Raw genomic sequence first — 57671 nt, forward strand, 5'->3', positions numbered from 1 at the left:
ATGTTGTTGCAATTGATGCTGGCGATCGTTTGGTGGATGTGGTCGAGTTCCTATGCATCGACAAAGAGCAACTATACCCAACAAGCAGCATGGGGATTGCAACTCGCCTAACTTCTCTATCTCTAGAAGAACGAGCTAAAAGCATGAAGGTTAGCAAGCCGCAAGTATTGCCGGTTCTTGAGAATGGTCAAATGGTTGGTGTTGTTACTCGCCAAGAAGTTCTTAAAGCCCTACGTCCAGTATTCGGTGAGCGACTAAACCTTGTTGAAGATAAAGAACTAGAAACTGCTTAAACAATAAAGAAAGAACGAACAATAACAAAACGCTAATTGTTAGAAACTAACAGCGTTACATGGCACCAATAAAAAAGCGCTCTTGAAACCAAGAGCGCTTTCATTTATTTAAAGCGTAATTACTTCTTCACGCCTTCGATATGCAGTTCCATATCAACGTAGCTTGATGAACCCATTACTGGGATATCGAAATCAGCAAGCTCTAGACGAGTTGTGCCAACAAAACCAGCACGCTCACCACCCCATGGGTCGTTACCTGCACCAACAAACTCAGCTTCGATAGTAATAGGCTTAGTCACACCGTGTAGCGTTAGATCACCCGTTACGTCTAGCTTACCATTACCTTTATCAACCACTTTCGTGCTCTTAAAAGTCGCTTCGCTGTATTTGCCAGCATCAATAAAATCGCCGCTGCGGATGTGTTTATCACGCTCAGCGTGGTTTGAGTCTAAGCTTGTGGTGTCAACTACTACGTTTACTTTTGATCCAGCAATGTTTTTTTCATCAAAAGAAAAGTCACCAGAAAAAGTATTAAAACGACCTTTGATGAAGCTGTAACCTAAGTGGCTAACTTTGAAGTTGATAGACGCGTGAGCACCTTTCGTATCGATAACGTAGTCTGCAGCCTGAGCACCTAAAGGCAGTGCCATAGCAATTGCTAGTCCTGTAGCGAAGAGTGACTTTTTCATTTTGAAGCTCCTAACATTTTTCTTAATGTGTTGTCTTTATCGATAAAGTGATGTTTGAGCGCAGCGACAGCGTGTAAACCTGCAATTAGGATCACAGCCCAAGCTGCATAGAAGTGAATTTCACCTGCGATATCTGATTGACCAGAAAATAATTCTCCTGCGCCGGGTACAGTAAACCAATTGAATACTTCAATACCGCGACCATCAGATGTAGAGATGAAGTAACCTGAAACAAAGATTGTGAGAAGTAATAAATACATCACACCGTGTGCCGCTTTAGCTGCGACGACTTCAAATCGACTGCCTTCTACTTTTGGTGACGCCGTAACATGCTTCCACACGATGCGACCCACAGTAAGAATGGCCAGAAGAATACCGACAGAGCGATGATAATGTGGCGCAGTTCGATACCATTCGCTGTAATAGCTAAGATCGACCATCCACAAACCCACAGCAAACAGACCAATAATGCAAAGCGCAGAAAGCCAGTGCATTACTCGAGCAGGCAGGTTATAGCTTTTTACCAGTGTTTCCATCTCACGTTCCTAGATATATTCCTAAGTTAATGTTGAGCAAGAAACACAACATTAACCTATTTACCTTATATGAAACAGATTATTTACCATCCTTTACATCCAGCCAATCGCACCGTATCTATCAACTTGTTCGAAAATTTTGAAGGAACTTTGGCGTATTTAATGCGCAAAAGCTTAAATTGATACTTCTTGCTCTATCTCGTAAAGCTCATCAGACATTTCAAGCATTCGACGTTCTATCACGGCTTTCGCATCTTCAACGCCTTTGTTGTAATAGACTGCGCCTAGTTTATCGGTAATAAAATCTATCAGAAATTCGCTGTCAAACTGGCCAATCTCAATGCTGAGTTCATCCTGCATATAATCTTGAATTGCCGACGCTAATGTTTCTTTTTGGGCTCTTTCTAACTTAATCATGCGTGTTCCTTTTAGTGCGGCTTAATGGGGAATTCGCTAACCGTTACGAAATAATCGAGTTTCGTCTCGATTGTGTAGCCTTTAATCACCCCAAATTCGTATTGCTTCTAATTTTGGTGTTTAGATCAAGAAGTTGCTGATCTAAATTAGTCTATTCTGAAAAGACTATGCTAACCTTTTGCGGTTCGTTTTGTTAACCATTAAGGGATATTCTTTGCTACTCGACCTAGTGATCCAAAGTGTCAATGATTTTCAGGACGATTGTCTTAAACTGTGTGAGAAGCATTATCCTGCCGTACATAACCAAGGTATGAGTGAACACCATCTTGGTCTTGCATTTTCTCGCCGCATGGAACACACCTTCCGTCATTTTGGTTACAACAGCATCGTAAGACCGATTGAAGTACTCGACGCTCCAGACCTACCTCACCACTATCGCATTTCTTCTGAGATTGGAACGGTTTGGGTGTTAAGCCATCACATGGTCAGTGCCGGTAAATCGTGTCGCGAAAACTTGTTGTCTTCAATTACCGAATGGCAAAGCGAATATGGCTACGCTCTCCAACCTAACGACCTACTCTTTCTTGTTTGCGATCATTGGATCAGTCGCAGTAAAACCAGCCGAGAACTGCTCCATTGGTGGATGGGCGAATTGCCGGATCAAATCAACGAATACACTGAGCAAGGCATCACTCTTTACACCAGTGAATCTCAGCTCACTCAATCCCTTGATACTCGCTTTGGTATCAGCCCTTGTTACATCAAATTTGGCCACCCTTTGCGTCGTTCTAACAAACAGCAACTGGTTCGAAAGTACTTGCAGTTGTACGCCGTATTACAGTGGTAGTATCAAATTGCAACAGGTAGATTATCAGTCTATTCATACATTTGTTTGATACGGCTCGATAAATCTAATCATCTCGTATTAACCCTCTTGCCTCATATGGCCTAGCCCAATTAGATTCTGACTACTGAAATCAAAGTTGGTGTCCATGTAACGCCAATCAAAAACCATTGATCTAGGTTGTCGTAATAATGATGAGCATCTCGCAGCTTCTTGGCTGCATTTCTAAACAAGTAGATGGGCAGTACATCGCGCAATATGAGGAGTTGACACTTCGCAGTGTCTTCCAACCCATTTATAAAAAGGATCTTTCCATCATCGGCTTGGAAGCCTTAGTGCGAATCAGCACTGCTGATGGTTCTATGATACGTCCGGATCTCTTTTTCCAATCTCCTTCCATCTCTGAACATGTTCAACTTAATGTCGAGCGACTTAGTCGCCTTATTCACATCAAAAACTTTGGGCAATCTCGTTACCGCAACAAAAAGCTCTTTCTTAATGTGCTTCCCAGAGCTGCAGAAATGCTGGCGAAGGACCTTTCATACAGCCATCTACTGAAGCAAGTTATTTGTGAGGCGGATTTACGTCGAGAACAAATCGTGATGGAGTTAGTTGAATTAAGCGCAGGCGATGAGTCCTTTCTGTACAAAGCGACGAAAGAACTGAGTGACGGAGGCTTTAAACTTGCTATTGACGACTACGGCATTAATGCCTCAACCATCGAGCGAGTGAAATGCGTTCGACCAGACATCATAAAGATGGATCGTTCACTGCTATTGAAATACGAAGACGGGGATTTTTCTGCGTTAATAGAAGCGTTAGCGCTCGCGAAAGAACTGAGTTCAAAAACCGTTATCGAGGGAATTGAAACCGAGCATCAACTTAACTTAATGAAAAAACTCGGTTTCGATATGTACCAAGGCTACTTGCTTGCGATGCCTCAAACCCTAGAAATGTACGAGGAAGCCAAAACGGCCTAAGACCGTCTTGTTAAGCACCGCTGCCTTTGAATTCCTGGATTACTTGCGGTGCTTGCCACGATTTTTATGAATCGCGAGTTTTGCTTTTAGTTTGCGCTTTTCTGACGAGCGACTCTTACGACGACCGCCACCATCACGCTCAGGTTCTACCTCTTCGATTAGACTTGGTTCGAATCCCTCTAGCCATTCTTGAGGCAAACGTTGGTCTAACAACGTTTCGATCGCACGAAGCAGATATTCTTCATCTCGGCTCATTAACGAAACGGCCAAACCGGATTTACCCGCGCGGCCAGTACGACCAATACGATGTACGTAGTCTTCGGCTTTAAATGGCATATCAAAGTTCACCACTTGTTCAAGCTCTTGAATATCTAGACCGCGAGCCGCCACGTCTGTCGCAATCAGGGCTCGAACTTTACCTTGCTTGAATTCATCAAGTGCACGCTGGCGAGCACCTTGCGATTTATCACCATTAATCGAAACCGCTTTGATACCATCCAGTTTGAGCTCCTTTGCAAGCTCATCGCTACCTTGTTTGGTTTTAGTGAAAACAAGTACTTGTTGCCAGTTTCGTGAACCAATTAAATACGCTAGCAACTCACGCTTACGCTTTTTATCAACTGGATACACCATCTGCTTAACCGTTTCTGCCGTTGTATTCGCTGGAGACACTTCCACTTCAACAGGAGAATCCATCAGTTTGTAAGCGATGGTTTTAATGCGTTTTTCAAACGTCGCAGAAAACAGCATGATTTGTTTGTCATTCGGTAGTCGACGAAGAATGCGTTGCAGATCAGGCCAAAAACCCATGTCCAACATTCGGTCAGCTTCATCAAGCACCAACACGCCAGTTTTAGAAATGTTTACGTTGCCGTTAAACAAGTGGTCTAACAATCGGCCCGGCGTAGCAATAAGAATATCCGCGCCCTCTTCCAACTTGTTCTTTTGCACGCCAATACTTGTACCACCGTACACACAAACAATACGTAGATCCGTGTGTTCCGCGTATTGCGTTAAATTGTCAAACACTTGCTGCGCCAATTCACGAGTTGGAACTAGGATGAGGGCGTGAGGTGTGCCATTACGTTTCTTTTGCTGTACCGCCTGAATAATCGGCAAACCAAATGCCGCCGTTTTACCGGTACCCGTTTGCGCAGCCGCAAGAAGATCTTTGCCTTCCAGTACGTGTGGAATCGATTTTTCTTGGACTGGCGTTGGCGTCACAATATTCATATTGTTCAACGTTTCGACTAACTGTTGTTCAATGCCAAGATCAGCAAAATTAACGGACATGATAAACCTCATAATTTTTGGAGCGCAGAGTTTACCAGAGCCGCCATAGCCATACTACCTCTTCGCCAAAGGATTAAGTTATGAACTGATTAGCTGTTGGTGAAATTCAAGTGATTGGCGCAGCACGTCTTGATAAAGCTCTGAGAAATTCGCCTCTAACGCTGCGTATTCACCATCTAACACCTCAAACGTTGTCGTCAAGTCGGCCATTCTCGGGCTTCGCTGAGACATCCGATGCAGTGCAAACTCGATGTTGGAGAGATCTTGATAAGATTGCAGCCAGCCGCCCCGCCACATGCGTTGATGCAATAACATAAAACGCGCAGGAAGCGGTTTGTGAACATCTTGGTCTACTTTTTGAAATGCGAACTCGACAAAGTCGTCTAACGACTCTTGATGAAAATCATTCCAATGCTTGGCTAAACAATGGTCCCAAAACATGTCTAGCGCAATTGGCGCGAAGCGTCTCGCTACGCCTTTAAAATGTGGCTTACATTCTTCGACAATAGGGTGATGATCGGTAATTCGGTCAACGAAGCGGTGGAGTTTGATGCCATTAGTAATGTCAGAATCGTATAGCTTGCTTGGATCTCCTTTGACGAAGTCTCCAAGCAAGTTTCCCATAAAATGGCTATTACAGTGATCTGCAATATGCAGGTGGGCTAAAAAGTTCATTTACCGTCTTTCGCCCTTCTTGGCTCGGTGTTTCATGAACTTAGTATAACGTCTAAAAGAACGTAAAGAGAGTACTAAACGGTACTATTCGTTTTCGTTGTCAGAGCCAACGTATTCCGACAAAATAATGCCAATTTCAAGCGCATCTAGCAGCTCTAGGCTTTCGTCGTTTTGGTATTGGTCGCTCATTGTGACCTCCTTTATGAAACTATGAAACATTGCGGTTTCAACTTACTGCCACCATTCCTATTTCATTCGGTGACAGCAACTCCTTTTTATAGACTTTATATGACACATTCATGACAGCGAAAAGTAAAGATTTAAAAACCTATGAGCATAATCATAAGTAAACGATTGCAGCATCGTTACTCTTCTCTGCCATCTTCACTTAGATAGCTGGAATTACATCGATATTTCTATCATTAAAAGACATAACATACTGTTATAGGCGACCCTAGATCTCATTTTGTAAAATAAACTCACCCTTCGTTACATATTTTGCTGATTCGCATCGCATATTTTGTTTCGATATACCCATAGATTTGTTCAATATCTTTTATCTCTAATGGAGTAATCAATGAGAGAAGTTGAGTTTAGAACGATAGACCGACTATTTATTAAGATGTCTATCAACGACAAAATGTGGGTTATTTTCCTCCTATTTCTGGTGGCACTCACTTCGGTAGCAGGAAGCCGATACCTAAATGATTTGCATCAGTTCGAGCAACAATCTATCGCCAACGTGCAAGCAAAACTAGATGGCATCATCGAAGCTAATCCCACAGATATCTATCAAATTACTGGTATCTCAAAAGCTAACCATCAACAAAAGAGCTTGTTTGCAGATGGCGTTACCACGGTTTATGGCACAACCTCTGCGGGTGAGCTTGTTCGATTGACCGAGCACGCTGGCAATCAATACAACGCCCTGCGCTCCGACGCCCTTACCTCTTTCCTTCTTAGTTTTCTATGGGTTTTACCGTTTGCAGTATTTTGCTATTGGGTAGCGACATTCATCGGAGGTGCTTTGTGGGTGCTATACACCACAACAGAGAAAATTGGTGACGGTGACTTAACTTCTCGATTGGGCTTTCACCCTGGCCGTGACGAGTTTGGCACCATTGGCTGCGCACTAGATAAGTCGATGGATACATTAAGCGAACTGGTCAATAGCGTAAAAGAAAACGCCAATACGCTAAGTGAAACGTCATCTGCATTTGAACAAGACATGAAACTGAGCGAAACACAGATTACGCACCAGTACCAAACACTTGATTCTGTCGCAACCGCAATGGAAGAAATGACGGCGTCTGCCAAAGAGGTTTCGAGCATCTCTCAACAAGCGACCATGCAATCGGATCAAGATGCACAAAAAATAGAAACGAGCCGTAGCCGTGTACAGCACGTTATTGCTGAGATCGAAACCTTGTCGAGCTACATCGAGCAAGCTTCTTCATCAGTCACCAACTTAAATGAAAACACTACGCAGATTAATGATGTCATCACGACCATTAATGCGATTTCTGAGCAGACCAACCTGTTAGCTCTCAATGCCGCTATCGAAGCGGCTCGCGCAGGCGAACAAGGCCGCGGTTTTGCCGTTGTAGCCGATGAAGTCCGAACGCTGGCAAGTCGTACACAACAAGCCACGGTAGAAATCCAAGCCATGATTGAGAAGCTGCAATCGGAAAGCCAAAACATCGCTTCGATTACTGGTAGAACGGTCAAGCAAGCTCAAACAAGCAGCCAGTTGATCGATGAAATTGGTCAAGATTTCACAGCGATTGCGGACTCGGCTCGTTCATTGATGGACATGAGCATTCAAATCTCCACTTCCGCGGAGGAACAAAGTGCGGTTGCGAATGATATCGCCTCTGAGCTTGCTGATATCCGTACTCAGTCCAGCACAATTCGAGAAGTGGCGGAGCAGTCTACTGTTGGTGTCGCGAACTTAACTAAAGCGTCGGTTTCACTCGGTGAAGTATTAGAGCGTTACCGCACTGCTTGATAACAAGGTAATAACAAATAAAGGCTCCTAATTGGGAGCCTTTATTTTCTACATTTGTATTCACTTATTTGTTTCGAGAATATAACTCGCATTCACTTTCTCTACGTACTTGTCTCGTACTCATTCTTTGGTGTAATAAAACCGAACTTATTGAATAATTTGAAGTCTATTTGAGGAGTGAAAGGAAAATAGCATTGATCAAATACCGATTGGGAAACGGTTTATTTTGAAGTGAATCTCAAGTTCTCCTTGTACCTGATGAAATAATGTTCAAGCGGACGGCGTTCCGCTATGCTTAACCTGCCAATTCCAATTTGCTGCTGGAAAACAATATGAATAATTACAACGATACAAAAGACAACGAAAACCTAAACTGCCCTATTTGCCAATGTGATGAATACTTAATCTCATCAAACGGTGAAAAATTCACGTGTGCTGCTTGTGGATTCCACACGAAAAATTTCTCATCCATTCAATGCCTTTACCAAGCTCCATATTTACAGTCAAAAATTAAACAAATTCATAACCTAAGTCATTCTCGTCATTAAACGGTTAAACAGAGCAGCCCATGAGCTGCTCTTTTAATTCATCCAAATGTTGAATGCGAATAACTCGGTCATCGTCGACTCGGTTAATTGCCTCACCATTAAATAGCTGGACCGTCTTAATTCCGGCATTCAACCCTGCTTCTACACCTTTGGGTGTATCATCGATATACAAACAATCGCTAGGCAAAAAGCCCATGCTCATCGCGCTGTACATGATCAAATCAGGTTCAGGTTTCCAACTATTTGCTTCAAACGCAGAGAATACTTTTCCTTTGAATGCATCAAGCAGACCGGTTAACTCAAGTGCGTATTCAATTTTATCTTTGGGACCATTTGACGCGACGCAGTATTCAATATTGTGAGAGTCGAGGAATTGGATCAGCCTTTTAGCGCCATCCATTGGTTGTAAATGACGAACAAACAATTTTTGAACTTCTGTTCGGTATTGGGGTTCAAGAACATCAATAGGAACATTAATGTTCATCAACTCTTTGGTATCAAGAAGAATATCGGCCAGTTTTCCACCTTTAAAGTGAGAAACACATTCTTCCATCGTTAACTCTGCACCGTGTTGATTAAATACATTCACTAGTGCTTGGCAGCATAAACGCTCACTGTCGACCAACGTGCCATCACAATCAAAAATCACGCATTTAATATTGGTAATTGCCATAGCCTTCCCCTAGACGCATTTGTCGATGTCGCTGATCAAACTTATTTTTTAATACAAATGTATGGCTTAATCATATTTGAGTTTAGATTTGTTTAAACGACAGACTTGGCATTTCGTAGAAATGGGGAAAAGCAATTCCTGTTTTTCTAAGCAAGATCACCGAATGTAATCTTGCTCAGTTTGTTATGCATCAGGATACATGTATCGAACTTCGATGAAGTCATCTAAATTATCTAGCAACAGTTGGCATAATATTGGGTCAAAGTGTTTGCCTTGTTCCAACTTAAACCAATCGACGACTTCATTAATTGTCCAAGCCCGTTTGTAGCAACGCTCTGTTAATAATGCGTCAAATACATCAGCAATTGCGACAATGCGTGCGAAGAGATGAATGTCCTCACCTTTTAGATTATTTGGATAACCTGTACCGTCCCATTTTTCATGGTGTTCGTAGGCAACCACCGCTGCTAATTTGGTGATGTCGCCCTCTTTCATGTTCAGCAACTCATAACCTTTAATGGTATGTTGCTTCATGATTTCACGCTCTGAACTTGTCAATGCGCCAGGCTTATCGAGAATCGATTCTGGCACGGAGATTTTACCGACATCGTGCATAGGGCTAATGATTTCAATCATTTCCACTTCACGATGCGTCAATCCGCAAAGTTGAGCCAAACGACGAGACAGTTTAGCTACACGTTTTACATGTTGGCCAGTTTCTCCAGAGCGACTTTCAATCGCCTCACCCAATACGTGAATCATCTCTTTTTGGACGTTTAGCGTTCGTTTTTGAAGCAACACAATTTTTCTATTTTTCTTATCAATCTCTTTGCGTTGGCGAATAGTCATAAACTGAATCACAACAACAAGAGAAAGCAGCACAATAATGCCGCACGTGAACAACAGTGTTTTGAGGTTTACTTTAAACAGTGGCGGTGGCGCATTAAGAATTTCAGCGTTTTTAGGGATGTCATAATGGCTGATTTCATACTTTGTGAGCGCCTTATAGTCCAAGACCGCTTCAGTGATAGCCAGCGCATGCGCCGCTGACGTCAGAGACATCCCCATCTTACTCGCCATTATCTCCGCAGCTTCATAACCAAATTGCTCAGAACGGTTCACAAAGCCACCCAGTATTCCCGGCTCGCCTAAATAGAGTTCCCACATCACAAACACGGGGGCACGGCTTTTTGCACCAATAGCTCGAGCCACTTCTCTGTAGGTGTGATATTTACCTGAATCCCCTTCCGTATTGTAGTGAGTCAACAAAACCGCATCATTAGCACTGACTGTAGAAAGCTGATTTGCCGCCTCTTGTAGGCTCGCGTCTCTGATTTCAATCAAATTGATACGTGGAAACTTGTTCATCTCTGCTTTTACGCGTTGATATATCAGTTCTGAGGTCACACTGCGATCGGCAAGGTAATACAAATTTTTGATACGGGGACGCAAACGATTGATCAGCGCTATGTTTTCGACCACGCGATCTTCTTCGTAAATCACACTGCCATTTGTACTTACTGTATCGAGAGAAGAGCCTTTATCATTAATCCCAATCGCGACCATAGGAACATTGCGCTTGGGGTTCTGAAAATAATTTCTGACGAAACGCATGGCTGCGTCGTCAGAGATAATTACACCATCAAATTCATAAGCTCGATATTTAAACCGAAGATAACTCGCCATTTGTTGCAAATAGCCTTCGGAATGAACACGCTTCGCGTCCAAATATTCAATGGAAAGTTTGACTTCGCCGTCAGTTTGCTTGAACCCCTTTTCGATTCCCGCCTGAATGTCATTAGTCCATTGATAAGACGGATCGTAGGAGTGAAGCACGAGAACTCGTTTGAGCTCCCAATTTGTTTCCTCTGCTTGTACGGCAACCGTTCCTATGCACAACAAAAGAGTGAGAAAACGCGCTAAACGCTTAACCATTTTTTACCCAGCCGAACCAATGCAATGCTGCATATAGTAGCGCTTCATTTTTAAATGAAGCCGATATTGATCAACTTTCTATTATAATTGTGTCACATAATTTGTGATCACTATTAAGTCTTTTCGCAATATCCGCTGAAAACTGTTGTTTATCTAAAGATTGAGAAACGGCCACGTCAGAAATCAGCGTGTTACCTTCATAGCTACTTGCAATGGCGGCCCCCACCGGGTTGCCATCTTTAAAACCAACGTACAACTCAAAATCCGGCGTTAAGATAATTTGGGTAAGGTATTCAACTATCATCTCTTGGTCATACTGTTCTTCCCAACGTTGAGACTGAAGAATCGAAAACATAATAGTCAGTCGATGAAAATCCACGAGGAAAATGTCATCAGCCTGCAAATTCGCTTCGCCTTCCAACAAGGAGTCTTTAGCAACGATTTGGTATTCTTGAGCATTTATTGCTTGGAAATAGGTTTCGCGACCTTTCAAGCTTTCAGGAGTGGGAAATTCAACTTCGACGAGATCGTGCAGCCACGCATTTTTGCGTTCGATGCTGGCTAACTGCTGTTCATTCATTTGAGTACCTTAAATATCTCAGGCTACAGAGTAGTAGCGAGTCAAAAACGAGGGCTGTATATGAGCCATCACGCCAATATTCCGAAAACCTAACAGGGTTTTCTATATCGCATTGACTCAACTCTTAAACATGAACTCGCTTTGAAGCGGTACATTAGCATGAAGCCCTTAACAAACCTAGCTAAAGTCCTGAGGTTGCGCCAAATTTTGTTTTAGATGCCAACGTCTGATAGATTGAATCTATATATTTTTCTAATTAAGGACGGAATAATGAAAAAACGTTTGCTTGCTTTAGGTTTGGTTACCATTCTTGCGGGCTGTGGCAACGATGAGGTTGGTGATGTCTCTTTGGGTATGTTTACTATGAAAGACATAAAACTGAATACGCTCGTAGACCCTGAAGTTCCAGGCGTCACTTGTCATGTAGCGAGCATCGAAGCGGACTTCAGTTTAGCGGACCCAAGCGACAGTTCAATTTCTTGCCGTCAAACTGGTGAAATTACACCTGAGATGATTACTAAAATTGATAAGAGCAAATCAGGTGAAGTGGTATTTAAAAAGTCCAAGAGCGTTTTCTTCAAGTCGATGAAGATTCGCCGTATTTATGATCCAGAAAATCAAACCTTGATGTACCTTTCTTACTCAACTAAAGAGACATCAGGCAGCTTCAAACACAGTCTATCAACTGTACCTCTTTGGGGTACGAAAGCTTACATCCAACCGACTGAAGCTAAGATAAATTAAGCTCAATTCGCTTACGAATTCGTCAGCCCGCTGCATTTTTCAGCGGGCAAATTTCTTTGCAATAAAACACCACGATTTTCATTTTTTTGTGATACAATCCCGCCTCTTTTTTTTCTCACTCAAGAACAAGCATGAAGTTTCCTGGTCAGCGTAAATCTAAACACTACTTCCCAACTCACGCTCGAGATCCATTAGTCAACCAAATTCGACAAGCGCCTAAGCTATACCGCCCAACCATTGTCGGTGTTGGTCAAACCATCGTAGATATCGAAGCTCGTGTGGATGATGCGTTTCTAGAAAAATACAATCTAAGTAAAGGACATTCTCTTGTTCTTGAAGAGAGCAAAGCAGATGCATTGTATGAAGAGTTAGTAGAGCAAGGGCTGATCACACACCAGTACCCTGGCGATACTATTGGTAACACGCTGCACAATTATTCTGTTCTAGCAGACAGCAAATCTGTATTGCTTGGCGTAATGTCAAAGAACATTCAAGTGGGTTCTTTCGCCTACCGCTACCTTTGCCGTACGTCTTCACGCATGAACCTAAACCACCTACAAACGGTAGATGGTCCGATTGGTCGTTGCTACACCCTTATCTCTCAAGATGGTGAACGTACATTCGCGATCAACGAAGGTCACATGAATCAACTTCTTCCAGAAAGCATTCCTGAAGAAGTATTTGAGAAAGCGTCTGCGCTTGTTGTTTCTTCGTACCTAATGCGCGGTAAAGAAGAAGACCCAATGCCTAAAGCAGTACAACGTGCGATTGATTTTGCCAAGAAGCACGATGTACCTGTTGTTCTTACTCTAGGTACAAAGTACGTGATTGAAGGCAATGCGGAATGGTGGCAAGAGTACATTCGTGAAAACGTATCTGTTGTGGCTATGAATGAAGAAGAAGGCGCGGCGCTTACAGGCGAAAGCGATCCACTCGCTGCTGCGGATAAAGCACTTGAGTGGGTAAATCTTGTTCTTTGTACTGCAGGGCCAAACGGTCTTTACATGGCAGGTTACACTGACGAAAAAGTGAAACGTGAAACTACACACGATATTCTTGAAAGCTCTATTGAGAAATTCAACAAGTTTGAGTTCAGCCGCGCAATGCGCAAAGAAGATTGTGTGAATCCAATGAAAGTGTATTCACACATCGGTCCATACCTTGGTGGCCCTCTAGAAATTAAGAATACGAATGGCGCGGGTGATGCTGCACTGTCTGCACTGCTGCATGACATGGCTGCAAACTCTTTCCATCAGAAAGAAGTGCCTACTTCAGAGAAACACGAAGTACGCTGTCTGACGTATTCATCACTTTCTCAAATTTGTAAATACGCGAACCGCGTGAGCTACGAAGTGCTAACTCAGCACTCTCCTCGCCTATCGCGAGCTCTGCCAGAACGCGAAGACAGCTTAGAAGAGACCTACTGGGATCGCTAAGAAGGTTAGCTTTAGAGCAAAAAATATACTTAGGTCACCGTTTGGTGGCCTTTTTGTTTTGATCTAGCGCAGTATTTAGTGGATTTTGTTACTATGTAGCACGCGAAGGCGCACGAACTTCTTTACACCTAATTTTTAACCAGTATTATTTTCGCGCAAACGTTTGCGCAACAACGATACAGTCTACATAGATTGCTTGATGTTGAACGCCGCGTGTTAGCCATATTTGGGAGTATCCATGCAGTCTGATATTGAAATTTGCCGAAACACACCGTTATCTTCCATCGATGTTATCGCTGAAAAAGCAGGTCTATTGCCTGAAGAATTTGATACACATGGAAAATACAAAGCCAAAGTACACCCTAAGTGTTTAGCCCGCCTGAATGACAACCAAAACGGCAAATTGGTTCTGGTCACCGCGATTACCCCAACTCCACTAGGTGAAGGCAAAACCGTGACAACCATTGGCCTTGCTCAAGGACTGGCGAAGCTAAAGCAATCCGTGATGGCATGTATTCGACAGCCATCAATGGGGCCTGTCTTTGGCATCAAAGGTGGTGCCGCAGGTGGCGGATATTCCCAAGTTGCGCCAATGGAAGAGCTCAATTTGCATTTGACGGGTGATATTCACGCCGTTACGGCTGCACACAACTTAGCGTCTGCAGCTTTAGATGCGCGCTTATTCCACGAGCAGCGCGAAGGATATGACGCCTTTGAAGCTCGAACTGGTTTAAAAGCATTAAAAATTGACGTTGAAAGCATTACTTGGAAACGCGTGATGGACCACAACGACCGTGCACTTCGCATGGTCAAAATTGGTTTGAACGAACATGGCAAAACCATTAACGGATTTGAGCGTAACGAAGGGTTTGATATTTCAGCCGCATCCGAGTTGATGGCCATTATTGCGTTGGCAAAAAATCTTAAAGACTTACGTCAGCGCATTGGCAAAATTGTTGTTGCTTATGATCTCGACGGTCAGCCTATCACCACAGAAGATTTACAAGTAGCAGGTGCGATGGCCGTAACGTTGAAAGAAGCCATTGCACCAACATTGATGCAAACGCTTGAAGGTGTCCCTACTCTGATCCACGCAGGCCCTTTTGCTAACATTGCGCATGGCAATTCTTCTATTATCGCTGATGAGATTGCGTTAAAACTTTCGCGTTACACGGTAACTGAAGCAGGATTTGGCTCTGACATGGGATTTGAGAAAGCCTGTAATATTAAAGCAGCGGCTGCCAACAAAGCGCCTGACTGTGTGGTGATTGTTGCGACGTTAAGAGGCCTTAAAGCGAACTCCGGCCACTACGACTTGCGCCCTGGCATGGCAATTCCAGATTCGATTTTCTCGCCTGACCAAGCGGCATTGGTAGCCGGGTTTGAAAACTTAAAGTGGCACATCAAGAACGTCCATAAATATGGAATCCCAGCCGTTGTTGCGATTAACCAGTTCCCTCAAGATTGCGAACAAGAACTCATCGCGCTTCAAGATCTCATTCACGCATTCGATCCAAATGTTAAAGTCGCTATCAGCACTGCTTTTTCCCAAGGTGGTGAAGGTACGAGAGATCTAGCACAACATGTCGTTGATGCTTGCGAAAAAACCACGAATTTCCGACCTCTATATCAGAAACATCAATCCCTTCAGGAGAAGCTGATGTCTGTGTGTGAAGCTGGATATGGTGCGACAAATGTTGAAATGAGTGAACTTGCAACTCAGCAATTGGCTCATTTTGAAAAACTAGGGTTTAACGAATTAGCTGTTTGTATTGCTAAAACGCCACTTTCTATCACCACCGATTCTTCAGTAAAAGGCGCGCCAGTTGGCTTTACTGTTCCAATTCGTGAACTGCGTTTATGTGCCGGTGCTGGCTTCGTGTACGCATTATCGGGTAGCGTTATGACCATGCCCGGTCTTCCTGACAAGCCAGCGTTTATGAATCTTGACCTTGATGAAGATGGTAATATCATCGGTTTGTCATAATGAGCATCATTTAAATGAAATCAAACACAAAGGGAGCTAGACAGCTCCCTTTATCTTTCTGTTTTTAATAGGTTTTACATTGTAAATCAATAATCTCTTTAAATCCCCAGATTCTATACCGCCCCAATATGATGCATTGCCTATTTTTTAATTCACTAATATAGTGCATCAACTCTCGGTCACAAAATTCATCATTTTGATTTTTAAAGAAATATTCAATGGCGCGATTCTTGTACTACAGTTTGCAGTAGCTAACAAACAAACCAGCACATGTCATTCTAAATTGTTGCGTTGTATAACACCTCCTCCGGTTAAGCACGGTTTAGACGCATGTAGAACAAGGGAAAGGGAATATTATGCAAGACGCACTCGCTGTAATTTTAGCAGGCGGGATGGGCTCACGACTTAGCCCACTCACTGATGATCGAGCCAAACCTGCGGTACCATTTGGCGGCAAATACAGAATCATCGATTTTACGCTAACCAATTGTCTTAATTCAGGTTTACGTAAAATTCTAGTGCTTACTCAATACAAATCTCACTCACTACAAAAGCACCTTCGTGACGGTTGGTCGATTTTTAATCCCGAACTTGGTGAGTACATTACGGCAGTTCCGCCTCAAATGCGCAAAGGTGGTGCATGGTATGAGGGTACCGCCGACGCCATCTACCACAACTTGTGGTTACTATCGCGGAACGACGCAAAATACGTTGTTGTGTTATCTGGTGACCATATTTATCGTATGGATTACGCAGCGATGCTTGAGGAGCATAAAGAGAAAGGGGCAAAGCTGACCGTCGCTTGTATGGATGTTCCAGTAAAGGACGCCTCTGCTTTCGGAGTTATGGGAATCGCTGAAAACGGACTGGTTAAGTCTTTTGTCGAGAAGCCCGAAAACCCACCTACTCTTCCAGACGATAAAACCAAGAGCCTTGCATCAATGGGGATCTACATCTTTGATATGGATGTGCTCAAAGAAGCGCTGACCGAAGATGCGAAACTGGAAACGTCTAGCCATGACTTTGGCAACGACATTATTCCAAAATTGATCGACACCGAATCGGTTTACGCTTACAAGTTTTGTGGCAGCAAAGGTCGTGTCGATAAAGATTGTTACTGGCGTGATGTCGGGACAATTGACTCCTTCTATGAAGCAAATATGGATTTATTGGAACCAGTACCTCCGATGAACCTTTACCAATCTAACTGGGCTATCCGCACTTACGAACCTCAATTTCCACCAGCGAGAACCGTCTCTTCTGCAACAGGAAACGAAGGTATTTTCATCAACTCGATCATAGCTACCGGTGTTATCAACTCAGGTGGCTCAGTCCAGCACTCGATCATTTCATCAAATGTGCGCATTCAAGACAGCGCGACCGTTGTGGATTCCATCATTTTTGATGATGTAGAAGTCGGTGAAGGCAGCCAACTGGTGAATTGCATCGTCGATAAACACGTTCGCATACCACCGAATACACAAATCGGCATCAATAAGGTTGAAGACGCCAAACGCTTCAAAATCTCAGAAAAAGGCATTGTTGTTATACCGGAGAGCTACCAGTTCTGAAAGTCCTCAATTCAAACGACAACATGAACGAAAAAGCGCACGATAATTACCGTGCGCTTTTGTTTAAGTACCTATGAAAGTTAGGTAATAACAGTTAATCAATAATGATTAGATGTTACATACTGTAGCCCAGCTACCGTCGCTACCTGGTTCAGAAGCCGTCCACCAGTTTGCTTGGTAAACCACACCATTGTGGATGACTTTATCACCTTGGTTTGCATGGCTTGGGTTACCTGCCCAGTCAGTTTGTGGCAGATTTGGGTATGTTACCAAACCAGCAGTATCACAAGAACCTGGTTCAGTTGTACCGCCACCGCCAGTACCCGCGTTTAGGTCACCGATTGGTAGGTCTGGTTGCTCAAACTTGAACGCAAACTCTTTACCACCAGAAATCACTGAGTAGTTCGCAGGACCAGAGATTGGTAGGTAGTAAACCATATCAAGCTCGTAAGTACCGCCTGCTGGCAGATCTTTCCATGCTGGTAGAGAGAACGATACGCGGTGCATTACGCCATCCAAACCACCGATGTTGTTTGCACGAGTATGTCCAGAAGCAATCACTTTCAAACCGCCACCAGATTGGTCTTTCGCGTTGTCCGGCGCAGATACTGGGATATCGAATTGGAATTCAGTACCGCCAGGGATCGCTTGACCTGTGTTGTTCGTAAATGTGATCTTAGGGTTAATTGGGTAGTTTTGGTCGCCAACTTTGAAGCCGCCAACACTAACAGTAATGTCTACTGCTTCAGTTGGTGTTGGACCAGTCGCTACTTTGTTACCGTAAGGCGTTGCAGACTTAAACTTGTCGTAGATAGCTTTGGTCATAGTGTTACCCATGTGGTATTCACCATTACCTGCAGCACACGCTTGTTCAGTTGCATCGATAGCAGTACGGTTGCCATTTGCATCTAGTACGTAACAGTTGTAGTCACCTGCTAGTTCCCAGAACATGATACCGCCGATTTCTTTATCGATAACGTAGTCCGCTTTCACTTCGATAGAAGCTTTATCTTCTGTAGATAGGAATACGCCCTTCTCCGCGTTCCACAACCAAGGTGCTACAGCAACACTGTCGTAATTACGAGTGTACGTACCAACCAATTTGTCAGAAGGATCGTTCACTGGATCTAGACCGTAAGCTTGAGCGTAAGAACCCCAAATGCCTTTCTCTAGGTTCTTCGCGTGCCACATTGGGTTCGAGCCTGCGCCCATTTCACGACCTTGTGGATCTAAATCGTGCCACATGTTGTCGATGCCGATAGCACCGTTACCACAGTTGTTCTTCTCACCTTCACCTGTGCCTGGTTGACACTCAGCTTGGTTAGGTAGCGCTGCTCGGCCCCAAAGACCATTGTCACCACCAGTTACGCCTTGCCAACCACGGGTGTAATAAGGAACACCGATGTTGATACGGCCTGCTGGCATAGAACCACGGAAGTAATGGTAAGCCCAGTCAGTATTCAAGTAACCAATACCGCCATAAGCTGCTGTGCCGTATACGTTCCACTGTGCTAGCTCAGAGTCTTTGCCTGTATCGAATAATGCCGCGTTGTGGCCAACGTGATCGTTCCAAGCACCGTGCAAGTCGTAAGACATGATGTTTACGTAGTCTAAGTACTTAGTTACATCGAAGGTTTCCATACCGCGTAGCAGGTAACCAGATGATGGCGCTGCGATAGTCAGCATGTAATGCGTACCATCTTGAGCAGAAGCTGCATCTAGTTTTTCACGAAGTACTTTCATCAGCTCTTGGTAAGAAGCCCATAGGTACTGACGACGTGGTTCCATGAAGTCTTTATCGTAAGGGTTACCAGCACCAGCCATTGATGTTGGGTATTCGTAGTCGATATCCAGACCATCGAACTTGTACTTACGCATCATTTCAACTGCAGAAGCTGCGAACTTCTCAATGCCAGCATGGTTGATAGAACCATCAGCATTGGTCGTCATTGTGTAGAAGCCACCATCAGCAACACGATCGCCATTTGCATCGAAGTGACCGCCGGTTTCAGCCCAACCACCAATCGAGATTAGCGTCTTAACATCGTGTTTTTGCTTGTAAGTTGCTAGTGCACCAAAGTGACCTTTGAAACCAAGCGTAGGATCGACTTCAACACCTGGCCATGTTTTGCCAGTTGCAGCGTTGTTTGGATCATTAACATCGCCAACGTTCACTTTACCGTCAGAACCAATGCTCACAAACGCGTAGTTGATGTGAGTTAGCTGTTCCCAAGGAATGTCTTTAACAAGGTAAGTTGATTGTGGGTCATCACCTGCGCGCCAGCTCGTGAAGTAGCCGATGACACGACGTGGGTGATCCGCCCCCATTTTCTCACGACCTTCTTCGTCGTAGATTGAACAGTAAGGTACGTCCACGCCTGTTGTTTGGTAAAGACCGTCTGGACGACAGTTAGATGCCACTGCTCCACCATTTACAGTTAACGTAGCAATTGCAGAGTCTGTGCTTGCACCTGCGTTATCTGTCGCTTTCGCGTATACCGCTAGAGCGCCCGCTTTTGAAGGCGTTACGTCTAGTGTGTAAGGGGCAGCTGTTGCTGTGCCAGCTAAAGCGCCAGCAACGTAGAAGTCAACTTTAGCAATGCTACCATCCGCGTCTGCTGCGTTAGCAGTAAGCGTAACAGTACCGCCTAAGTCGATTGAAGTAGCTGAAAGCGCAACATCCACTGTAGGCGCTTCATTACCTGGCTGAGCTGAAGCAATCGTAAGCGTTACTGAACTTGCAGTACTTACCGCGCCAGCGTCATCATAAGATTTAGTTGAAAACTCGTGTACGCCTTCAGTTGCAGTCCAAGATGCAGTGAAAGGAGCCGAAGTAGACTGACCAACTAAAGCACCATCAACAAAGAATTCAACTTTGCTAATTGTGCCATCAGTGTCTGCAGCATCTGCGGCTAGGTTAACCACTTCACCAGCGGTGATAGATGCCGACGCAGAAGGAGCGGTTAGAGTCACCGTCGGGATTTCATTTTGTGGTGGATCAACAGGACCTGTTCCATCACAAGCACCAAGAGATTCCCACTCGCCCCACTGGCCAGCTTGTGCAGGGTTATTGTTTTGCGTCCAGTAACGCGCTTTGTATGCGTTACCTTCGTGCTGAACTTGGTCGCCGCCATTATAAACTTTTGACGAATCCCAAACTTCTAGAGGGGCACAATCAACCGCTGCGTAGCTGTTGAAGGCCAATAGACAAGATGCAGTCAGCGTACTTAGCGTAAAGACACTTTTCACTGCTTTCCCGTTTTTAAGGTGCATAATCGCTCTTCCTTAAGTTATTGTTAAAACAATATTAAACGTGTTTGAAACAACACGTTCTTACTTTTATTTCGACGTAAAATAACTTAAGTACAAGTTGGAAATTTCACACTATGTATTTGCGAGTTTTCAACACCACCTCTCAAGAATCCACTAAATGGTTGCAACAAAATACCTATTATTTGGCACCAGCAACTAATTTTATAATTCGAATAAATAAGTGACTCGCAAATTAATAAAAAAGGCGAAAAAAGTCGTCATTTTGAAATAAAGATCACTATGCCTTTGTTGACCTTGGTGTTTCATTGAAATGTCGCTTGTACTCGCGACTAAACTGTGATGGGCTGCTGTAGCCTACAAGTCGAGCAGCATCGTTGACTCGTTTCCCTTCGAGTTGAATCAAATCTCTCGCTTTATTGAGACGTACTTTTTTGATGTATTGCAAAGGTGATTCTAAGGTTACGCTCCGAAACGCCTGATGAAATGCCGAGATACTCATGTTGGCCTCTTCCGCCAATGTTTGGACATTCAATTGCTCATGATATTCGGCATGAACACGATTGAGTGCTTTTGCTACTCTCGCGTAGGAACCTTCTTGGTGAGCCAATTCAAACAACACGTGCCCTTCTTTGCTTACAAGCGTTCGATAGACAATTTCTTCTAGTAAGGACTCGCCCAATATCGCCACATCCAAATCGTTGCAAAGCGCCTTCATTAATCGCTTGCAAGCATCGAGCATGGCGTCGTTCATTCGAACCGATTTGAGGCCACAACGTTTAGAATCTTCGCAGATATTACTGAATTTCTGTGCTTCGAGCTTTTTCACAAGTTTGTGCAGCAGCGTGGGCGAGATGTCGATAGAAATACCGAGCAAAGGCTCATTGTTGGTGGCAAATGCTTCACACTCTAGAGGCATAGGTACACCCACCACCAAATAGTCATCCGGACCATACTGAACTGGCGTTTGCCCTATATGGATGTTTTTATGCCCTTGGCCAAGCACAATGATCCCTGATTGATACACAAATGGTTGACGGTTATTGCCTTTGCTACTGCGATAAAACCAAACGCCTTCGATAGCGGTTTGCTTGATGCCTTCTAAATTGTGCAGATCATGCTTTTCAACATACTGCTGCATGGTTTCGGCTAATGTGTTCATGTAATGCTCCATAAACCGTCAATCGGTCTACGCTCTGTTGTCATTTTTCTCACTATACTTTCTCTTCTGTTTCCGATTCCAGCGTTATAACAACAATTTTGTAGAAATAGGCAAGTAATTTACAGAAATCGACCTACAACACGACAAAAAGTCGTACTAATATGCACGTATTCAATCTCCTCAACTGGAAACAAGAGGTCTGCAATGAACTTTTCTTATGTCAACCCAACCAAAATTTTCTTTGGCCAACAACAAATCGCAGCAATCAAAGACGCGATCCCAGCGGATCAAAAGGTCTTGGTGATTTACGGTGGCGGCTCAATCAAAAAGAACGGCGTATACGACCAAGTAGCAGAAGCGCTCACTGGCCACGAATGGTCTGAGTTTTCTGGTGTAGAACCAAACCCAACAAAAGAAACATTGGATAAAGCGGTCGCTATCGTAAAAGATCAAAACATCGACTTTATTCTTGCTGTTGGTGGTGGTTCGGTTATCGACGGTTCTAAATACGTTGCGGCAGCATCAAAGTACGATGGTGACGGCTGGGACATTATGATCGGTAAGCATCAAGTGACAGAAGCAACACCGCTTGCGGCTATCCTAACGCTACCTGCAACTGGTTCAGAATCCAACATGGGTGCAGTGATTACAAAAGCAGAAACTCAAGACAAACTGCCGTTCATGTCTCCTGCTGTACAGCCTAAATTTGCAGTCTTAGATCCAGATGTAATGAAAACGCTGCCTGAACGTCAGCTTATCAACGGCATTGTGGATGCGTGGGTACACGTATGTGAGCAATACATTACACTGCCTACTGGAGCGATGGTACAAGACGGTTACGCAGAAACCTTGCTAAAAACTCTAAAAACGCTTGGCGAACAGTTCGCAGAGCGCGATGACGACCAATGGCGCGCAAACCTCATGTGGTCTGCAAACCAAGCATTGAATGGTTTGATTGGTAGCGGCGTTCCTCACGATTGGGCTACGCACATGATCGGTCACGAGCTGACTGCACTTTGGGGCGTTGATCATGCACGTTCTCTTGCCATCATCCAACCATCACTGCTGCGTAACCAGATGCAATTTAAGCGCGCAAAGCTTGAGCAAATGGGTCGTAATGTATTTGGTTTGGAGTCTGGTGATGATCTTGCAGAACGCACTATCGAAGCCATCGAAGCGTTCTACCACCAACTTGGTGTAGCAACTCAACTAGACAACTACGGTGAAAGCCGCGAGCAAGCGATCGATGCCATCATTGACCAACTCAACAAACACGGAATGACGGTTCTGGGTGAAAACCAAGCGATTACTCTTGAACGCAGCCGTGAAATTTTAGAATTAGCCGTCTCATAACAGCAACAACTGTTCACTGCCCTTTCTAGGGTTTAACGGTATTGTGACTTAACGGTCACAATACCGTTTTTTTATGCTATTTTGTAAGCTTCAACGCGTTCAAATATTGGGCATTCTAAAAACAACAATTAATGCACAAAATTAAGTGTTCGCGTTGGTCAGTAAAGTGGCGACCGTTTAGCTTTACATACACAAAAAATAAAATTGAAATCAAAGGTCTAACTTACGCATTTGTTAGATCTTTTTGTTTAGAGTAGCACTACGCTACTCACGTTTGTCTGTTCGAGAGTTCTTTATATATGTGGCTAGTTGTCGTTGTATTAGCATTCATACACATCATAAGTGTCCGTAAAGGGCCGAAATGGCTATTTTACGTATCAAAGCCATTGCCTGTACTTGTGATGATTGGCATTTTGCTTAATTCTCCCGCGAGTCAACTGCCTTACACTCAGTGGATATTAGTGGGTTTATCGTTGTCACTACTCGGTGATTTACTACTGATGTTGCCGCGAGATAAGTTCATCATTGGTCTAAGCCTATTTTGCTCTGCTCATTTGTCCTACAGTTATGGCTTTAGCTTAATGTCGGCATGGCATTTCACTCCTTGGCTTCCTATTGCTTTGTTTGGGCTCGGCATTTGCTTTTACTGGCTGTTTCGACCTGACCTCGGCAAAGAAAGAATCCCTGTCGCGATCTACATTTGGGTTTTGATGACCATGTGTTGGATGGCCATTGAGTATTATCTAAGTGGGAAAACGCAGTCATCTTCGTTTGCGGTGTTAGGAAGTTTTATCTTCATCATTTCCGGCACGGTGCTGGCTTTTGAGCGCTTTGGTGGTTACTCGGTATTTTCTCGGCAAGTGGTGATGGTCACGTACTATTCCGCGCAAACTTTAATGGCGATGTCCGTAATTGCCATCGTGATTCGTTATCCGTATCTCACGGTGATCAGTTAATTTTCTATGCTGCAGATTGGTGTTCGCCACTCTGAATTTTGATGAAAAAAGCGTTTGAGCTTACTGATGCAGACCTCAAACGCTTTGTTGTTATCGCGACTTGTAATTGCCCTTTTCAATTCCGTGCTTTTTCATTCTCAAATACAGCTTTTTACGCGGTATTTGCAGATGGTTTGCCGCATCCGTAATTCGCCCGGAGTGCAAAAACAACGCATCTTCTATTAGCTGCTTTTCAAAATCGTCCACCAAATCATCCAATGGAAGCTGAATCTCATTTTGTGAGTAGATGCGCTCTTTACCCGTTAATTTAACAATTCCGATTGCGTATAACTCAGCGATGTTTCTTAGCTCACGGATGTTGCCCGGCCACGGATAACCTCTCAGTAGCGCGAGATAGCTAGAGTCGACATTTGGCAATGTTTTGCCTAATTTCTTACAACTCAGTTTTAAGAAGTAATGAAATATCGTCACGATGTCGTCAGGGCGCTGACGCAATGGCGGTACGTGAACCACGCCTTGGTTGAGTAGATAGTACAGTTCCGGCAGCAATTGATTTTTGGTGATGTACGTTTCCGGTTCTGAGTCAAAAATCGTTACAACACGCAGATTCTTTTTCCCACAACGTTCTCGCGCCAGTAATAATTGAGCCAGATGCCGTTGTCCCTCTTCAGGTAGTTCAGGTAAGTTCTCTAACACAAGTAAACACGACTGCTGTTTGTCGATGGCATCATCAATGCTATCCATTGTTGTGGTTGCACTGAGAGCAAAAGAACCATACTCCGTTTCTTCACTCTTAGACATCATGTCTTTAATTAACCCCGCGACGCTGTGACGCCCAGTGCCCGACTCACCATAAACCACCACGTGCGTGTCCAGTAACGCGTATTGGGCAACAAGCTTGCGGATCTGCTCCATATGCGCAGACTTACCAATTAATGAGCGCGAAATAGATTTCTCCGCCTGTAGCTGCAATTCCACCTGGCTGCTTCGAGTTTCAAGCTGCTGTTTTACTAGTGTTAAAAGCTCCGCAGGATTGATCGGTTTTTCTAAAAACTCACATGCGCCCTGCTTTACTGCATCAACCGCCATTGGAATATCGCCGTGCCCAGTGATCACAATGACAGGGATTCGCTCATCGACGTTTTTGATCATCCGAAGCAGTTCTAATCCATGCATTTGCGGCATGTACATATCGAGAATAACAACGCCCGCCCACTCTGGAGAGACATATTGCAGCGCTTGTGTTGGGTCGTTAATGGCTTTTGACTTGATTGATGATATGTTCATCAAGTACGAATAAGAGTCCAAAACATCCTGATCATCATCGACCAATAATACTGAATATGGGTTATTGCTCATTAGGTAACTCCAACACAACCATCGCACCTTTTTCTAATGAGGAAGCGAGGTAGATACTTCCTTTATGCTTTTCTATTAATGACTTACAAATATTCATCCCCAGCCCTAGACCAACTTCTTTTGTCGAAACAAAAGGCTGAAAAATCCGCTGCACAATCTCTTCACCAAACCCAATGCCGTTGTCACTGATTGCAATCAGTGTGGTTTGGCTGGTTCGTTCCACCAGCGCCATTTGAATCCGTTTTTGTTCGTCCCTTGTGCTTTCCATCAACGCATCACAACTGTTTACTAAGACGTTAATGAAGACCTGTTCTAGCGCCAACATGTCGCCTTGCACTTTTACATCATCAGGTAACTGGTTTTCTATGATGATCTGTTGACGCTTCGCTCGCGTGTTCACAATGGTGGATGCTTGCTCCGCCACCTCATGAACACTTACAGACTTCACTTCTCTTTCACCTTCTGGCTTGCGAGCGAATTGGCGCAAACTGTTGATGATCTTACTCATCCGAGTCGCCAAACCTTCGATGTGGGTAATGGATTCACCAACCTTTTCTGGAGATTCCTGTTCGAGGAACATTCTCGCGCTGTATAAATACGTCGACATTGCGTTTAATGGCTGGTTAAGCTCATGCGCCAAACTGGTCATGGTTTGCCCTACAACCGCCATTTTTGCAGCTTGAATCAACTCATCTTGCGTCTTTTTGAGATTGTCTTCGGTGCGAATACGTTCTTCGATTTCGTTTTCTAACTGTTGGTTTTTCAGTAGCAAATCTTGCGTCTTTTCTAACACCCGACTTTCCAAGGTACGCGTGGTCATTTCTTGATGAGTGACATCCGTAATGGTCATGATCAATTTGTATTCAGCACCATGAGCGAAAGGACGAATATCGAAACGCACATACTTTGGTTTCTCGTCCCCAAGTGACAATGTCACATGAATTTTGCCGAGTTCAATCCACAAATGAGAACCATCGAATACCTTTTTCAGTTGATCTCGACAGCTCTCTGGGAAGTACTCCCAAATCGGATAACTTTCGTTAACCTCACCAAGTTTCAACAACTTACGCGCGCTTAAGTTTGCTGATTCCACTACGCCATTGAGGTCACTGGTAATCAAACTCGCCGTAGTATTGTTGATTAGGCTCAAAGCGTTAGTCCGCTGAATTTCCTGTACCTTTTCACCGTACTCGATGAGCTTTTCACTCAAGCGTCCGATCTCATCATTGCCGTCCACCACAACCGGATGGCTCAGGTCGTTTTTGATGATGGCATCAATACTGTCACCTAACCCTATCAAACGTGCCACAATGCGGCGGTTGATGAAGTAATACGTCAAGAACATGCTCGTCATGATCGACAAACTAAAGCAGACGATCAAAACGTGGTTGCCGTAAGACACGCGCTCGGCGGTTTCACTCTTCACCTGTTTGAACGTTTGGTCCGCAGTAGAAACCAGTTCACCGATTTGTTGATGAATGGCTTCCATGCTGAGCGAGATTTGCTCTTGTATTTTCTGAATATCGCCGTTCAGCGTCACTAATGACATCAATTGTTTATCGAACGCGCCTTCTGGACTCAACACAACCACAAGTTCTTGCAATAACTGTTTGTAAGCGATTGAGGTTGGCTGATTCATTAAGGTTGTGCTGCTTTCTTGCAGATCCATCAAGCGAAAGTGAATCACCTTCATCCCATTGTCGACCTGCTCCGGCATTGATGCGCCAGCAACATCAATCGCCATGTCGTACACCGCCGATTCAATATCGATGACCCGTTGCAAAGTACTCAATTGCACCAGCAAGTTTTGAATTTCTTTCGAATCGTTTACCCGCTCAATCTGCCAATGCACTTCTTGTCGAACCGGTTTGAGCTCAGAGCGAATATCTTGGTGAAGCCAGTTAATCTGCTCCATCAGTTGGTCGACGCGGCGAGTTTGATCGATGCGAGTTGAAATCATATCCACGTACTTTTCCAGTAGCGAGGCAAGGCCAGCTTCCGATTCGAGCAATTGATAAAACTCCGAGCTCATCTTATTGCTTTTCAGAACGGTCGAAATCGAAGCCAATTGCTCGTTGACCTGCATGGCTTGTTCAGTCAGCTGTACTTTGTTGTCTACCGCTTGCAGCGCTTCTACGCGGCGGTTAATTTCACTGGTTTTACTTTCGAGAAAATAGCTGGCGTTATATTTAGGCACGCTATCTTCCAACAAAAGGCGCACCTGATTATCCAAGCTGTTCCATGTCGCCCAAGCGACCAAACACACCACGGTAAGCAAGAGCGTGCTGCAAGCAAAAGCGGCAATTAAGCGTGCACCGATGGTTTTGTATTTCGGGTATAACACTACTTCTCTTTCCCTCGCCATTGAGCCAATTGCTGATTTACGTTGTCCAATTTTTCCGACATCGCACGCCCCAATTCATGGGAAAACTCTGCCAATAACGCTTGGTAGTGCGTCATGCCAACTTCGGAATCTTTATCCATGGTCGACAGCTTTTGCGCAATTTCGGTTACTTGCGCTTTGCTCAGTGGCAATTCAAACAGTTGTTTTTCAATGGCTTGTAGCGAACGTTGTTTCTCTGGTTTTCCGTCGGCAAGTCGATTCAATTTAATGAGCGAGAGCCAAGCATCTTGAAGCTCCGGTAAGCGCTTGGTGATCGCGGTATCAAAAATCAAGTTGATTAACGCTTCACGTGGCATTACCTGTTCTAGGTCGAGAACGGGATTTTCTCCACCGTATCGAGCCGTATCGTCAAGCGCTGTTTTGGAGAAGGTGCTGCTTTCCATCTGCTCTTGTACTTCTTTCGAAAGCAAATGAGCAATAAAGGACTCTGCCAACTTATCACTCTTACCCCGATTGATTTGTGCAATATAGGTAGGCATCAGCGTAAAGTCTTGGTCATAAGCAAAGCCAACGTAGTCGAACTTGCGTTGCGCAATCAGTGCGTAGCTGTCGATCGTCGGCCCAATACCAAACTTACCTTTGGCGATGTAATCCGCCACTCCAAAACTGCGAGAAGAGATCGTCGCGAGGTTCGCTCCCACATTGAGTAAAATCCGCCAGCCCTCTTGCCAACCATATTGACTAAGCACACTCTCGACCATCAATTGCGTGGTTCCAGATCGGCTTGGCGTGCTCATGGTGACGTGACCAAAGTACAGTGGGTTGGTCAGATCTTGAAAACGCTTCGGTTCTGGTAAATGGTTCGCGGCCAAATAATCTTTGTTCCAAACAATCCCGGCGCCGGAGTATCCAAACGCCACGACTTGATCGTTATTAGGTAATAGATAAGGCGACAACCATTTCGGCACTTGCACACGCGACGACATATCAGCCAAACGATGTTCATTAGACAGCTCTTGCATCAGAAACGGTGACGAGCTCAACACCAAGTCGATATCCTTCATGTAACTTTTGCTGAGCAATTGCAGGCTTGATTGAGTGCGTCGGTGAACCACTCGGACTTCAGCATCAGGATAGTGCTGCGTAAAGTCATCCACCAAAGCAGTGATTGGTGCTTGAGAGAAGGTCGTGAGTATCACCAACTCTTTTTCTGCTGCCATTGTGAGTGGTGCATAAAGCGCCGCACCAAGAAGTAAACGACGCCCAAATTGCTTGAAATCAGCCATCAAATTAACCAAAAACCTTAAATAGTGTGCGGTAACTCAAATCTATGAAAGATTGTCAAAAAATCTTACAGAGTATGTTTGAGTCACTATTGACGCACTTCAACCAGAACTAAGCATATTCTATCAGTAACAAGTGTCAGCCTAACGTTCTAAATTCCCGTTTTTGACTCAACCTAAATATCAATATGGGTCAATTCTGTCTCAAATTCATGCCTTTGTACTGTGCAATCTGTCACTTCAAGATAGCCCTGCAACAAAACATTTGTGATTAAAACTTGGAGTGCAAGATGTTTAATTTCTTTAAAACACGCCCTGACCTCCCTCTTTCAGATGGCTCGAAAGAGGAAATGCAAGCGCGTTTCAAACGCTACCAATGGCATGTATTTTTAGGCTTGGTTTTCGGTTACGCCGTCTTCTACGTAGTTCGTATGAGTTTAGGTGTTGTTAAAAAACCAATGCTGGATGCAGGCATCGTAACCATCGAAGAACTCGGTATCATGGGTTCGGCTTTCTTCTTCACTTACGCTTTTGGTAAGTTCTCGAACGGCTTCCTTTCTGACTATGCCAACATTGGCCGATTTATGTCGTTCTCTCTACTACTGTCTGGTATCACCGCAGTATTCATGGGTTTGAACACCACGGCATTCTTCTTTGTTCTGCTTTGGGGTCTAAACGGTTGGTTCCAATCTGTTGGTTCAGCACCGTCTTGTGTGTCTCTGTTCCAATGGTTCTCACCAAAACAACGTGGTAGCCGTTACTCTATCTGGGGTGGCTCACGTAACATCGGTGAAGGTATCACTTGGATCCTAACGGCGTCTCTAGTGAGCTACTTCGGTTGGCGCGCAGGTTTCATCGGTGCGGGTATTGCAGCGATTGCAGCAGCGATTTGTATGTTCTTCATCCTAAAAGACCGTCCACAAACTTACGGTTTGCCAGATTCAGCAACAGCATTCGACGAAGAACCTGAGATCAAGAAAAAGAACGATCCGCAAGCAACTCGTCGCGCTCAAATGTTCATCCTGAAGCAACCAACCGTTTGGCTAATTGCAGCAGCGTGTGCAGCGATGTACATCTCTCGCTACGCGATGTCTTCTTGGGCAGTGCTTTACCTACAAGAAGCAAAAGGTTACTCACTGATTGACGCTGGCTTCGCAATGTCTACATACCCTATCGCGGGTCTAGCAGGCGCAATCCTATCAGGCATCATTTCTGACAAGGTGTTCAACTCTAACCGCCATATCCCGACTCTACTTTACGGATTGGCGAACATCGGTGGTATGTGCTTGATGTTCTTCGGCCCAGATAACCGCATCGTTGACGCAGTAGCACTAGGTATGATCGGTTTCGCTATCGGTGGTCTGGTTGTGTTCCTTGCAGGTCTAACTGCTTGTGACTTGATGCCTAAGAACGCAGTTGGCGCAGTGAAAGGCTTCATCGGCCTGTTCTCTTACATCGCCGCTTCTGGTCAAGAGTTAGCGTCAGCTTCTCTAATCAAAATCACAGAGGTTGATGGCGTAACTAAATACGACTTCTCTCAAGCGCAATATTTCTGGCTGGCTGCTGGTGTGATTTCTCTACTTCTTGCTCTAACAGTTTGGAATGCGAAGAAAGTGGTTGATATCGACCCAGTTGAAGAAAAAGAGCTAGAAGCTCGCCCTAGTCACTAATCCTGACTAAAGCGGGAGGCGACTCCCGCTTACTTCCTCAATGTCATAAGTTCTTTTGCAAAGAGTGCTTACGAGATTGATAGAAAATCCCCCCCTATTTCTATTTTCCTTTTTAAGTGTCGATTGAGGTGACAAATGTGTAAAACCAAAATTGTGGCTACGCTAGGCCCAGCAAGTGAAAGCCGCGAAACACTAACTAAGTTGATTCGAGCAGGCGCGAACGTAGTCAGACTCAATTTTTCTCACGGAACGGCGCAAGAACACATTGCCCGCGCGAATTTAGTTCGTGAAATTGCGGCTGAACTCGACACTTATGTTGGTGTGTTAGTCGATTTACAAGGCCCTAAGATTCGTATTTCTTGCTTCGAAAATGGCGCAGTTCTACTCAATCAAGGCGACGTATTCACCCTGAGCGGCACACTTGACGCACAATCTGGAACCCAAGAAATGGTTGGGCTTGATTACCCAGAGCTGATTCAAGACGTGAACGAAGGCGATATTCTGCTGCTAGATGATGGCCGCATTCAGCTAAAAGTAAGCCAAGTACACCGTGACGAGCAGTGGATTAAAACCACAGTATTGAACAGCGGTAAATTGTCTAACCGTAAAGGCATTAACTTGTTAGGTGGCGGTCTTTCCGCTCCGGCTCTTACCGCGAAAGACATTCAAGACATCGACACCGCAGCTAAACTTCGAGCCGACTTCCTTGCAATTTCTTTCCCGCGCAATGCACAAGATATCGAATACGCTCGCAGCTTGGCGCAAAAAGCAGGTTGTCACGCCAAGATTGTCGCGAAGGTAGAACGCGCAGAAGTGGTTGAAACCAAAGAAGCGATGGATGATGTCATTAAAGCATCTGACATCATTATGGTCGCTCGCGGCGATTTAGGCGTAGAGATTGGCGACGCACGACTGCCAATGGTGCAAAAATCATTGATCAATCGTTCTAAACATTGGGGTAAGCCGGTCATTACCGCGACCCAGATGTTGGAATCGATGATCGAGAATCCTCTCCCAACTCGAGCTGAAGTGTTAGACGTGGCAAACGCGATTATCGACGGAACAGACGCCGTGATGCTGTCGGCGGAATCGGCGGCGGGCAAATACCCAATCGAAGCGGTCGAAGCCATGGTTCGCATCGCACAAGGTGCAGAGCACGAGCTGGAATGCAACCATGACTGCTGGGATACTCTGCAACACTTATGTTCTAACCCAGGCAAAAGTTTCGCGCTTTCATCAATGATTTCGGCTTCTCGCGTTCATCAAGACCTTGGCGTTGCGATTTTAACCCAACATGGTGAAACACCCCTGTTGATGTCTCGCTGCCAAAGTAAAACTAAGATTTGGGCTCTGAGCGACAACCCAGCTTTACTTGCACAAATGACCATTCTACGCGGTGTTGAACCTTTGTATTTCAAAGCAGCAGAAAGCCACGTTGATCTCGCGCCACAATTAGTGGAATGCTTACGTCAAAAGGCCAACGAAGCACATATTTCCTCCATTTTGATGACCCAGCTCGATTCCATCGAAGGCATGGGTGAAATCAACGCGTGTCGCTTGCTGAGCTTGAATGTGTCATCTCACATGAAGCCAGCGGAAGAAATCGCAGCTTAGGTTTACCTCCCCCTTATTCAAGCTCGACCTTGAATTTCTCCCCCATAACTTGCTCCACAGGGACTTGACCTGCCAAATGGCAGGTCCTTTTTATTGCGCACGATATAACCAACCATTCGCTGACTCTTGGAATATGAGCGTTAACTTAATGAAATCGCATTCACAACTTGTTATTGTAGAGCGATTGTTATCCCTAAAAGCGTGCCCCTTTGAAAGAGAACACTCCCGTCGTCGAATTTAGCAACGTAAACAAGTGGTATGGCGATTACCACGCTCTAAAAGATATCAACTTCTCCGTACATTCTGGCGAGATCGTCGTGGTGTGTGGCCCTTCTGGTTCAGGAAAATCAACGCTCATTCGTTGCATCAACCATCTTGAATCGATTCAAGAAGGCCAACTTCATGTGTTCGACCAGCCTTCTCATGCAAAATCTCTCAAGCCCGGTAAAATCGGCATGGTGTTCCAGCACTTCCACCTTTTTCCTCATTTGACTGTACTGGAAAACCTTACCTTAGCGCCGATTCGCACACTCAAATTGTCAAAACAAGAAGCTGAAAAACGCGCACGACATTACCTCAAGCGCGTCAATATTGAAGAACAAGCGAGCAAATACCCCATCCAGCTTTCCGGCGGTCAGCAGCAGCGCGTCGCGATTGCCCGTTCCTTATGTATGGAACCGGACTTACTCCTTTTTGACGAACCGACTTCGGCGCTTGATCCGGAAATGATCAACGAAGTGTTGGATGTCATGGTTGAACTGGCACAAAGCGGAATGACGATGATTTGCGTCACGCACGAAATGGGATTTGCCAAAAAAGTAGCGAACCGCGTGGTATTTATGGATGAAGGCCAAATCGTGGAAATGAACTCACCGATCGCCTTATTTGAAACACCACAGCATCCACGAACCCAAGCATTTTTGAACCAAATTTTAAGTTACTGATGATAGTTCGCGTAATCAAACCTGTGTTTCAAGCTTTACTGCAAATGACGCTACTCTTCATCGCGATTGTGTGGGTGTTGGATTCTGGTGCCGATGCTATGGGCTATCAATGGCAATGGGAACGCGTACCTGATTACATCGCTTTTTATGAAGATGGCGAATGGTGGCCAGCAGAACTTATCGATGGGCTATTGGTCACGCTTAACATCTCGACTATTAGTCTATTCTTCACCTTAGTGTTGGGGTTGGTCACCGCGTTACTAAGGCTTAGCGATTCGAAAGTCGGCAATGTTATTGGCACCACTTATGTCGAGGTAATACGTAACACGCCGTTGTTGGTGCAAATCTATTTACTCTACTTCGTGTTTGGCCCCGTGATTGGTTTGGACCGATTCAACACCGCCGTTTTGGCATTGTCCCTTTTCCAAGGTGCCTACACTGCGGAAATATTCCGCGCAGGTTTAAACAGTATTCCTAAAGGGCAATTCGAAGCAGCACAAACACTCGGGTTATCACCGTTTTACACTTACAAAGACGTAATTTTGCCCCAGGTTTTACAGCGCACATTACCGCCATTGACCAATGAAGTGGTTTCTTTGATCAAAAACTCTTCCATTGTAAGCGTGATGGCGATTTTTGATTTAACAACACAGGCACGCAACATCGTCTCTGAGACGGCGATGCCGTTTGAAATTTGGTTTACCGTGGCAGCAATTTATCTTGCTCTCACTCTATCACTTTCTGGCTTGTCTGCATGGCTAGAACACAAACTCGGAGCCAGTTGGCGCAAATTATAAGGAGATAACATGAAGTTATTCAAAGCGACCATTACTGCATTATTAGGGCTAGCCATCGCTATGCCTACAATCGCGAAAGAAGACGTTGCCACTCCCAATGTAGATCAAATCAAAGAACGAGGCACTTTGCGCGTTGGTATGTCAACATTTGTACCTTGGGCGATGCGCAACAAGCAAGGTGAGTTAATCGGTTTTGAAATCGATGTTGCCAAACGCTTAGCACAAGATTCAGGTTTGAAAGTGGAATTTGTACCGACTGCATGGGATGGCATTATTCCCGCACTACTGGCGAAAAAGTTCGACGTGATTATCGGTGGCATGTCGGTCACGCCCGAGCGTTCCAAAAGCGTGTTGTTTACTAAACCCTATTCACACTCTGGAGTTCAAGTGGCAGCAAATAAAGAACTGGCTTCTGGTTTTAGCGAGTTTTCGGACTTTGACTCACGACGCGTAAAAATTGCGGCTCGTCGCGGCGCATTCACCGTTCAAGTAGCCAGAGAAACCTTCCCGAAAGCGAAGATTCTGCAATTTGATGACGACGCGCAAGCGTTCCAAGAGGTACTGAATGGTAACGCCCATGCGGTTATTGCTTCTAGCCCAAAACCAGAACATGAGACAGTGAAACACAGCGACAAGCTATTCCTTCCATTCTCTGAGCGACTATCAAAAGGTAACGAAGCCTTTGCGGTTCGCTTAGGGGAGGAAGATAAAAAAGCCTTTTTCAATAAATGGATTGAAGAAAGAACCCAAGATGGATGGTTAAAACAGCGTTATGAATACTGGTTCTCGACATTAGATTGGCAAGACCAAGTCGCGCAAGGCCAGTAATCTAAATGGCTCGTGGTCTTCGCGAGCCTATACTTTTGAATCATCTATTTTACTTTTCCATCAACTATCGGAGTTAAATTTTTGGGCGAACAAACCACCACTCGCACAGCACCCACCAAGGCCAACACAGGTTCCTTTCTAGTTCGGTTCAACACGCTCGATTGGGTACTGCTTATTATCTGTGGTATTTGTGGTGTTTGGCTGTACCATCGTTCCAGCGTTGGTGTGCATTATTTGTGGCAGTGGAAAGAGGCGTTTGAACTACTTTTTACACCAAGATCTGACGGTGGTTTGCCCTACTTCTTCCAAGGTTTGATTTCGACGTTAAGGCTCAGTATTTGGGGCATCAGCTTCGCATTAGTGCTTGGCACTTTGTTGGGCTTAGCGCGTTTCTCTCGCTCCGTCTGGTTGCGCACACCTGCCAACGCGTTTATTCAGTTGGTAAGAAACATCCCACCGTTGGTTTTTGTTTTTATTTTCTACTTTTTCATTTCTAACCAATTGATCCCGTTACTCGGTTTGGAAGATCTTCTACGAAACTACAACGGTGAACCAAATGCGCTACAAAGCTTTCTTTTTGGACCTTCTAACCTTTGGGAAAATCTTGCCTCTGGTGTGTTATGCGTCGGCTTACTTTCTTCTGCCTACATAGCAGAAGTTGTGCGCGCAGGTTTACAAAGCATCGACCAAGGTCAGTGGGAAGCGGCGGATTCATTGGGCTTGTCTCGATGGGTGAAGTACCGATTCGTTATCGCGCCACAGGTGCTTAAAGCAATAACACCTGCACTTGCCGGTCAAACCATCTCTTTGGTGAAAGACACCTCCATCGTTTCGCTAATTTCTATACAAGAAATGACTTTCGTTGGGACAGAGATGGCAAACTCATCAGGATATATCTTTGAAATTTGGCTGATTGTAGGCTTTTCTTACTTCTTGATTTGTTTCGGTCTGTCACTCATTTTTCGATATATTGAGAAAAAATCGGAATCTATTTCAAATTAACTCAATAGCACATGCAATTAGACACATTTGATTCTTCAAATTGGAACTGCATCCTGTTACATTGACTCAATGCTAAATTCTCGGCGTTTTTCATGGAGTTAAAGAAACAGTCTGACTACGAACAGTACATAAGACAGGACGGTCTTGGGGAATATTACGTAGTCATCAACCAATTCACTTTTCACAGTGTTTATCAGCCAATTTTTGATAAGCACCAACGCGTTATTGGAATGGAAGCCCTCCTTCGTATTCATGGCGCAGACGGCGTTCAAATTCGCCCAGACATTTTTCTCTCCAACGCAAGTATCGACCCTTACTTTCGCTTATGTGTTGAATTTTTATCCCGAGCCATGCACATCAGAAACTTCGCTCGTCACTTTGCCGGAACGCCGATTAAGCTCTTTCTCAATGTTATGCCTCAAACTCTACTCACGCTCACCAAAGACATGGGCTTTAAAGACAACGGATTGCTTTACAAACGTCTTGCCGATTTGGGTATGACCCCGTCTGATGTGGTGTTTGAGGTTGTAGAAGAATCCTGCGGTGATACTGATTTACTGATTAAAGCCGTACAGTTAATGAGAGCGAATGGCTTTATCTTTGCCATCGATGATTTTGGCGCGCAACATTCCGACATTGCCCGAGTTCAGCAGCTTTGTCCTGACATAATTAAAATTGATCGCTCTTATCTACTCGATTATTGCGCTGGTGATACCTTTTCCATTCGAAGTGCGGTAGATCTAGCGGCAACCATGGGGGCCAAAGTGATTATCGAAGGGGTTGAAGAGAACAACCAGCTGCAAGCCATGCGTCAACTGGAACTCGATTATTATCAAGGGTTTTATCTCGGTAAACCAAGTGCAATTCATCACTGGACAGAATACGCAACCTGCCAATGCACGGTGCATTAAGCTTATCTCGTCATGCCGCATAAGCCACACAAACTATCCCAACAAAAAAGCGCCGAACACATGTCGGCGCTTTTGGTATGTATGGGTTTGAACGCTAAGATTCAATCGCTTATAAGATTCTATAGCTTAGAAGAAGTCGATAGAGTTACGTCCACTCTTAGGGTCACGCGTTGCTTGTGGTTTGTCTTCTTTCTTGCCTTTCTTAGCAGATTGAGTCAACGCTTCTTTTTGTGCTTTGCGCTCTTTATGTGCCGCTTTACGACCCGTTGATTTAGGTCCTGTGCCTTTCGCTTTAGGCGGCTTACTTTGGCGAGACTTCTCTTTACGAGTAGATTGCGCTTCTTTCTTCGCTTTCTTTTCCGCTTTTTGCTCTGCCGTTTCTGGTTCTGTCACTGGCGCGTCACAAACCACCACATAGTATTCTTGGTTAAACTCAAAAAAGTCACCATCGTACATTTTACGGCGTTTACGTGTTTCTAGCTCGCCATTCACCGCGACATAACCTTCTTCGATGATATGTTTTGCTTCGCCACCACCACTGACCAAGTTTGCGATTTTAAAAAGCTTATACAGTTCGATAGGATGCGCATCAACATCAATGCCGATCGCTTCGATTTCAATCTCGTCGCCTTCTAAATACTCTTCGTGGTCGTAATCTTGGGTCATGTTATTTACTCTTCATATTTGATGCTCTGAAGTTTAAACGCAATGCCCCAAAATAGAAACCTCAGCCAATGCTCTATCGCAGGTTCTTTGTGGCTTTTGAGCACGTCTTGACCTATTTGACTGACCATTCGCAAGCTGTTACGTCAATGCCAACTTCAAACGTGGCTGCAATTCCATAATCCGAAGGTATATACTCTCCAGGTTATTGTTAAAAAGAGCGAATACTTTGTCTCAACCAAGCAGAATTACCTTTGTTACGGCTAACTTGTTTAATTTTGTCGCACCGCCGAACGCCTACTACGACTTCGAGAATATTTATTCCCAAGAGCAGTGGCGAGACAAACTTGCTTGGACGCAAAACCAATTAGAAAAGCTCGAACCGGACATTATCGGTCTGCAAGAGGTGTTCAGTATCGAAGAGACCCGCGCGTACTTTTTGTCACTTGGCTTTCCGTATTTCGCAACGGTCGATACCCCAAAAATAGAAGACGAGTATATTTATTCTCGCCCCGTCGTCGCGATTGCGTCTCGCTTTCCTATTGAGGATGTAAAACGCGTAGAGTTCGATTCAAACTCACTCACGCCATTTGGGGTAAATGAAGCACCCGATTTCAGTCGCAAGCCGATTTATGCGCAAGTCGTTCACCCAGTCCTTGGTCACATTGCCATATATGTCACTCACCTCAAATCTCAACGCCCTGCGGATACCGAAACGCCAGAACCATCAAGTCGCGTAATGGCTCGTTGGTTGTCTACACAGCAACGCGGTTGGGAAGCAGCCATGTTGCGAGACGCAATGCAGGCACAATATCGAGCACATCCTATACCGACCGTGTTAATGGGTGATATGAACCAGCCCATCTCAAAAGAAAGCGTTAACAACGTGCTTACCGAAACATTTAGTGACAGCGTCACCGAATTGCAACTAAAGGATGGCTGGCATCTGCAAACGGGCTCGTCTCTTGAAGTGCGCCCTGCGACTCACTACCACTTTTCTACGGGGAATGTGCTGGATTACATCCTGCTTTCTCAAGAGTTTGATACACATTCGGATATATCGGTAGCGGAAGTGATTGATTATCAAGTGTTAGAACAACACCTGATTAACCCATCCTATGAGAAAGACAAAAACGCCAGCGATCACGCGTTTGTGTCGCTGACGGTCGAAGTGAAATTGTAAGTGTTGACTATTGTCGTTTAACAATTTTGCGAGGAATAAGCTCCACACCTGGCTTGTAACGTTTGGCCGAGGCATTCAGTGCCAACTCCATCGCGCTATCAGCAATCAACTCAAATTGCTGAGGCAGAGAGTTGATTTTCACTGGTAAGAAGTCTAGCAGTCGATTATCACCAAATGTCGCCAGACGAACTTGACTCATGAGTTCCGGCTTTTCGAGCATCACGTCTAGGACGCCTTCAAGCAACGTGTAGGAAGTCGTCACGATCGCATCAGGCAAACTGTCTGCTTGAACCCATTTATCCAGTACCTTTTTTCCCTCCTCACGAGAGAAGTGCAAACCGTAACCGACGGTCATTGCCGTATCGTCTTTTTGGCAGGCAGACCGAAAACCCAGTTCGCGCTCTTTCGACACTTGCAGATCTTGCAACGCACCAATCAAACCAATGGTTTTGATCTCTGGTGACAGTACCGATTCTGTAAGCTCAAAAGCAGCATCAAAATCTTCACTGATAACGCAACAAAAATGCTCATCATCCATTGGACGGTCAAGTGCTATAACCGGAGTGCCCGAGTTTTGTAACTTGAGATAATACTCATTAGCCGATGGCATACCACTTGCGACAAATAGCGCGTCAATTCGGCGGCTGATTAGCGCTTCAGCAACCTTTTTCTCCGTTTCCGGATCATCATCTGAGCAGCCAATTAGAATTTGATAACCCGCCTTACGCGAGTTTTGTTCAATCAGTTTTGCAAGGCGTGCGTAACTGGTGTTCTCCAAGTCTGGGATGATAAGTCCAAACGAACGCGAGTTACCGGCACGCAAAGAAGAAGCGGCATGATCCGGCTTGTAATTGTACTCGTCGACAACCGCCATCACTTTCTTTTGCGTCTTTTCGCTGATGCGGTATTTCTGCGCTTTTCCGTTAATTACATAGCTTGCAGTTGTCTTTGAAACCCCTGCCAATTTGGCTATTTCATCCAGTGTCATATTCTCAACCCTATTCTGTGCGCGCGATCATATTAATACATCAACGATCTTACGATAAGTTGAATTATAAGCTGAACCGATTCAGTATAAAAGCTGAAAGGATTCAGCAAAATCTAAAAATTGACGAAAATCACCAAAATCCGGCAATGCAGTAAGTCTTCGTCTAGGCTTTAAGCAATACTGCTCAAGGGGTGTTTAGCGTCAGATTTTTAAAACATTTTGCTAAGTCTTTTAAAAAATTTGCCACTTAGCTGAATCGATTCAGTATCGAAAGAAGATTTAGCTAAGACACAACAAAACTAGAGCAAGACTGAATACATTTTTAATTTGATTGGTACGAATACCTTAAGGCTGGAGAAGCACCATGCTTAAGCTAAACAAGAACGACATTACCCTCTCGCAATCAGCGACAGATAAGTTTGCAGCAATCAAGAATATTGCGCAAAGCCTGACAGACAAAGGCCTTGTTGAACAAGGTTATGTGGAAGGCATGCTAAATCGTGAAAACCAAAACTCAACGTTTTTGGGTAACGGCATCGCGATCCCTCACGGTACAACCGACACTCGCTCGATGGTAAAAACCACTGGCGTCGCTGTTCACCACTTTCCTGAAGGTGTGGATTGGGGTGACGGAAACAAAGTCTTCGTTGCGATTGGTATCGCGGCAAAATCAGACGAGCACTTAGGCATTCTGAAACAACTGACCAAAGTGCTAGGTGCTGATGGCGTGGAAGAGCGTCTTCGCGATGCAAAAAGCGAAGAAGACATCATTGCCCTACTTCATGGTGATGTTCAGCTTGAAGCGGACTTCGATGCGTCTCTTATCCAGCTGCTTTTCCCTGCAAGCGATATGGTACAGATGAGCGCTGTGGCTGGTGGCCTCTTGAAAAACACTGGCTGTGCTGGCGCTGAATTTGTTGCTGATCTCGTGACAAAAGCACCGACTCATCTTGGCAACGGTTTATGGCTAGTTGGTAGCGATAAGCACGTTTCTCGCACCGGTGTGTCTTTTGTCTCGACGGCCAACGATTGCGAATACGAAGGCCAAAAAGTGCGTGCTTTGGTTGCGTTTGCGGCTTGTAACAACGCTCACCAATCAATTCTGAACAACTTGTCTAAAATCGTTTTCAACAACGAACAAAATAAGCTGTTAGATGCCTCTGCAGAACAGATTCTCGCGCTATTCAAAGGCGAAGAAGTGGCAGCACCAGCCGAAGATGGCAACGTAGCAGTCTTTAAGATCAAAAACGCACATGGCCTTCACGCTCGCCCGGGTGCGATGCTGGTTGCAGAAGCTAAGAAATTCGAATCAAACATTCGCGTGGCAAACCTAGATGGTGATGGTAAAGCAGTAAATGCGAAAAGCCTGATGAAAGTGATTGCCCTTGGTGTGAAACACGGTCACCAATTGCAGTTCTCTGCTGAAGGCCCAGACGCGGCTCAAGCGCTGGAGTCTATCGGCAACGCGATTGCTTCTGGCCTAGGTGAAGGTTAAGGGGCACGCAAATGACAGCATTAAAAACAAACAAAGTTGTGACCATCACGCTGAACCCTGCGCTTGATCTAACAGGCTCGCTCGACGCGCTAAAGGTAGGTTCAGTCAGCCTTGTTGCACAAAGTAGCCTTCACGCGGCAGGCAAAGGCGTTAACGTTGCAAAAGTGCTGAGCGACCTTGGCGCCGAGGTTACAGTGACCGGCTTTTTGGGTAAAGACAACCCAGAACTGTTCCATCAACTTTTCACCGAAATTGGCGTAAAAAACGAGTTTGTTGAAGTTGAAGGCGCAACACGCATCAACGTAAAACTGGTTGAAGCCGACGGCCAAGTGAGTGACATCAACTTTCCTGGAGTTCAAGTAACGGCAGAAGAAATTGCGCGTTTTGAAGGGACCCTGTTCCGCCTTGCAGACACTCACGACTACTTCGTTCTAGCTGGCAGCTTACCGGGCGGTGTAACCGCTGAGCAATGCGCAGCATGGATTGAAAAACTGCATCAACAAGGCAAAAAAGTATTGTTCGACAGCAGCAAAGCCGCTCTACGTGCAGGTATTGATGCTCATCCGTGGCTTATTAAACCAAATGATGAAGAGCTGAGTGACTTTGTCGGTAAGCACCTAGAAACGCCAGAACAGTGCCAAGTGGCAGCACAAACCCTCAGTAACAAAGGCATCGAGAACATTGTGGTGTCGATGGGTGCTGACGGTGTGATGTGGCTAAACCAAGGCGAGTGGCTACGCGCACAACCGCCACGCATGAATGTGGTGAGCACCGTAGGTGCGGGCGACACACTGGTGGCAGGCTTATGCTGGGGTCACATGCAAGTGATGCCGAAACACGATTTATTGCGCTTCGCGACAGCGCTTTCTGCTTTAGCAGTTAGCCAAGTTGGCGTGGGGCTAACCAGTCAAGAAGAACTGGAAAACATTAAGCTGCAAACACAAGTCAGCGAGCTTTACCCTAATACGAACTTAGACAAAAACTAAGGAACAGAAGGTTATCAGTATGAATATTGCCATTATTACTGCCTGCCCTAGTGGTGTTGCTAATAGCATCCTTGCGGCGGGTCTATTAGAACAAGCGGCCGCTAAACTAGGTTGGAACGCCAAGATTGAATGCCAATCCAGTGTTATTGCTCCAACGCCGCTGACAGACGCTGACATTGAGCAAGCTGACGCGATCGTAATCGCGGCGAACACCACCGTTGATACTTCTCGTTTCGTAGGTAAAAAAGTCTACCAAGCAGAAATCAGCGCGGTGGCAAAAGACGCTACCGCATTCTTAACGACCGCAGTCGAAAGTGCAGCAACACTTGAACAAGTAACCACAGTTGAAGCGCCTGTCGAAAGTGTTTCAGCAGCCAAGAAAATCGTCGCTATTACGGCATGCCCTACTGGCGTGGCGCATACCTTCATGGCAGCAGAAGCGTTAGAAGAAGAAGGCAAACGCCGTGGTCACCAAATTAAGGTGGAAACTCGTGGCTCTGTTGGCGCGAAGAACCAACTAACTGACCAAGAAATCGCAGATGCGGACTTGGTTATCATTGCCGCGGACATCGAAGTGCCACTTGATCGCTTCAACGGCAAAAAAATGTACCGTACAAAGACTGGCCCAGCTCTGAAGAAAACCGCTGAAGAGATGGACAAAGCGTTCGAACAAGCAGCGATTTACCAACATTCAGGCGCTGCAAGTTCTGCTTCGGCAGCAGATGAGAAGAAAGGCGCATACAAACACTTAATGACGGGTGTTTCGCACATGCTTCCTGTCGTCGTTGCAGGTGGTTTGATCATCGCCCTATCGTTCGTATTCGGTATTGAAGCGTTTAAAGAAGAAGGCACATTGGCCGCCGCACTAATGACCATCGGCGGCGGATCCGCGTTTGCGCTGATGATCCCTGTGCTTGCTGGTTACATTGCCTTCTCAATTGCTGACCGTCCGGGTCTGGCTCCGGGTCTTGTTGGTGGTATGTTGGCAAGCTCTACTGGCGCTGGTTTCCTTGGTGGTATCGCGGCTGGTTTCATCGCAGGTTACGCAGCGAAACTCTTAGCAGATAAAGTAAAACTTCCTCAATCAATGGAAGCATTGAAACCGATTCTGATCATCCCGTTTGTTGCGACGCTATTTACGGGCCTTGTGATGATCTACATCGTTGGTGGTCCGGTTTCTGGCATCATGAATGGTCTGACTGACTTCCTAAACAACATGGGTTCAGACAGCGCCGTTCTACTTGGTATTATCCTTGGCGCAATGATGTGCTTCGACTTGGGTGGCCCAGTAAACAAAGCAGCTTACGCATTCGGTGTAGGTCTATTGGCTTCTCAAACTTACGCACCAATGGCTGCAATCATGGCGGCAGGTATGGTGCCGGCGCTAGGTATGGGTCTGGCCACTTTCCTTGCGAAGAACAAGTTTGAACCAAACGAGCGTGAAGCGGGCAAAGCATCATTCGTGCTAGGTCTGTGCTTTATCTCTGAAGGTGCAATCCCATTCGCAGCGAAAGACCCAATGCGTGTAATCCCATCTTGTATGGCTGGTGGCGCTCTAACAGGTGCTCTATCTATGCTATTCGGCGCGAAACTGATGGCACCTCACGGCGGTCTATTCGTACTGCTTATCCCTAACGCAATTTCTCCAGTCTTGATGTACTTGGTAGCAATTGCTGCAGGTACGGCGGTAACAGGCTTTACCTATGCATTCCTAAAAAACAAAGCGGATGCAAAACAAGAAGTTGCTGCATAAGCAAAACTTAAGCGATTAACACTTAAGCAATTAACAATGCCACCCTCGATTTGGCATTCAGCACCTCCCTTAAATTCCGGTTAAGGGAGGTGTTTTTTATTTCCCCCTCTTCTGACAAAACCATACATTTCGATACTTAACCTTTATTTTTTGACTCGTTATGCTGCACGCATGAGAGGTGCGACTTATTTGCTTAACTAACGCTTCGGTGACTTGTGTTTTTTCAAGTAGCCGATGAAAAATCCCAAAAGCAGATAAAGCCTCTTATATTTCACTTCGTTTTAATCAAAATAATAAAGTTAATTACACATGAAAAAAGCTGTCCTTTTGTTAGCTGCTGTTTCAGCATTCGCGCAAGCAAATCAAACTGATGTCGAGAAAAAAGACGTATCAGGCTTTTACCTTGGTGGTGGTATCGGGGTTACAACTGTCTATGACGACAGTGTTTGGCCGTATGCGGTTAATCTGGATTCTAACGACTCCACATACAAACTGTTTGGCGGTTACCAGTTCAACCGTATCGTCGCAATCGAAGCGCAATACACACGCTACGGTGATATTTTTGACAAGTTTGAAGATGCACCACGCACAATGGTAAAACCTGAAAACATCGCTCTAATGGCGAACCTAGGTTACACGTTTGACAGTGGCTGGCGTCCGTTTGCGACGGTCGGCCTTGGTCGTACCGAACTTGATTTTGGCTCTTCGTCAAAAGCAGAAACGTCATTCCGTGCAGGTGTTGGTGGCGAATACTCACCTAAAGCGATCGAGAATCTGAATTTCCGCATCGCGTATGAAGTAGACACATTTGTAATTGATGAAACTTACGATGACTTAACCATCATGCTCGGCTCACTTTACGCTGGCGTCTCTTACAAGTTCTAAAACGAAAAAAGCCCTGAGGAAATCCCTCAGGGCTAGGCAGGAAGCTGACTTAGATAAGTCAGGAGTCCTTATGCAGTGGTCGGTTTAATCCTAAATAGAATCGCAAACATTACTGGTACAACAATCAATGTTAGTACCGTTGCAAAACCAAGACCTGCCATAATCGTAATCGCCATTGAGCCAAAGAAAGCGTCAAACACGAGTGGAATCATCCCTAGAATCGTTGTCAGCGCCGCCATGCTTACTGGACGCACACGGCTGATCGCGCTATCTACAATCGCAAGATACGGATCTTTGCCAGACTCTAATTCCAAATTAATTTGATCAAGTAACACAATGCCATTTTTCAAAATCATCCCGCTCAGGCTCAGCAATCCAAGGAATGCAGTGAAGCTGAATGGCATGTTAGTTGTTAGTAGACCGAACGCCACACCAATAATGGAAAGCGGAACCGTAAACCAAATCACCAACGGTTTTTTGATTGAGTTAAACAGTAAAATGGTAATGATGAACATCAGCAAGTAGCCCATTGGCAGAGAACCAAATAGCCCTTCTTGCGCATCTTTCGATGATTCGTATTCCCCACCCCAAGTAATTTCGTACCCTTCAGGGATGTGTAAAGCCATCACTTTTGGTTGTACACGAGCAAACAAACTTGCCGCCGTATCATCACTCAATACATCGTGGTCAGCCAACACCGTTAAGGTACGTTTTCTGTCTCGGCGTTGGATCAGAGGCTCACTCCAATCTAGTTCGACACCATCAATGATTTGATCGACAGGAATGTACGTTTGTAATGACGGGCTCCAAATCTTCACGTTTTGTAGCGATTCAAAGTCCACACGCTCTGCTTCAGGTAGACGCACCATAATAGGTAACGTATGAGTTCCGTCACGCAGAACACCAAACGTGCTGCCGCCAAACGCCATTTGCAGCGTACTTGATAGATCTTCTTTCGAAATACCAAGGCGACGCGCTTTGGATTCGTTGAAGACGGGCACAAGTTCTTTCGTTCTTTCACGCCAATCGTGGCGAATGTTTCTCGCACCGGGATCCGTGTGAAGAATGTCTTCCACCTGAACCGCTAGCTCTCGCAACACTTTCGGATCTGGGCCAGTAATACGCGCTTCAATTTTAGACGCTGGAGACGGACCAAATTCCATCAGTTTGAACTGGAATGTAGGCTCATCGAACGTCTTCGCTAAATTGTCATCCAGCTTGTTAAGCAGCTTGAACATATTGTCACGGTCAGTTGTTCGCACTTGGAACTGAGCGTAAGCCTCGTAGCTTTTCTCCGGTTGGTACGTCAATGCAAAACGTTGTAAACCTTGGCCAATCGAAACCGAGACAAAATCGATGTCATCTTGCTGACGAATATAGCTTTCTACTTTTTCCGCTTGCTTAATGGTCTGACGGATATCCGTACCTTCTGGCATCCACATATCAACGTAGAACATCGGCGTATTCGAAGGCGGGAAGAATTGCTGCTTCACATTGCCAAACGCAATAACGGCACCCACTAACAACGCCACCATCGCAGCGACCGTCATCCAACGAAAACGTAACGAGAACTTAAGCAACGCGCCAAATACAACGAACAACCAGCCTTTGTAAGGGTCTTCGTCTTCACCGTTCGTGTCTTTCTCCTCTTCTTTTAGAAGCAGGTCTGCTAAGAAAGGTGTGAGTGTAATTGCCGTAACCCAGCTCAAGAACAGTGAGAAACATAACACCCAGAAGAGTGAGCCCATGAATTCGCCAGTTGCGTCCTGAGATAAGCCGATTGGTGCAAAAGCGGTAATTGCGATTACTGTCGCGCCAAGTAAAGGCCATTGTGTTTGTTTCACAATATCAACGGCAGCTTGAACCTTTGTGCGCCCTTTCTTCAGGCCAACCAGAATACCTTCAACCACAACAATCGCGTTGTCCACCAACATACCCAATGCGATGATCAACGCACCGAGCGAAATTCGATGAAGTTCTATGTTGTTGTAATTCATCAATATGAACGTACCAAACACCGTCAACAGAAGAACCACACCAATGATCACGCCACTACGTAAGCCCATAGTGAACAACAGCACAATAATTACGATGGCTACCGCCTCAGCTAAGCTGATCACAAACGCTTTGACAGAATCATCGACTTCTTGCGCTTGGTTGTAGAAATAGCTCATGTCCAAACCCGCAGGTTTGATGGACTCTAAACTGCTTAACTCAGCGTTAAGGCGCTCGCCTACTTCCACTACGTTAACGCCAGACGCAAACGAAATACCGATGTTGATTGCTTTCTTGCCGTTAAACAAAATCATGTTGCCCGGCTTTTCTTGAATACTTCGGGTGATCGTCGCAACGTCTTTTAAGCGAATCAAATTACCCGTATCACGACCGTGAATGATCAGGTTTTCTAACGCTTGAACGGTATTCAGCGTACCGCTAGGACGAATGACGAGGCTTTCACCATTCACCATAACTTCGCCAGCCGAAACCACGTTATTCTGTTGGTTAAGCAAACCAGAAACAACGTTCATGTCGAGATTCAGAGACGCAAGGCGGTCAAGCGAGATTTCAACGAACAACATCTCTTGCTGGTCTCCTGCAATGTCTACTTTGCCCACGCCATCAACCAGTTCGATTTCACGTCGTAGGTGGTCGGCATAGCGTTTGAGCTCGACATAGTCGTAATCGTCGCCCGTCAGCATCAACATGACACCGTACACGTCACCGAAGTCATCAATAATCTGCAGAGATTGAACACCTTGCGGTAAAGTTGGTTGCAGATCATTGATTTTACGGCGCATTTCGTCCCAAATCTGTGGCAGTTCGTCTGGGCCGTAATCCATCTTCATACTGACCATGATCTGCGACATACCATTCGAGGAGGTCGACGTGATTCGATCAATGTACGGCAGTTTACGAATCTCTTTCTCAAGCGGATACGTTAATTCTTCTTCCACTTCTTTGGAGGTCGCCCCAGGATAAGTCGCGACAATCATCGCGTCCTTAATCGTAAACGCAGGGTCTTCTAATCGACCAAGCTCTAGGAATGAAGTCACCCCACCGATAGCAAGAATAACAATGAACAACCAACTGATGACTTTGTTCTTAATGGAATACTCAGCAATGTTCATTATTGTTCCTTCTCCACAACATCCACATGCTTACCTTCGCGTAATTTACGTAGGTTTGAATTAATCAACACATCACCTTGAGTGATTCCCGATGAGACAATCGCCCCTTCACCGTTAACTTGTGAAATCGCCACAGGCACTTTAGTGACAGCGTCACCGTTCATTTTCCAAACAAAGAACTCATTGTCATCGTTGCCTGCTTGAAGTGCCGTCATTGGGATGTTGTAACCATCGATAGAAGTGATACCGGCTTTGATCATGTCGACCATCACGCTCACACTGGTGCCCGGAAGAATCTCTTGCTCTGGTTGAGGCATGGTTAAGTACATCTCATAAGTCTGTGTTTCTGAGTTTGGCTCGCTAGTGTGCTCTAAATAGTCCAGCGCATACGTTGTTGGAATACCAGAGAACGTCGCACGCGGCTTATAACTCATGTTTTGTGCGGTTGGGTTCACCATCGCTAACACGTTGTCAGACAATTCGATGCGCACATAAACTACATCGTTTTGATACAAGTTCAGTACAGGTTCGCCAATCGCCACGCGCTCAAAACGCTCTTTGAAAACGTCTGAGACTTTGCCTGCAAACGGGGCAAATAAACGCGTATAGTTCAACTGGTTAGTGGCGTTATAGAAATTTGCCTCTGCCAGTTCCTTGTTTGCGGTCAGCTCATCCAGTTCTGCTTTGGATATCATTTGGCGGCCGTGCAGTTCTTCACCACGTTTAAGCTGGCGAATCGCAAGCGTGTATTGCGCTTCCGCATCATTTACCGCTTGCTTTTCTTTGCTGTCATCCAGCTTGGCGATCATTTGTCCTTCTTTCACTACGTCACCAGCTTTCACTAGTACGTGTTGAATTTCACCGGCGCGACGAAATGCCATGGGTGTTTGTTCAGCAGGAACAACTAGCCCTTTAAACGCTCGATATTGGCTTTTCACTGGCGCGTCAACTGAAATAGTCGAAACATACAACGGTTGTTCGTCTACGTTTTGGCTATCACTTTGACAACCAGTAAGAACGGCCAAGGCGATGGCCGATACTGCAAATAGAGAATGCTTCATTAAATGCCTTCCTCACGAATCCAAGCTTTCACCACTTGCCCTTCGACTAATCGTTCTACGCCAGCAATAACCACGTAGTCGTTGTTATCCAAACCTGACTCAATCGCGCCACTTTCATTTAGTGACAATGTCACTTTATTCACTTGTTGCGTTGAGCTATCCATCACCCAAACTTCACCTTGGCTCTCTTGCTTGTTTACCCAAGCCGATGTCGGCAACGTCATGGCGTTAGACTTGTTTTGCTTAGCAATGTGTACTTGTCCTGTCATCCCAGTGAGCAAGTTGCGATCGGTTGGCCGAGTGATCGTCACAATCGCTTCATAGCTGTTGGTATCGATGTTTGGCTGCGTTGAGATTTCTTTGAACTTACCCGGAATACGTTTGCTTGGTTCGCTGTCCATCGTTACCCACATCTCTGCGTTTTTTAGTGCAGACAGAGAGACAGACTCCGCGTAACTAACGGGCAAAGTGAAAGAAACATCCAGCGTGGTGTTATCAATCAAATTGAGGATTTCTTGCTTTTCACCTACCACTTGATACGGCTTCACGTAGGTGTACGACACCACACCGTCAAATGGCGCTTGAATTTTGGTGTAGCTCAAATCGGTTTTCGCTTGTTCAAAACTTGCCAACGCTGCTTTGTATTGCGTTTCTTTTTGATCGTAGCTATCGGTGCTGATGAGTTTTTTGCTGTACAGACTTTTTGCTCGTTCCCACTGAGTTTTCGCCAGTGCATATTGGGCTTGCGCCGCGTCTAAAGCCAATTGCAGATCTTTCGGGTCTAGTGTGGCGAGCACTTCACCCTTTTCTACCCCTTGTCCCATTCTTACCAGTAGCTTTTCAACTTCCCCACCAACTTGAAAAGACAACTGCGCTCGATACGTTGCATCAATACGCGCAAGAAAAGCGTCAGAGTCGTCAACCGTAAGATCTTTAACAGCAAGTAATTTAACGGGTTTGATTAAAGGCTCTGCCGGTTCTGATATGGCTTTATTACACCCTGTCAGCAACGTAGAGAGACTTAACGTCACCACTGCGCCAATCAAAGTGTGCTTTATAGTTTGTTTTCGCACTGGCTTCTCCATAGACTTAAAATTTACTACACAGTCGTGCAGTATAGGCAGAATTGAATATTGATCAACATATTTTCCACGTGGATAGCAAATTAATTAGTCAAAGCGTTCGGTTTCTGGTAAAAGTAGGCACGTTGATTAATATTCGGGAAAAATCGAACTATGAATGTAAGAAAGCAAGGCCGACGTAGCGCTGAAGCCGCAGAACAAACTAAGTGTCTGATCCTTAAGGTCGCTGCAGATATGTTTTGTGAGCTGGGTTACGAGCGAGTCTCGCTAAGAAACATCAGCGAAAAGGCGGGTGTATCACATAGTTTGATTCGTCATCACTTCGGCAGCAAAGAGAAAATCTGGCAAGCAGTGAGTGACGCGATGGATGAGTTCCTGCAAAATTATATGGCAGGCCTAATCAACGAAATGCCTGAGAACACCCCATCAAATCGCAAGATTTACCTGTTTATGGTTCGCATGTTGGCGTTTGCACTCGTGAACCCTCATCCAGTACAAATGATTGCTGACTCAATCCGACAAGATGATAACGCGCTGTTTGACTACTTCTTAAAGTCAAAAGACGAGTTTGCCGAGATTTTCACGAGCATTTTCGCTCAGTACAACAGTGAGTTCCCAGAAGCACAATTCGATCAGTGGGAATCAAAATGGCAGATGTTGATCTTTGCACACGGCGCAGTCAGCCTTGCTCCAATGATGCAAGAAACATGGCCAGATATCGCAGACAATCGTGAACAACTGCTGATCAAACACTGGGAATTGTTTAATACGATCATGGCGACACAATTCAGAATCGCGAAAGAAGATATGATCCACCCTAGCAAGCTTGAAGACATCGTTATCGACATGTGTTGTACCATCGATGAAGCGGTAAACTAAAAAGCCAATAAGCGAAAATAAGACATAAAAAATGCCGAGCTATTCAGCTCGGCATTTTTGTTTCATTCAGTTTTAACCGCGGTAGTAGCGTTGCGGTACAAACGGCATTTTTTCAACCGTCATTGGTAGCATTTTTCCACGCACTTCTGCGAACAGCTCCGTACCAATCGCAGCAAGATCGGCGCGCACATAACCCATTGATACTGGCTTACCTACGTTTGGACCGGCTGTACCGCTGGTGACGATACCAATTTTCGCACCATCAGCATCAAACAGCTCAACACCTTCACGAACTGGTGCTTTTGTTTGACCAACCAAACCGACACGCTTACGCGCAACATCTTTGGTTTCAATCTGCTTTAGAATGATGTCAGCACCAGGGAAACCACCTTCACGTTCGCCGCCAACACGGCGCACTTTTTGGATACCCCAAAGCAAGCTCGCTTCTACAGGCGTAGTTGTTGTGTCTAAGTCATGTCCGTATAGACACAAACCACACTCTAAACGAAGTGAATCACGCGCACCAAGGCCAATCCATTCTACTTCTTCTTCCGCAGTCAGTTTGCGTGCTAGCTCTTCTGCTTTGTCAGCAGGAACAGAGATTTCGTAACCATCTTCGCCAGTGTAGCCACTGCGAGAAACAATGCACTCAGCGCCCAGAATTTTCACTTTACGAATATCCATGAACAGCATGTCTGCCACTTCTGGAGCAAAACGGGCTAACACTGTCGCCGCTTGAGGGCCTTGAATCGCCAGAAGAGCGCGATCCTCAATGACTTCTAGTTCAACACCCGATGGCAGGTGCGCTTTTAGGTGAGCGATGTCTTGTTCTTTACACGCTGCGTTCACAACCACAAAAAGATGATCGCCCAAGTTTGCAACCATTAGGTCATCCATAATGCCGCCTTCTTCATTAGTGAAGAACGCGTAACGCTGTTTGCCAGACTCAAGATCCACAATATCAACAGGAACTAATGTTTCTAGAAATGCTGCCGCGCCTTCACCAATTAAGCGAAGCTGACCCATATGAGATACATCAAACAAACCTGCTGCATCACGAGTGTGTAAGTGTTCCTTCTTTACGCCTAGAGGGTATTGAACCGGCATATCGTAACCCGCGAACGGGACCATTTTTGCGCCAACTTCAACATGAAGTGCGTGCAGTGGTGTTTTAAGAAGTTCTTGAGTCATTTTCGTCTCCATTTAGATAGACCCGAGAATGCTATCGGCATTCGATGTGTTTCCAATAATAAACATGGCTCATTCTATTTTGCACGAACAAGACAGCGATCGGCTTTCAAAAGTGTGACTCTTAACATTTTAATCACAACAAAACGTATAAAAAAGGCGCTTCATTGACCGATATATCATCAACAGAGCGCCATCATAACGTATTTACACGTGTTAGCAATCGTTTGCTTTCACTATAGGAAATTTACAACTATTTATCACTACTTGGCGGTAACCCACAAAATTTGAGCATCTTCCTCACTTACGCTGGTCAACATGTGTCCCATGTTCGCGTCGTAATAGACACTGTCACCTTCGCTCAAAACCACCGGCTCGTAAAACTCAGAATAGAACATAACCTCCCCTGATAAGATGAGCAAAAACTCCTCGCCATCATGACGAACCCAATCTTTGTATTCGTCGAAACTACGAGCACGGATCTGGCTCTTAAACGGCATCATTTTCTTATTGGAAAGTTGTGTCGCAAGCAGTTCATGCTCATAGGTCTGAGTTGGGTGTGGTTTTCCTTCACTTTTCTTAGTGATATCTCTACGCCCTGTTGCCACTTTTTTTCTTGGAGGTTCAAATAGTTGAGGCATATCAATCTGCAATCCAAGCGCCAATTTTTGCATGGCTTGGAATGTAGGAGAAATCTGTTCGTTTTCAATCTTACTTAGCGTAGAACGCGCAAGGCCAGTACGCTGACTCGCCTCTTCTAACGTAATGCCCAACTTAGAACGGATATCCTTAATGCGCTGACCAAGCTTTAACGGCTCGATATTTTGATCATTTTGTTCTTTCGCCAACGTCATCGACGGGTATTCATCGTAAATACTTTCTGCCATAAATCCCTCTATAAATATCCTTATTTCTCTCCTACTAGCATTGTGCATGAACCCTATAGTGGATAAAAGTGCACCACGTTAATTAAAGCGTGCTCTTGTTAACAAAACCAGAAATCTTGTTTCTTATAGGAAATTTTTGGTTGATTGTTCCCGCCTCAAGCGCTATGTTACCAACTTGTTAGATGTAGAGATGCAAATTTCCGTAAGAGATTGAAGAAGAAAAAGCGCAATCCGACGGAGTTTTCGCCCACTTTTTAGGGCTGGATGTTCACTCTGTTCTGCTACGCAGTTCAGCTGTTTTGAGGACAAATGAACCACATCGCAAGTCAATCAATCTTCTGCGGGTTCATTTTCAGATTTGGAAGGTCAACTACCATGAATAAGAGTTACCCTAACCACAGCTTGGAAAACTTTTTCTCTACCAACCTCTCTGCGACAGATGACGCTGTCTTTGCCGGAATTCAGGCGGAATTCACTCGCCAAAACGAACAAATCGAACTTATCGCTTCTGAGAACATCGTGTCTAAAGCGGTAATGCAAGCTCAAGGCACATGCCTAACAAACAAATACGCTGAAGGTTATCCAGGTCGCCGTTACTATGGTGGTTGTGAGCACGTAGATACAGTGGAAGCCATTGCTATCGAACGTGCGAAAAAACTTTTTAATTGCGAATACGCAAACGTTCAACCTCACTCAGGCGCTCAAGCAAACGGCGCAGTGAAACTGGCACTACTTCAACCTGGCGACACCATTCTTGGCATGTCTTTGGACGCAGGTGGCCACCTAACACACGGCGCACGCCCTGCACTATCTGGCAAATGGTTTAATGCAGTTCAATACGGCGTTGATCGTGAAACACTAGAAATCAACTACGATGATGTGCGCGCTCTGGCGCTAGAACACAAACCAAAGATGATCATCGCAGGCGGTAGCGCGATTCCACGTACTATCGATTTCGCAAAGTTCCGTGAAATCGCCGACGAAGTGAACGCAATCCTAATGGTCGATATGGCGCACATCGCAGGCCTTATCGCAACAGGCGCACACCCTAGCCCATTGCCACACGCACACGTTGTGACCACGACAACGCACAAAACACTGCGTGGTCCACGCGGGGGCATGATTCTGACTAACCACGAAGACATCATTAAGAAGATCAATTCGGCGGTATTCCCAGGCCTACAAGGCGGTCCATTAATGCACGTTATCGCCGCTAAAGCGGTCGCATTTGGTGAAGCACTTGGCCCTGAATTTAAAACTTATATTGATTCGGTGATCAATAACGCAAAAGTCCTAGCGGAAGTATTGCAAACTCGCGGTTGCGACATCGTAACCGGTGGTACAGACACGCACTTAATGCTTGTTGACCTTCGTCCTAAAGGCTTGAAAGGCAACAAAGCAGAAGAAGCTCTAGAGCGTGCTGGGATCACATGTAACAAAAATGGCATCCCATTCGATACAGAGAAGCCTATGATTACATCGGGCATCCGTTTAGGAACGCCTGCGGGTACAAGCCGCGGCTTTGGCGCTGAAGAATTCAAACTCATCGGTAATTGGATTGGTGACGTACTGGACGGTTTGGTGAACAACCCAGAAGGTGACGCAATCGTTGAGAAACGCGTTCGCAAAGAAGTAAAAGAGCTTTGCAGTCGCTTCCCTCTTTACCAGTAAACGACTTTTTAAATCAGAATAATTCCTGACAAGTTATTTGGAGATTAAGCAATGGACAAAACACTGAAGTTTACAGATAGCCACGAGTGGGTACGTGACAACGGTGACGGCACAGTGACAATCGGTATTTCTGAGCATGCGCAAGAAATGTTGGGTGACGTAGTATTCGTTGACCTGCCAGACGTGGAAGACGAAGTAGAAGCTGGCGAAAGCTTCTCTTTGGTTGAGTCTGTAAAAGCGGCTTCAGACATCTACTCACCAGTAACCGGTGAAGTAGTTGAAATCAACGAAGAGCTAGAAGACAGCCCAGAGCTAATCAACGAAGAACCATACGAAGGTGGCTGGATCGTGAAAGTGAAACTTTCTGACCCATCTGAGTTGGATGACTTAAAAGATGCGGAAGAATACCTAAGCTCTATCGAAGAAGAGTAATTAGGATGTGACGAAAGCTGTTCCCTAGCCTGTTTAGAGAGCAGCTTTTTTTCTAGGTTCGGACGTATAATTAAATGAGTCAATTAAGACCATTTCCGATACCCGAGCCAAGGAGTAGGTAAAGGACAATGACTGAATTACTTCAAAGCCTCAGCACACAAAACGAGTTCGTTGGACGCCACAACGGACCAAAACTTTCTGACCAACAAAAAATGTTGGAAGCGATCAACGCAGTTAGCCTAGACGCACTGATCAGCGAAACCGTACCAGCAAACATCCGCCTTGAGCAGCCAATGACGTTGGCAGAAGCGAAAAGCGAAGCGGACATGTTGGCTACAATGAAACAATTCGCAAAACAAAACCAAGTCAAACGTACATTCATCGGTCAGGGTTACTACAACACGTTCACGCCAAATGTCATTCTGCGTAACGTACTAGAAAACCCAGGCTGGTACACCGCGTACACACCATACCAACCAGAAATTTCTCAAGGCCGTCTGGAATCACTACTGAACTTCCAACAAATGGTTATCGACCTAACCGGTATGGAAATCGCAAACGCGTCTTTGCTTGATGAAGCAACGGCAGCGGCAGAAGCGATGACACTTTGTAAGCGCGCTGGTAAGAGTAAGAGCAACGTATTCTTTGTGGCTGACGACGTGCATCCACAAACCATCGAAGTGGTAAAAACGCGTGCTAAATTCATCGGTTTTGAAGTGCTAGTTGGCTCTTTAGAATCTCTACCAGAGCAAGACGTATTCGGCGCGCTGGTTCAATACCCAAGCACAACGGGTGAAGTTCGTGATCTAACGGACATCATCGCGAAAGCACAAGCAAACAAAACGCTTGTTACTGTTGCGACAGACCTGCTTGCTTCTACCCTATTGAAGCCTGCTGGAGAAATGGGCGCAGACGTCGCAATCGGTTCAGCTCAGCGTTTCGGCGTACCAATGGGTTACGGCGGTCCACACGCGGCATTCATGGCAACTCGTGACAAACACAAACGTACAATGCCAGGCCGTGTTATCGGTGTTTCTATCGATGCGAAAGGCAACCAAGCACTTCGTATGGCAATGCAGACTCGCGAGCAGCACATCCGCCGCGAAAAAGCGACATCAAACATCTGTACCGCTCAAGCGTTACTAGCAAACATGGCGTCTTTCTACGCGGTATACCACGGTGCAGAAGGTCTACGCACCATTGCTCGTCGCACGCACCACATGACTGCCATCCTTGCTGCTGGCCTAACAAAAGGCGGCTTTGAACTTGCTCATAACAGCTTCTTCGACACCATCACCATCAACACTGGTGAGAAAACGCAAAATCTGTACACAAAAGCACTCGCAGCAGACATCAACCTACGCGCCCTACCTGGCAAACTAGGCATTAGCTTAGACGAAACAACAACCGTTGCAGATGTCGAAGCATTGTTCGCTGTCTTTGGCGTAAAAGAAGACGTTACCGCACTATCTACGGAAATCGCTGGTAACGAGTTTGCCGCCATTCCAGAAGCGCTACGTCGTACTTCAGAATACCTAACGCACCCAGTGTTCAACACTTACCACAGTGAAACACAAATGATGCGTTACCTAAAACAGCTTGAAAACAAAGACTTCTCGCTAACGCACGGCATGATCCCACTAGGCAGCTGTACAATGAAGCTAAACGCAGCGGCAGAAATGATCCCAATCACTTGGCCTGAATTTGGTTCTATGCACCCATTTGCACCAGCAGAACAAGCGGCGGGCTATGCAGCGCTAGCGAAAGATCTAAAAGAGAAGCTTTGTGAAATCACAGGCTACGACGCATTCTCACTACAGCCAAACTCCGGCGCATCGGGTGAGTATGCAGGTCTTATCGCGATTCAACGCTACCACGAAAGCCGTGGCGAAGGTCACCGCAACGTATGTTTGATCCCAAGTTCTGCGCACGGTACTAACCCTGCAACCGCATCTATGGTGTCAATGAAAGTTGTGGTTGTTAAGTGTGATGACGAAGGCAACATCGACATCGACGATCTAGCAGCGAAAATCGAGAAGCACAAAGACAACCTATCCAGCATCATGATCACTTACCCTTCTACGCACGGCGTTTACGAAGAGAAAGTTAAAGAAGTGTGTGAAATGGTTCATGCAGCAGGCGGTCAAGTATACCTAGACGGCGCGAACATGAACGCACAGGTTGGTCTAACATCCCCTGGCTTTATCGGCTCAGATGTTTCTCACCTAAACCTACACAAAACCTTCTGTATCCCTCACGGTGGCGGCGGTCCAGGTATGGGTCCTATCGGCGTTAAATCGCACCTAGCACCTTTCCTACCAGGTCACATCGAGAACGGTGTAGAAGGCGAAGACTTCGCAGTATCAGCTGCAGATTTTGGTAGTGCATCTATCCTACCTATCTCTTGGGCTTACATCGCAATGATGGGTGAAGCAGGCTTATCCAACGCAACCAAGGTCGCGATTCTAAACGCTAACTATGTGATGGAACGTCTACGCCCTCACTACCCTGTTCTTTACCGTGGTAAAAATGGCCGCGTAGCGCACGAATGTATTATCGACATCCGTCCGCTGAAAGAAGAAACAGGCATTAGCGAAGAAGACATCGCGAAACGTCTAATGGACTACGGTTTCCACGCGCCAACCATGTCGTTCCCAGTTGCTGGCACGCTAATGGTTGAACCAACGG

46 protein-coding genes (2 of these 46 cut by a window edge) are annotated in these 57671 nt (G+C 45.3%); 26 read left to right on the forward strand and 20 right to left on the reverse strand.

Annotation, left to right across the window (positions count from 1 at the left end; genetic code table 11):
- Window positions 1-293, forward strand: partial view of a formate transporter FocA gene (gene focA / locus BIW15_RS11640; protein ID WP_025518169.1) — the end only. The gene continues 1159 nt to the left of window position 1, outside the view; 293 of the gene's 1452 nt are visible here — the last part of the coding sequence; its start codon lies beyond the left edge, outside the window; the stop codon is at window positions 291-293.
- 119 nt (window positions 294-412) lie between these two features.
- On the opposite strand, the gene BIW15_RS11645 is transcribed toward focA, so the two are convergent.
- The 3 genes from BIW15_RS11645 to BIW15_RS11655 all read right to left on the reverse strand — a co-directional run bounded on the left by BIW15_RS11645 (window position 413) and on the right by BIW15_RS11655 (window position 1935).
- A complete protein-coding gene (locus BIW15_RS11645; protein WP_017447579.1) occupies window positions 413-982 on the reverse strand; it encodes a YceI family protein in 570 nt (189 codons plus the stop codon).
- Window positions 979-1518: a cytochrome b gene (locus BIW15_RS11650; RefSeq protein ID WP_077281072.1), complete on the reverse strand. Its 540-nt coding sequence runs from the start codon at window positions 1516-1518 to the stop codon at window positions 979-981. The genes BIW15_RS11645 and BIW15_RS11650 overlap by 4 nt, the downstream gene beginning before the upstream one ends.
- 174 nt (window positions 1519-1692) lie before the next feature.
- On the reverse strand, window positions 1693-1935 hold the full coding sequence (locus BIW15_RS11655; RefSeq protein ID WP_005454378.1) for a DUF2164 domain-containing protein: 243 nt from the start codon (window positions 1933-1935) through the stop codon (window positions 1693-1695).
- Window positions 1936-2149: 214 nt separating this feature from the next.
- Between BIW15_RS11655 and BIW15_RS11660 the strand changes: the two genes are divergently transcribed.
- Entirely contained in the window at window positions 2150-2782 is a 633-nt protein-coding gene (locus tag BIW15_RS11660; RefSeq protein ID WP_015313219.1) for a hypothetical protein, read from the forward strand.
- 188 nt (window positions 2783-2970) lie between these two features.
- Window positions 2971-3759 (forward strand): EAL domain-containing protein, encoded by a 789-nt coding sequence (locus BIW15_RS11665; RefSeq protein ID WP_015313218.1) that lies wholly within the window; start codon window positions 2971-2973, stop codon window positions 3757-3759.
- Window positions 3760-3798: 39 nt separating this feature from the next.
- Here the strand turns inward: BIW15_RS11665 and BIW15_RS11670 are convergent, their stop codons facing one another.
- Together BIW15_RS11670 and BIW15_RS11675 are read right to left on the reverse strand one after the other, a co-directional pair.
- Window positions 3799-5052 (reverse strand): DEAD/DEAH box helicase, encoded by a 1254-nt coding sequence (locus tag BIW15_RS11670; protein WP_005479127.1) that lies wholly within the window; start codon window positions 5050-5052, stop codon window positions 3799-3801.
- A gap of 78 nt (window positions 5053-5130) precedes the next feature.
- On the reverse strand, window positions 5131-5727 hold the full coding sequence (locus BIW15_RS11675; RefSeq protein WP_025556278.1) for an ACP phosphodiesterase: 597 nt from the start codon (window positions 5725-5727) through the stop codon (window positions 5131-5133).
- Between the two features lie 577 nt (window positions 5728-6304).
- Between BIW15_RS11675 and BIW15_RS11685 the strand changes: the two genes are divergently transcribed.
- Complete coding sequence (locus BIW15_RS11685) at window positions 6305-7735, forward strand: methyl-accepting chemotaxis protein (RefSeq protein ID WP_031850472.1); 1431 nt, start codon at window positions 6305-6307, stop codon at window positions 7733-7735.
- A 552-nt stretch (window positions 7736-8287) separates the two neighbouring features.
- Here the strand turns inward: BIW15_RS11685 and BIW15_RS11695 are convergent.
- The 3 genes from BIW15_RS11695 to BIW15_RS11705 form a co-directional block, all read right to left on the reverse strand.
- A complete protein-coding gene (locus BIW15_RS11695; RefSeq protein ID WP_020842100.1) occupies window positions 8288-8956 on the reverse strand; it encodes an HAD-IA family hydrolase in 669 nt (222 codons plus the stop codon).
- A gap of 183 nt (window positions 8957-9139) precedes the next feature.
- On the reverse strand, window positions 9140-10891 hold the full coding sequence (locus tag BIW15_RS11700; RefSeq protein ID WP_077281073.1) for an HD domain-containing phosphohydrolase: 1752 nt from the start codon (window positions 10889-10891) through the stop codon (window positions 9140-9142).
- A gap of 70 nt (window positions 10892-10961) precedes the next feature.
- Complete coding sequence (locus BIW15_RS11705) at window positions 10962-11471, reverse strand: hypothetical protein (protein ID WP_020842098.1); 510 nt, start codon at window positions 11469-11471, stop codon at window positions 10962-10964.
- A gap of 270 nt (window positions 11472-11741) precedes the next feature.
- On the opposite strand from BIW15_RS11705, the gene BIW15_RS11710 reads away from it, so the two are divergent.
- From BIW15_RS11710 to glgC, 4 genes are all read left to right on the forward strand, one after another.
- Complete coding sequence (locus tag BIW15_RS11710) at window positions 11742-12215, forward strand: CreA family protein (RefSeq protein ID WP_005454218.1); 474 nt, start codon at window positions 11742-11744, stop codon at window positions 12213-12215.
- A gap of 131 nt (window positions 12216-12346) precedes the next feature.
- On the forward strand, window positions 12347-13651 hold the full coding sequence (locus BIW15_RS11715) for an inosine/guanosine kinase (protein ID WP_077281074.1): 1305 nt from the start codon (window positions 12347-12349) through the stop codon (window positions 13649-13651).
- Window positions 13652-13889: 238 nt separating this feature from the next.
- Window positions 13890-15638, forward strand: coding sequence for a formate--tetrahydrofolate ligase (locus BIW15_RS11720; RefSeq protein WP_077281075.1), 1749 nt, complete (start codon window positions 13890-13892; stop codon window positions 15636-15638).
- Between the two features lie 356 nt (window positions 15639-15994).
- Complete coding sequence (glgC, locus tag BIW15_RS11725) at window positions 15995-17209, forward strand: glucose-1-phosphate adenylyltransferase (RefSeq protein ID WP_005498778.1); 1215 nt, start codon at window positions 15995-15997, stop codon at window positions 17207-17209.
- Window positions 17210-17317: 108 nt separating this feature from the next.
- Here the strand turns inward: glgC and BIW15_RS11730 are convergent, their stop codons facing one another.
- Together BIW15_RS11730 and BIW15_RS11740 are read right to left on the reverse strand one after the other, a co-directional pair.
- On the reverse strand, window positions 17318-20482 hold the full coding sequence (locus tag BIW15_RS11730; RefSeq protein ID WP_029840743.1) for a chitinase C-terminal domain-containing protein: 3165 nt from the start codon (window positions 20480-20482) through the stop codon (window positions 17318-17320).
- 277 nt (window positions 20483-20759) lie between these two features.
- Window positions 20760-21641 carry an AraC family transcriptional regulator gene (locus tag BIW15_RS11740; protein WP_005454346.1) on the reverse strand — a complete coding sequence of 294 codons (882 nt, stop codon included), beginning with the start codon at window positions 21639-21641 and terminating at the stop codon, window positions 20760-20762.
- Window positions 21642-21845: 204 nt separating this feature from the next.
- Between BIW15_RS11740 and BIW15_RS11745 the strand changes: the two genes are divergently transcribed.
- Together BIW15_RS11745 and BIW15_RS11750 are read left to right on the forward strand one after the other, a co-directional pair.
- Complete coding sequence (locus tag BIW15_RS11745) at window positions 21846-22994, forward strand: iron-containing alcohol dehydrogenase (RefSeq protein ID WP_005498772.1); 1149 nt, start codon at window positions 21846-21848, stop codon at window positions 22992-22994.
- 299 nt (window positions 22995-23293) lie between these two features.
- Entirely contained in the window at window positions 23294-23950 is a 657-nt protein-coding gene (locus BIW15_RS11750; protein ID WP_005454274.1) for a lysoplasmalogenase, read from the forward strand.
- A 90-nt stretch (window positions 23951-24040) separates the two neighbouring features.
- Here the strand turns inward: BIW15_RS11750 and BIW15_RS11755 are convergent, their stop codons facing one another.
- The 3 genes from BIW15_RS11755 to BIW15_RS11765 are packed head-to-tail and all read right to left on the reverse strand — an operon-like array spanning window position 24041 to window position 28939.
- Window positions 24041-25309: a sigma-54 dependent transcriptional regulator gene (locus tag BIW15_RS11755; protein WP_042762442.1), complete on the reverse strand. Its 1269-nt coding sequence runs from the start codon at window positions 25307-25309 to the stop codon at window positions 24041-24043.
- Complete coding sequence (locus tag BIW15_RS11760) at window positions 25299-27653, reverse strand: ATP-binding protein (RefSeq protein WP_179115279.1); 2355 nt, start codon at window positions 27651-27653, stop codon at window positions 25299-25301. Before BIW15_RS11760 ends, BIW15_RS11755 begins: the two co-directional genes overlap by 11 nt.
- Window positions 27653-28939: an ABC transporter substrate-binding protein gene (locus BIW15_RS11765; RefSeq protein WP_021454501.1), complete on the reverse strand. Its 1287-nt coding sequence runs from the start codon at window positions 28937-28939 to the stop codon at window positions 27653-27655. The genes BIW15_RS11760 and BIW15_RS11765 overlap by 1 nt, the downstream gene beginning before the upstream one ends.
- A gap of 287 nt (window positions 28940-29226) precedes the next feature.
- Here BIW15_RS11765 and BIW15_RS11770 point away from each other — a divergent pair, with 287 nt between their 5' ends.
- The 7 genes from BIW15_RS11770 to BIW15_RS11800 all read left to right on the forward strand — a co-directional run bounded on the left by BIW15_RS11770 (window position 29227) and on the right by BIW15_RS11800 (window position 36702).
- On the forward strand, window positions 29227-30606 hold the full coding sequence (locus BIW15_RS11770; RefSeq protein ID WP_005397635.1) for an MFS transporter: 1380 nt from the start codon (window positions 29227-29229) through the stop codon (window positions 30604-30606).
- Window positions 30607-30741: 135 nt separating this feature from the next.
- Window positions 30742-32220, forward strand: a complete 1479-nt coding sequence (gene pyk / locus BIW15_RS11775; protein ID WP_005454220.1) for a pyruvate kinase — start codon at window positions 30742-30744, stop codon at window positions 32218-32220.
- A 209-nt stretch (window positions 32221-32429) separates the two neighbouring features.
- Window positions 32430-33164: an amino acid ABC transporter ATP-binding protein gene (locus BIW15_RS11780; RefSeq protein WP_020835258.1), complete on the forward strand. Its 735-nt coding sequence runs from the start codon at window positions 32430-32432 to the stop codon at window positions 33162-33164.
- The gene (locus BIW15_RS11785) at window positions 33164-33961 is read left to right on the forward strand and encodes an amino acid ABC transporter permease (protein ID WP_025787640.1); all 798 of its coding nucleotides are present in this window, start codon (window positions 33164-33166) and stop codon (window positions 33959-33961) included. Before BIW15_RS11780 ends, BIW15_RS11785 begins: the two co-directional genes overlap by 1 nt.
- 9 nt (window positions 33962-33970) lie before the next feature.
- Window positions 33971-34789 carry a transporter substrate-binding domain-containing protein gene (locus BIW15_RS11790; protein WP_025559766.1) on the forward strand — a complete coding sequence of 273 codons (819 nt, stop codon included), beginning with the start codon at window positions 33971-33973 and terminating at the stop codon, window positions 34787-34789.
- Window positions 34790-34870: 81 nt separating this feature from the next.
- On the forward strand, window positions 34871-35791 hold the full coding sequence (locus BIW15_RS11795) for an amino acid ABC transporter permease (RefSeq protein WP_020842085.1): 921 nt from the start codon (window positions 34871-34873) through the stop codon (window positions 35789-35791).
- Between the two features lie 92 nt (window positions 35792-35883).
- Complete coding sequence (locus BIW15_RS11800) at window positions 35884-36702, forward strand: EAL domain-containing protein (protein ID WP_005479128.1); 819 nt, start codon at window positions 35884-35886, stop codon at window positions 36700-36702.
- A 126-nt stretch (window positions 36703-36828) separates the two neighbouring features.
- On the opposite strand, the gene BIW15_RS11805 is transcribed toward BIW15_RS11800, so the two are convergent.
- Window positions 36829-37368 (reverse strand): RNA-binding S4 domain-containing protein, encoded by a 540-nt coding sequence (locus BIW15_RS11805; protein ID WP_005478472.1) that lies wholly within the window; start codon window positions 37366-37368, stop codon window positions 36829-36831.
- Window positions 37369-37594: 226 nt separating this feature from the next.
- On the opposite strand from BIW15_RS11805, the gene BIW15_RS11815 reads away from it, so the two are divergent.
- The gene (locus BIW15_RS11815; RefSeq protein ID WP_025510714.1) at window positions 37595-38548 is read left to right on the forward strand and encodes an endonuclease/exonuclease/phosphatase family protein; all 954 of its coding nucleotides are present in this window, start codon (window positions 37595-37597) and stop codon (window positions 38546-38548) included.
- A 7-nt stretch (window positions 38549-38555) separates the two neighbouring features.
- Here BIW15_RS11815 and cra read toward each other — a convergent pair whose 3' ends face one another.
- Window positions 38556-39536, reverse strand: a complete 981-nt coding sequence (gene cra / locus BIW15_RS11820; protein ID WP_005454171.1) for a catabolite repressor/activator — start codon at window positions 39534-39536, stop codon at window positions 38556-38558.
- 364 nt (window positions 39537-39900) lie between these two features.
- On the opposite strand from cra, the gene fruB reads away from it, so the two are divergent.
- From fruB to BIW15_RS11840, 4 genes are all read left to right on the forward strand, one after another.
- Entirely contained in the window at window positions 39901-41031 is a 1131-nt protein-coding gene (fruB, locus tag BIW15_RS11825) for a fused PTS fructose transporter subunit IIA/HPr protein (protein ID WP_005498743.1), read from the forward strand.
- 11 nt (window positions 41032-41042) lie between these two features.
- Entirely contained in the window at window positions 41043-42017 is a 975-nt protein-coding gene (gene pfkB, locus BIW15_RS11830; protein ID WP_077281079.1) for a 1-phosphofructokinase, read from the forward strand.
- A 19-nt stretch (window positions 42018-42036) separates the two neighbouring features.
- Window positions 42037-43770 (forward strand): PTS fructose transporter subunit IIBC, encoded by a 1734-nt coding sequence (gene fruA, locus BIW15_RS11835; protein ID WP_029835881.1) that lies wholly within the window; start codon window positions 42037-42039, stop codon window positions 43768-43770.
- A gap of 309 nt (window positions 43771-44079) precedes the next feature.
- Window positions 44080-44655 carry a porin family protein gene (locus tag BIW15_RS11840; RefSeq protein WP_005454197.1) on the forward strand — a complete coding sequence of 192 codons (576 nt, stop codon included), beginning with the start codon at window positions 44080-44082 and terminating at the stop codon, window positions 44653-44655.
- A 68-nt stretch (window positions 44656-44723) separates the two neighbouring features.
- Here BIW15_RS11840 and vmeV read toward each other — a convergent pair whose 3' ends face one another.
- From vmeV to vmeT, 3 genes are read right to left on the reverse strand one after another with little or no spacing between them, the layout of a single operon-like run.
- On the reverse strand, window positions 44724-47783 hold the full coding sequence (gene vmeV, locus BIW15_RS11845) for a multidrug efflux RND transporter permease subunit VmeV (RefSeq protein WP_077281080.1): 3060 nt from the start codon (window positions 47781-47783) through the stop codon (window positions 44724-44726).
- Window positions 47783-48844: a multidrug efflux RND transporter periplasmic adaptor subunit VmeU gene (gene vmeU / locus BIW15_RS11850; protein ID WP_077281081.1), complete on the reverse strand. Its 1062-nt coding sequence runs from the start codon at window positions 48842-48844 to the stop codon at window positions 47783-47785. Before vmeU ends, vmeV begins: the two co-directional genes overlap by 1 nt.
- Window positions 48844-49929: a multidrug efflux RND transporter periplasmic adaptor subunit VmeT gene (gene vmeT, locus BIW15_RS11855; protein ID WP_075984579.1), complete on the reverse strand. Its 1086-nt coding sequence runs from the start codon at window positions 49927-49929 to the stop codon at window positions 48844-48846. Before vmeT ends, vmeU begins: the two co-directional genes overlap by 1 nt.
- Window positions 49930-50079: 150 nt before the next feature.
- On the opposite strand from vmeT, the gene vdeR reads away from it, so the two are divergent.
- Window positions 50080-50805, forward strand: coding sequence for an efflux transporter transcriptional repressor VdeR (gene vdeR, locus BIW15_RS11860; RefSeq protein ID WP_005478460.1), 726 nt, complete (start codon window positions 50080-50082; stop codon window positions 50803-50805).
- A gap of 72 nt (window positions 50806-50877) precedes the next feature.
- On the opposite strand, the gene gcvT is transcribed toward vdeR, so the two are convergent.
- Window positions 50878-51996 carry a glycine cleavage system aminomethyltransferase GcvT gene (gcvT, locus tag BIW15_RS11865; protein ID WP_077281082.1) on the reverse strand — a complete coding sequence of 373 codons (1119 nt, stop codon included), beginning with the start codon at window positions 51994-51996 and terminating at the stop codon, window positions 50878-50880.
- 260 nt (window positions 51997-52256) lie between these two features.
- Window positions 52257-52880: a helix-turn-helix domain-containing protein gene (locus BIW15_RS11870; protein WP_005454180.1), complete on the reverse strand. Its 624-nt coding sequence runs from the start codon at window positions 52878-52880 to the stop codon at window positions 52257-52259.
- Window positions 52881-53255: 375 nt separating this feature from the next.
- Here BIW15_RS11870 and BIW15_RS11875 point away from each other — a divergent pair, with 375 nt between their 5' ends.
- The 3 genes from BIW15_RS11875 to gcvP all read left to right on the forward strand — a co-directional run.
- Window positions 53256-54551, forward strand: coding sequence for a serine hydroxymethyltransferase (locus BIW15_RS11875; protein WP_005478453.1), 1296 nt, complete (start codon window positions 53256-53258; stop codon window positions 54549-54551).
- A gap of 51 nt (window positions 54552-54602) precedes the next feature.
- Window positions 54603-54983 carry a glycine cleavage system protein GcvH gene (gcvH, locus tag BIW15_RS11880; RefSeq protein WP_005454126.1) on the forward strand — a complete coding sequence of 127 codons (381 nt, stop codon included), beginning with the start codon at window positions 54603-54605 and terminating at the stop codon, window positions 54981-54983.
- A gap of 128 nt (window positions 54984-55111) precedes the next feature.
- Window positions 55112-57671, forward strand: partial view of an aminomethyl-transferring glycine dehydrogenase gene (gene gcvP / locus BIW15_RS11885; RefSeq protein WP_077281083.1) — the 5' portion only. Its footprint extends 305 nt past the window's final position; only the first 2560 of its 2865 coding nucleotides appear in the window; its start codon is at window positions 55112-55114; its stop codon lies off the right edge, out of view.

The sequence above is a fragment of the Vibrio sp. SALL6 genome, from assembly GCF_002002385.1.
GTDB lineage: Bacteria > Pseudomonadota > Gammaproteobacteria > Enterobacterales > Vibrionaceae > Vibrio > Vibrio parahaemolyticus.

Bases quoted from the DNA above. Each gene is read 5' to 3' on its own strand.
- BIW15_RS11645 (WP_017447579.1), bottom strand. From the start codon at position 982: ATGAAAAAGTCACTCTTCGCTACAGGACTAGCAATTGCTATGGCACTG.
- BIW15_RS11650 (WP_077281072.1), bottom strand. From the start codon at position 1,518: ATGGAAACACTGGTAAAAAGCTATAACCTGCCTGCTCGAGTAATGCAC.
- BIW15_RS11655 (WP_005454378.1), bottom strand. From the start codon at position 1,935: ATGATTAAGTTAGAAAGAGCCCAAAAAGAAACATTAGCGTCGGCAATT.
- BIW15_RS11665 (WP_015313218.1), top strand. From the start codon at position 2,971: ATGATGAGCATCTCGCAGCTTCTTGGCTGCATTTCTAAACAAGTAGAT.
- BIW15_RS11670 (WP_005479127.1), bottom strand. From the start codon at position 5,052: ATGTCCGTTAATTTTGCTGATCTTGGCATTGAACAACAGTTAGTCGAA.
- BIW15_RS11675 (WP_025556278.1), bottom strand. From the start codon at position 5,727: ATGAACTTTTTAGCCCACCTGCATATTGCAGATCACTGTAATAGCCAT.
- BIW15_RS11685 (WP_031850472.1), top strand. From the start codon at position 6,305: ATGAGAGAAGTTGAGTTTAGAACGATAGACCGACTATTTATTAAGATG.
- BIW15_RS11695 (WP_020842100.1), bottom strand. From the start codon at position 8,956: ATGGCAATTACCAATATTAAATGCGTGATTTTTGATTGTGATGGCACG.
- BIW15_RS11700 (WP_077281073.1), bottom strand. From the start codon at position 10,891: ATGGTTAAGCGTTTAGCGCGTTTTCTCACTCTTTTGTTGTGCATAGGA.
- BIW15_RS11705 (WP_020842098.1), bottom strand. From the start codon at position 11,471: ATGAATGAACAGCAGTTAGCCAGCATCGAACGCAAAAATGCGTGGCTG.
- BIW15_RS11710 (WP_005454218.1), top strand. From the start codon at position 11,742: ATGAAAAAACGTTTGCTTGCTTTAGGTTTGGTTACCATTCTTGCGGGC.
- BIW15_RS11715 (WP_077281074.1), top strand. From the start codon at position 12,347: ATGAAGTTTCCTGGTCAGCGTAAATCTAAACACTACTTCCCAACTCAC.
- BIW15_RS11720 (WP_077281075.1), top strand. From the start codon at position 13,890: ATGCAGTCTGATATTGAAATTTGCCGAAACACACCGTTATCTTCCATC.
- glgC (WP_005498778.1), top strand. From the start codon at position 15,995: ATGCAAGACGCACTCGCTGTAATTTTAGCAGGCGGGATGGGCTCACGA.
- BIW15_RS11730 (WP_029840743.1), bottom strand. From the start codon at position 20,482: ATGCACCTTAAAAACGGGAAAGCAGTGAAAAGTGTCTTTACGCTAAGT.
- BIW15_RS11740 (WP_005454346.1), bottom strand. From the start codon at position 21,641: ATGAACACATTAGCCGAAACCATGCAGCAGTATGTTGAAAAGCATGAT.
- BIW15_RS11745 (WP_005498772.1), top strand. From the start codon at position 21,846: ATGAACTTTTCTTATGTCAACCCAACCAAAATTTTCTTTGGCCAACAA.
- BIW15_RS11750 (WP_005454274.1), top strand. From the start codon at position 23,294: ATGTGGCTAGTTGTCGTTGTATTAGCATTCATACACATCATAAGTGTC.
- BIW15_RS11755 (WP_042762442.1), bottom strand. From the start codon at position 25,309: ATGAGCAATAACCCATATTCAGTATTATTGGTCGATGATGATCAGGAT.
- BIW15_RS11765 (WP_021454501.1), bottom strand. From the start codon at position 28,939: ATGGCTGATTTCAAGCAATTTGGGCGTCGTTTACTTCTTGGTGCGGCG.
- BIW15_RS11770 (WP_005397635.1), top strand. From the start codon at position 29,227: ATGTTTAATTTCTTTAAAACACGCCCTGACCTCCCTCTTTCAGATGGC.
- pyk (WP_005454220.1), top strand. From the start codon at position 30,742: ATGTGTAAAACCAAAATTGTGGCTACGCTAGGCCCAGCAAGTGAAAGC.
- BIW15_RS11785 (WP_025787640.1), top strand. From the start codon at position 33,164: ATGATAGTTCGCGTAATCAAACCTGTGTTTCAAGCTTTACTGCAAATG.
- BIW15_RS11790 (WP_025559766.1), top strand. From the start codon at position 33,971: ATGAAGTTATTCAAAGCGACCATTACTGCATTATTAGGGCTAGCCATC.
- BIW15_RS11800 (WP_005479128.1), top strand. From the start codon at position 35,884: ATGGAGTTAAAGAAACAGTCTGACTACGAACAGTACATAAGACAGGAC.
- BIW15_RS11805 (WP_005478472.1), bottom strand. From the start codon at position 37,368: ATGACCCAAGATTACGACCACGAAGAGTATTTAGAAGGCGACGAGATT.
- cra (WP_005454171.1), bottom strand. From the start codon at position 39,536: ATGACACTGGATGAAATAGCCAAATTGGCAGGGGTTTCAAAGACAACT.
- fruB (WP_005498743.1), top strand. From the start codon at position 39,901: ATGCTTAAGCTAAACAAGAACGACATTACCCTCTCGCAATCAGCGACA.
- pfkB (WP_077281079.1), top strand. From the start codon at position 41,043: ATGACAGCATTAAAAACAAACAAAGTTGTGACCATCACGCTGAACCCT.
- fruA (WP_029835881.1), top strand. From the start codon at position 42,037: ATGAATATTGCCATTATTACTGCCTGCCCTAGTGGTGTTGCTAATAGC.
- BIW15_RS11840 (WP_005454197.1), top strand. From the start codon at position 44,080: ATGAAAAAAGCTGTCCTTTTGTTAGCTGCTGTTTCAGCATTCGCGCAA.
- vmeV (WP_077281080.1), bottom strand. From the start codon at position 47,783: ATGAACATTGCTGAGTATTCCATTAAGAACAAAGTCATCAGTTGGTTG.
- vmeU (WP_077281081.1), bottom strand. From the start codon at position 48,844: ATGAAGCATTCTCTATTTGCAGTATCGGCCATCGCCTTGGCCGTTCTT.
- vmeT (WP_075984579.1), bottom strand. From the start codon at position 49,929: ATGGAGAAGCCAGTGCGAAAACAAACTATAAAGCACACTTTGATTGGC.
- vdeR (WP_005478460.1), top strand. From the start codon at position 50,080: ATGAATGTAAGAAAGCAAGGCCGACGTAGCGCTGAAGCCGCAGAACAA.
- gcvT (WP_077281082.1), bottom strand. From the start codon at position 51,996: ATGACTCAAGAACTTCTTAAAACACCACTGCACGCACTTCATGTTGAA.
- BIW15_RS11870 (WP_005454180.1), bottom strand. From the start codon at position 52,880: ATGGCAGAAAGTATTTACGATGAATACCCGTCGATGACGTTGGCGAAA.
- BIW15_RS11875 (WP_005478453.1), top strand. From the start codon at position 53,256: ATGAATAAGAGTTACCCTAACCACAGCTTGGAAAACTTTTTCTCTACC.
- gcvH (WP_005454126.1), top strand. From the start codon at position 54,603: ATGGACAAAACACTGAAGTTTACAGATAGCCACGAGTGGGTACGTGAC.